53 protein-coding genes and 1 tRNA gene (1 of these 54 running past the window's edge) are annotated in these 55859 nt (G+C 71.4%); 19 read left to right on the top strand and 35 right to left on the bottom strand.

The features are described 5' to 3' along the window. Positions 1-463: 463 nt before the first annotated feature. The gene (locus ACIO5D_RS20460) at positions 464-1060 is read left to right on the top strand and encodes a VTT domain-containing protein (protein ID WP_363606722.1); all 597 of its coding nucleotides are present in this window, start codon (positions 464-466) and stop codon (positions 1058-1060) included. A 297-nt stretch (positions 1061-1357) separates the two neighbouring features. After that, entirely contained in the window at positions 1358-2638 is a 1281-nt protein-coding gene (locus ACIO5D_RS20455) for a hypothetical protein (protein WP_363606721.1), read from the top strand. A gap of 100 nt (positions 2639-2738) precedes the next feature. Here ACIO5D_RS20455 and ACIO5D_RS20450 read toward each other — a convergent pair whose 3' ends face one another. From ACIO5D_RS20450 to ACIO5D_RS20425, 6 genes are all read right to left on the bottom strand, one after another. Further along, on the bottom strand, positions 2739-3656 hold the full coding sequence (locus ACIO5D_RS20450) for an alpha/beta fold hydrolase (RefSeq protein WP_400796823.1): 918 nt from the start codon (positions 3654-3656) through the stop codon (positions 2739-2741). Then, positions 3653-4738, bottom strand: a complete 1086-nt coding sequence (locus ACIO5D_RS20445; RefSeq protein WP_400796820.1) for a branched-chain amino acid ABC transporter permease — start codon at positions 4736-4738, stop codon at positions 3653-3655. Before ACIO5D_RS20445 ends, ACIO5D_RS20450 begins: the two co-directional genes overlap by 4 nt. A gap of 167 nt (positions 4739-4905) precedes the next feature. Then, the gene (locus tag ACIO5D_RS20440; protein WP_363606717.1) at positions 4906-5772 is read right to left on the bottom strand and encodes a branched-chain amino acid ABC transporter permease; all 867 of its coding nucleotides are present in this window, start codon (positions 5770-5772) and stop codon (positions 4906-4908) included. Then, positions 5772-6548, bottom strand: a complete 777-nt coding sequence (locus tag ACIO5D_RS20435) for an ABC transporter ATP-binding protein (RefSeq protein WP_400796897.1) — start codon at positions 6546-6548, stop codon at positions 5772-5774. The genes ACIO5D_RS20440 and ACIO5D_RS20435 overlap by 1 nt, the downstream gene beginning before the upstream one ends. A 125-nt stretch (positions 6549-6673) precedes the next feature. Beyond that, complete coding sequence (locus tag ACIO5D_RS20430; protein WP_363606715.1) at positions 6674-7426, bottom strand: ABC transporter ATP-binding protein; 753 nt, start codon at positions 7424-7426, stop codon at positions 6674-6676. A gap of 29 nt (positions 7427-7455) precedes the next feature. Continuing rightward, a complete protein-coding gene (locus tag ACIO5D_RS20425) occupies positions 7456-8733 on the bottom strand; it encodes a substrate-binding domain-containing protein (protein WP_400796817.1) in 1278 nt (425 codons plus the stop codon). Between the two features lie 346 nt (positions 8734-9079). Here ACIO5D_RS20425 and ACIO5D_RS20420 point away from each other — a divergent pair, with 346 nt between their 5' ends. The 4 genes from ACIO5D_RS20420 (at position 9080) to ACIO5D_RS20405 (ending at position 15205) form a co-directional block, all read left to right on the top strand. Beyond that, complete coding sequence (locus ACIO5D_RS20420; RefSeq protein ID WP_400796814.1) at positions 9080-9841, top strand: CoA transferase subunit A; 762 nt, start codon at positions 9080-9082, stop codon at positions 9839-9841. A 77-nt stretch (positions 9842-9918) separates the two neighbouring features. Next, positions 9919-10566 (top strand): 3-oxoacid CoA-transferase subunit B, encoded by a 648-nt coding sequence (locus ACIO5D_RS20415; RefSeq protein WP_400796894.1) that lies wholly within the window; start codon positions 9919-9921, stop codon positions 10564-10566. A 616-nt stretch (positions 10567-11182) separates the two neighbouring features. Continuing rightward, positions 11183-13231 (top strand): glycosyltransferase family 2 protein, encoded by a 2049-nt coding sequence (locus ACIO5D_RS20410; protein WP_400796811.1) that lies wholly within the window; start codon positions 11183-11185, stop codon positions 13229-13231. 42 nt (positions 13232-13273) lie between these two features. Continuing rightward, positions 13274-15205 (top strand): galactose oxidase-like domain-containing protein, encoded by a 1932-nt coding sequence (locus ACIO5D_RS20405; RefSeq protein WP_363606711.1) that lies wholly within the window; start codon positions 13274-13276, stop codon positions 15203-15205. A 54-nt stretch (positions 15206-15259) separates the two neighbouring features. Here ACIO5D_RS20405 and ACIO5D_RS20400 read toward each other — a convergent pair whose 3' ends face one another. The 3 genes from ACIO5D_RS20400 to ACIO5D_RS20390 all read right to left on the bottom strand — a co-directional run bounded on the left by ACIO5D_RS20400 (position 15260) and on the right by ACIO5D_RS20390 (position 18379). Further along, the gene (locus ACIO5D_RS20400; RefSeq protein ID WP_400796808.1) at positions 15260-16198 is read right to left on the bottom strand and encodes a glycoside hydrolase family 6 protein; all 939 of its coding nucleotides are present in this window, start codon (positions 16196-16198) and stop codon (positions 15260-15262) included. A 298-nt stretch (positions 16199-16496) separates the two neighbouring features. Continuing rightward, positions 16497-17174, bottom strand: a complete 678-nt coding sequence (locus ACIO5D_RS20395) for a uracil-DNA glycosylase (RefSeq protein ID WP_363606795.1) — start codon at positions 17172-17174, stop codon at positions 16497-16499. 425 nt (positions 17175-17599) lie between these two features. Next, positions 17600-18379 (bottom strand): HAD-IIA family hydrolase, encoded by a 780-nt coding sequence (locus ACIO5D_RS20390; protein WP_363606708.1) that lies wholly within the window; start codon positions 18377-18379, stop codon positions 17600-17602. A gap of 384 nt (positions 18380-18763) precedes the next feature. Between ACIO5D_RS20390 and ACIO5D_RS20385 the strand changes: the two genes are divergently transcribed. Both ACIO5D_RS20385 and ACIO5D_RS20380 read left to right on the top strand, forming a co-directional pair. After that, the gene (locus tag ACIO5D_RS20385) at positions 18764-19039 is read left to right on the top strand and encodes a hypothetical protein (protein ID WP_363606706.1); all 276 of its coding nucleotides are present in this window, start codon (positions 18764-18766) and stop codon (positions 19037-19039) included. A 79-nt stretch (positions 19040-19118) separates the two neighbouring features. Further along, the gene (locus ACIO5D_RS20380; protein WP_400655641.1) at positions 19119-20228 is read left to right on the top strand and encodes a Gfo/Idh/MocA family oxidoreductase; all 1110 of its coding nucleotides are present in this window, start codon (positions 19119-19121) and stop codon (positions 20226-20228) included. Between the two features lie 69 nt (positions 20229-20297). Here ACIO5D_RS20380 and ACIO5D_RS20375 read toward each other — a convergent pair whose 3' ends face one another. The 3 genes from ACIO5D_RS20375 to ACIO5D_RS20365 all read right to left on the bottom strand — a co-directional run bounded on the left by ACIO5D_RS20375 (position 20298) and on the right by ACIO5D_RS20365 (position 21706). Beyond that, a complete protein-coding gene (locus ACIO5D_RS20375; RefSeq protein ID WP_400796805.1) occupies positions 20298-20828 on the bottom strand; it encodes an RICIN domain-containing protein in 531 nt (176 codons plus the stop codon). Positions 20829-21006: 178 nt separating this feature from the next. Further along, positions 21007-21429, bottom strand: coding sequence for a type II toxin-antitoxin system VapC family toxin (locus tag ACIO5D_RS20370; RefSeq protein WP_400796803.1), 423 nt, complete (start codon positions 21427-21429; stop codon positions 21007-21009). After that, a complete protein-coding gene (locus ACIO5D_RS20365) occupies positions 21422-21706 on the bottom strand; it encodes a type II toxin-antitoxin system prevent-host-death family antitoxin (protein ID WP_363606703.1) in 285 nt (94 codons plus the stop codon). The genes ACIO5D_RS20370 and ACIO5D_RS20365 overlap by 8 nt, the downstream gene beginning before the upstream one ends. Before the next feature lie 197 nt (positions 21707-21903). Here ACIO5D_RS20365 and ACIO5D_RS20360 point away from each other — a divergent pair, with 197 nt between their 5' ends. From ACIO5D_RS20360 to ACIO5D_RS20345, 4 genes are all read left to right on the top strand, one after another. Next, positions 21904-22197 carry a DUF6412 domain-containing protein gene (locus ACIO5D_RS20360; RefSeq protein WP_363606702.1) on the top strand — a complete coding sequence of 98 codons (294 nt, stop codon included), beginning with the start codon at positions 21904-21906 and terminating at the stop codon, positions 22195-22197. 89 nt (positions 22198-22286) lie between these two features. Further along, positions 22287-22973 carry a YidC/Oxa1 family membrane protein insertase gene (locus ACIO5D_RS20355; protein WP_363606701.1) on the top strand — a complete coding sequence of 229 codons (687 nt, stop codon included), beginning with the start codon at positions 22287-22289 and terminating at the stop codon, positions 22971-22973. Between the two features lie 420 nt (positions 22974-23393). Continuing rightward, the gene (locus tag ACIO5D_RS20350; RefSeq protein ID WP_400796800.1) at positions 23394-24161 is read left to right on the top strand and encodes a CDP-alcohol phosphatidyltransferase family protein; all 768 of its coding nucleotides are present in this window, start codon (positions 23394-23396) and stop codon (positions 24159-24161) included. A gap of 205 nt (positions 24162-24366) precedes the next feature. Continuing rightward, positions 24367-25641: a serine hydrolase domain-containing protein gene (locus ACIO5D_RS20345; protein WP_400655629.1), complete on the top strand. Its 1275-nt coding sequence runs from the start codon at positions 24367-24369 to the stop codon at positions 25639-25641. A gap of 114 nt (positions 25642-25755) precedes the next feature. Here ACIO5D_RS20345 and ACIO5D_RS20340 read toward each other — a convergent pair whose 3' ends face one another. The 15 genes from ACIO5D_RS20340 to ACIO5D_RS20270 form a co-directional block, all read right to left on the bottom strand. Next, positions 25756-26673 (bottom strand): hypothetical protein, encoded by a 918-nt coding sequence (locus ACIO5D_RS20340; protein ID WP_400796798.1) that lies wholly within the window; start codon positions 26671-26673, stop codon positions 25756-25758. After that, a complete protein-coding gene (locus tag ACIO5D_RS20335; RefSeq protein WP_363606696.1) occupies positions 26670-27191 on the bottom strand; it encodes a SigE family RNA polymerase sigma factor in 522 nt (173 codons plus the stop codon). Before ACIO5D_RS20335 ends, ACIO5D_RS20340 begins: the two co-directional genes overlap by 4 nt. A gap of 125 nt (positions 27192-27316) precedes the next feature. Then, positions 27317-27616 carry a hypothetical protein gene (locus ACIO5D_RS20330; protein WP_400796795.1) on the bottom strand — a complete coding sequence of 100 codons (300 nt, stop codon included), beginning with the start codon at positions 27614-27616 and terminating at the stop codon, positions 27317-27319. Between the two features lie 23 nt (positions 27617-27639). Further along, positions 27640-28245 (bottom strand): hypothetical protein, encoded by a 606-nt coding sequence (locus ACIO5D_RS20325; protein WP_400796793.1) that lies wholly within the window; start codon positions 28243-28245, stop codon positions 27640-27642. Positions 28246-28412: 167 nt separating this feature from the next. Beyond that, the gene (locus tag ACIO5D_RS20320; protein WP_363606682.1) at positions 28413-28820 is read right to left on the bottom strand and encodes an SSI family serine proteinase inhibitor; all 408 of its coding nucleotides are present in this window, start codon (positions 28818-28820) and stop codon (positions 28413-28415) included. A gap of 210 nt (positions 28821-29030) precedes the next feature. Then, positions 29031-29324, bottom strand: a complete 294-nt coding sequence (locus ACIO5D_RS20315) for a hypothetical protein (protein WP_363606681.1) — start codon at positions 29322-29324, stop codon at positions 29031-29033. 238 nt (positions 29325-29562) lie between these two features. After that, positions 29563-30339, bottom strand: a complete 777-nt coding sequence (locus ACIO5D_RS20310; protein ID WP_400796790.1) for an ABC transporter permease — start codon at positions 30337-30339, stop codon at positions 29563-29565. Beyond that, entirely contained in the window at positions 30336-31295 is a 960-nt protein-coding gene (locus ACIO5D_RS20305; RefSeq protein WP_400796787.1) for an ATP-binding cassette domain-containing protein, read from the bottom strand. Before ACIO5D_RS20305 ends, ACIO5D_RS20310 begins: the two co-directional genes overlap by 4 nt. A gap of 32 nt (positions 31296-31327) precedes the next feature. Continuing rightward, on the bottom strand, positions 31328-32164 hold the full coding sequence (locus ACIO5D_RS20300) for a DUF4097 family beta strand repeat-containing protein (RefSeq protein WP_400655614.1): 837 nt from the start codon (positions 32162-32164) through the stop codon (positions 31328-31330). Between the two features lie 105 nt (positions 32165-32269). After that, entirely contained in the window at positions 32270-32818 is a 549-nt protein-coding gene (locus ACIO5D_RS20295) for a hypothetical protein (protein ID WP_400796785.1), read from the bottom strand. 222 nt (positions 32819-33040) lie between these two features. Continuing rightward, positions 33041-34060 carry an adenosine deaminase gene (locus ACIO5D_RS20290; RefSeq protein WP_363606793.1) on the bottom strand — a complete coding sequence of 340 codons (1020 nt, stop codon included), beginning with the start codon at positions 34058-34060 and terminating at the stop codon, positions 33041-33043. 163 nt (positions 34061-34223) lie between these two features. Next, positions 34224-35519 carry a DUF445 domain-containing protein gene (locus ACIO5D_RS20285; protein WP_363606674.1) on the bottom strand — a complete coding sequence of 432 codons (1296 nt, stop codon included), beginning with the start codon at positions 35517-35519 and terminating at the stop codon, positions 34224-34226. 242 nt (positions 35520-35761) lie between these two features. Next, positions 35762-36721, bottom strand: coding sequence for an ATP-binding cassette domain-containing protein (locus ACIO5D_RS20280; protein ID WP_400655612.1), 960 nt, complete (start codon positions 36719-36721; stop codon positions 35762-35764). Positions 36722-36763: 42 nt separating this feature from the next. Beyond that, on the bottom strand, positions 36764-37690 hold the full coding sequence (locus ACIO5D_RS20275) for an ABC-2 family transporter protein (RefSeq protein ID WP_363606671.1): 927 nt from the start codon (positions 37688-37690) through the stop codon (positions 36764-36766). Next, the gene (locus ACIO5D_RS20270; RefSeq protein ID WP_400796782.1) at positions 37683-38543 is read right to left on the bottom strand and encodes an ABC transporter permease; all 861 of its coding nucleotides are present in this window, start codon (positions 38541-38543) and stop codon (positions 37683-37685) included. Before ACIO5D_RS20270 ends, ACIO5D_RS20275 begins: the two co-directional genes overlap by 8 nt. A 328-nt stretch (positions 38544-38871) precedes the next feature. Here ACIO5D_RS20270 and ACIO5D_RS20265 point away from each other — a divergent pair, with 328 nt between their 5' ends. Continuing rightward, positions 38872-41205: a transglycosylase domain-containing protein gene (locus ACIO5D_RS20265; RefSeq protein WP_400796779.1), complete on the top strand. Its 2334-nt coding sequence runs from the start codon at positions 38872-38874 to the stop codon at positions 41203-41205. 31 nt (positions 41206-41236) lie between these two features. On the opposite strand, the gene ACIO5D_RS20260 is transcribed toward ACIO5D_RS20265, so the two are convergent. From ACIO5D_RS20260 to ACIO5D_RS20250, 3 genes are all read right to left on the bottom strand, one after another. Then, complete coding sequence (locus ACIO5D_RS20260; RefSeq protein WP_400796776.1) at positions 41237-42418, bottom strand: winged helix DNA-binding domain-containing protein; 1182 nt, start codon at positions 42416-42418, stop codon at positions 41237-41239. A gap of 135 nt (positions 42419-42553) precedes the next feature. Next, positions 42554-42856: a co-chaperone GroES gene (locus tag ACIO5D_RS20255; protein WP_148645002.1), complete on the bottom strand. Its 303-nt coding sequence runs from the start codon at positions 42854-42856 to the stop codon at positions 42554-42556. A 209-nt stretch (positions 42857-43065) separates the two neighbouring features. Then, positions 43066-43407, bottom strand: a complete 342-nt coding sequence (locus tag ACIO5D_RS20250; RefSeq protein WP_363606666.1) for a DUF3618 domain-containing protein — start codon at positions 43405-43407, stop codon at positions 43066-43068. 144 nt (positions 43408-43551) lie between these two features. Here ACIO5D_RS20250 and bcp point away from each other — a divergent pair, with 144 nt between their 5' ends. Beyond that, on the top strand, positions 43552-44028 hold the full coding sequence (bcp, locus tag ACIO5D_RS20245) for a thioredoxin-dependent thiol peroxidase (protein ID WP_400796774.1): 477 nt from the start codon (positions 43552-43554) through the stop codon (positions 44026-44028). Positions 44029-44160: 132 nt separating this feature from the next. On the opposite strand, the gene ACIO5D_RS20240 is transcribed toward bcp, so the two are convergent. Continuing rightward, a complete protein-coding gene (locus tag ACIO5D_RS20240) occupies positions 44161-46650 on the bottom strand; it encodes a chitinase C-terminal domain-containing protein (protein ID WP_400796771.1) in 2490 nt (829 codons plus the stop codon). Between the two features lie 272 nt (positions 46651-46922). Between ACIO5D_RS20240 and ACIO5D_RS20235 the strand changes: the two genes are divergently transcribed. After that, positions 46923-47009, top strand: a tRNA-Leu gene (locus ACIO5D_RS20235). A 67-nt stretch (positions 47010-47076) separates the two neighbouring features. Here the strand turns inward: ACIO5D_RS20235 and rdgB are convergent. The 4 genes from rdgB to ACIO5D_RS20215 form a co-directional block, all read right to left on the bottom strand. Beyond that, positions 47077-47682: an RdgB/HAM1 family non-canonical purine NTP pyrophosphatase gene (gene rdgB / locus ACIO5D_RS20230; protein WP_400655603.1), complete on the bottom strand. Its 606-nt coding sequence runs from the start codon at positions 47680-47682 to the stop codon at positions 47077-47079. A 30-nt stretch (positions 47683-47712) separates the two neighbouring features. Further along, a complete protein-coding gene (locus ACIO5D_RS20225; protein ID WP_363606660.1) occupies positions 47713-48102 on the bottom strand; it encodes a hypothetical protein in 390 nt (129 codons plus the stop codon). A 172-nt stretch (positions 48103-48274) separates the two neighbouring features. Next, positions 48275-49000, bottom strand: a complete 726-nt coding sequence (gene rph / locus ACIO5D_RS20220) for a ribonuclease PH (protein ID WP_400655600.1) — start codon at positions 48998-49000, stop codon at positions 48275-48277. A 100-nt stretch (positions 49001-49100) separates the two neighbouring features. Next, positions 49101-49334 carry a glucose PTS transporter subunit EIIB gene (locus ACIO5D_RS20215; protein ID WP_030060521.1) on the bottom strand — a complete coding sequence of 78 codons (234 nt, stop codon included), beginning with the start codon at positions 49332-49334 and terminating at the stop codon, positions 49101-49103. A gap of 403 nt (positions 49335-49737) precedes the next feature. Here ACIO5D_RS20215 and ACIO5D_RS20210 point away from each other — a divergent pair, with 403 nt between their 5' ends. From ACIO5D_RS20210 to ACIO5D_RS20195, 4 genes are all read left to right on the top strand, one after another. Next, a complete protein-coding gene (locus ACIO5D_RS20210; protein ID WP_363606657.1) occupies positions 49738-51027 on the top strand; it encodes a PTS transporter subunit EIIC in 1290 nt (429 codons plus the stop codon). Between the two features lie 858 nt (positions 51028-51885). Further along, complete coding sequence (locus ACIO5D_RS20205; protein WP_363606655.1) at positions 51886-53157, top strand: PTS transporter subunit EIIC; 1272 nt, start codon at positions 51886-51888, stop codon at positions 53155-53157. Positions 53158-53564: 407 nt separating this feature from the next. Further along, a complete protein-coding gene (locus ACIO5D_RS20200; protein ID WP_363606653.1) occupies positions 53565-54608 on the top strand; it encodes an LLM class flavin-dependent oxidoreductase in 1044 nt (347 codons plus the stop codon). After that, a protein-coding gene (locus ACIO5D_RS20195; protein ID WP_400759167.1) for an LLM class flavin-dependent oxidoreductase crosses the window boundary here: on the top strand, positions 54605-55859 show its 5' portion. Its footprint extends 32 nt past the window's final position; only the first 1255 of its 1287 coding nucleotides appear in the window; its start codon is at positions 54605-54607; its stop codon lies off the right edge, out of view. The genes ACIO5D_RS20200 and ACIO5D_RS20195 overlap by 4 nt, the downstream gene beginning before the upstream one ends.

The following is a 55859-nucleotide window of genomic DNA, read 5'->3' as shown; positions in this document are numbered from 1 at the left end:
CGAGTCGGCTGTTCCCGGGGCCGGGCGGCCCGTCCGGGTGCCGGTCCCGTTGGTGCCGGTCCCGTTGGTGCTGGTGCCATTGGTGCCGGCGCCGCCCCGGTCGGGTGAGGATGCGGCTACCGACCGTTCGGCTGACTCAGAGCCAGCGGGCGGACACGCGTGGCGACTTCACGCCAGAGCGGGAAGTCGCCAACCGCAGGGCTCGCGATCGGCGGCCGACGTCCGGCAGGCTAGTGATCAGGAGCGGATCACCCAACCGGATCCGCACTCCACCAGCAAGGTCGTCGGGCTGGACCAGCGCCGATCGATCCCCGTGAGCCCCTGGAGCGGCACCCCGCTCCAGGGGCTCGCGCCTTGTGACGCAGGGCATGCCCGGGGTGCTTCATGGCATGAAAAGTCGAGGCGCTAGCGTTGACCCCTGCAGCCATCTGCTCCCTCGGGCAGCCTGGAGGGAGTATGGACCTTGGACATCGCGGCGGTGATCGGATCCTCGTGGATCTGCGCCCTGGCGCTCTGCGCCGTATTGGGCGACGCCTTTCTGCCCTTCATCCCCAGCGGGACGCTGGTCATCCTGGCCGTGCTCAAGACGGCACAGATAGACGGCGCGCCGGTGGTGCTGGGGCTGTGCGTGGCACTGGCCTCGTTCCTCGGCGATCTCCTGCTGCTCAGCCTCGCCCGGCGCGGCGCCCCTCTGGTGAGTCGACGGCTTGAGCACCGCCCACAGCTGGCGGCGAACGTCGCCAAGGTCCAACGGGCCCTGGACGGCCGGACCACCGGGGCGGCGGCAGCGATGGTGGTGATCGCGCGGTTCGTACCGGCCGGGCGGACCGTCCTCGACCTGGCCATCGGCCACTCCCCCGCCCACCCGCGCCGCTTCCTCCGCTGGTCCGCGCTGGCCGCACTGGTCTGGGCCGCCTACATCGTGACGCTGGGCTGGCTCAACAGCCACTGGTTCGACACCGCCTGGCTGAGCCTCGCGGTCTCCTGCACCGCCGCCACCATCGTCAGCACCGCCATCGCGCGCGTCGTGCGCCGCAGCCGGCGGCTGGCCGCCGCCTGAGGGCTGACGGGGCTGGGGGCCGCCGCCTGAGGGCTGACGGCTGGGGGCTGAGGGCTCGGTGATCCGCCGCGGCGGCACGGGCCAGTGAGCGCAAAGCGTCACAGGACGGAAACAGAAGGCCGGTCTTCGCAGCCTATGTGGGCACGCTGCGCGTGTTGGCTGTCGACGGACCTCGGCACCTTGGTGACCCCTGAGTCCGCGTGGCATGCTAACGGCGGAATATTCATCAATTGCCCGATTTGACCGGTGTGGCCCTCCGCCACCCTCGGCACCCGGCCAGGGCATCCAGGGGAGACCATGACCAGCATCTCTCGAAGGACCGTGCTCAGTGCCACCGCTGCGACTGCGGCTCTCGGGGCGGTCGCGGCGTGTTCCAGCAGCGGATCGAGTCCTGGCTCCACCACCTCCTCCCCTGTTTCCGGCAGCAGTAGCGGCAACGGGCGGACGGGAACCGGAGATCCCGCCAAGGGCGTGCCGCCCAAGGGGACGCCCATCGGTGATGGTTCCAACGCCGACACCGGCCCCCAGCCGAACCAGCCCAAGGCCGAGAAGCTCAAGCCCGGTGAGCGACCGCCGCAGTTCGTGGTGTTCTCCTGGGACGGCGCCGGTGGCACGGAGGACGGCCAGTTCCCCCGCTTCCTCAAGCTGGCCGAGGAGCACAAGGCCTCGATGACGTTCTTCCTCTCCGGGATCTACGCCCTCCCGAAGGGCAAGGCCGACCTCTACCACCCGCCGAAGCACTCGGTCGGCGCGTCCGACATCCCGTACCTCTCGGACGGCGCGGTCAAGAGCACGCTCAAGCTCATCAGCCAGGCCTGGCTGGCCGGCCACGAGATCGGCACCCACTTCAACGGGCATTTCTGCTCGACCCGTTCGGACGGCAACGGGGTCAACAAGTGGACGTCCGAGGACTGGCAGAGCGAGATAGACCAGGCGATCTCGTTTGTGACCCAGTGGCGGACCAACACCGGTTTCACCGACGTCGACCCGCTTCCCTTCGACTACAAGAAGGAGCTCATCGGCGGGCGAACCCCTTGCCTCGAAGGGCAGAAGGCCCTGCTGCCGACCGCGGCGAAGATGGGGTGGAAGTACGACGCCAGCTCTTCCGGCGGCCTGCAGATCTGGCCGCAGAAGGTGCAGGACGGCAAGGTCTGGGACTTCCCGCTGCAGAGCATCCCGTTCCCCGGGCACACCTTCCAGGTGCTGTCGATGGACTACAACATCCTGGCGAACCAGTCGGCCGGCAGCACCAAGGGCGACCCGGGCAAGTACAACGACTGGCGCAGCCAGGCCAGGGACGCCTACCTGGCCGGCTTCGACCGCACCTACAACAGCAACCGCGCGCCGTTCTTCATCGGCAACCACTTCGAGCAGTGGAACGGCGGGATCTACATGGACGCCGTCGAGGAGACTCTCAAGACGATCGCGGGCAAGCCGGAGGTCCGGCTGGTGTCGTTCCGGCAGCTGGTCGACTGGCTGGAGGCCCAGGACCAGTCGACCCTCCGCAAGCTGCGCACGCTGAACGTTGGGCAGGCGCCCACCGGCGGGTGGGAGACCTTCCTGGGTACGGCCGGCTGAAACCCGGACGACCGCAGGGACAGCGGCCGGCGAGGGTGCTGCTGGGGGTGCCGGACCGGTCGGCGGTCCGGCACCCCACCGGCCGACCCGGCCAGGTCTGTTACCCGATGGAAGGCCCGGCCGGGCCGGGCCCGAGGAGGCGCTGCACCACGGCCTCGGCCCCGGCTCGGCCCCAGAGAATCGAGTAGTGATTGGTGTCCGGTACGAGCTCGGCCGCCACCACACGGGCCGGATCCAGTCCGGCCATCGCTATCCGCTTGCCGTCGTAGAGGGCCTGCGACTCGTCGAGCAGGCCGCGTTCCGCCCAGAGCAGTTCACCCGTGCACGGCAGCCGGTGCACGGCGGCGGCCGCCTCCTGGTCGAGCAGGACCTGGGCCCCGTCGACCTGAACGGCCTCCAGCACACAGGAGGAACGCAGCTCGGGTGCGGTTCCGATGAGATCGCGCTGGGTGTAGGCGTCGATCTCGTCCGACCAGTCGGCGCCGAAGGCCGGGTGCTGCTGCCAGAACGCGCGATAGGCCTGACGGTCCGGGAAGGTCATCGAAAGCCGCGCCAGCGCCGGGCCGAGCACCGCGGCCAGAACGTCCTCCTCCCGGACGCCCTCCGGCAGGGGGAAGGTCACCGCGCCGTCGACCAGCACCACCCGGCTGACGAGGTCCGGATGCCGCACCGCCGCCAGGGCTGTGACCCAGGCACCCATGGAGTGCCCCACCACGACGGTGGGACCCAGGTCGAGCGCCGTGATCAGCGCGGCCACGTCATCCGCGTGCCGGGCCAGACCGTACGGTCCGCTCACGGTGTGGCTGGCTCCGCGTCCGCGCAGGTCGGGCGCGAGCAAGGTGGCCCGGCCGGCGAGCCGGCGGGCGACCTCGAACCAGGCGAGGCCGTTGGCGGTGATGCCGTGCACCGCCACGATGGTCGGGGCCCCCGGGTCGGTGGCGGGCCAGCGAAGGACGGCCAGGCCCCCTCCTGGGACCGGTACCGTCAACTCCTCGGGGTGCAGCGGTGACTGGCTCACGCGGGGCTACCTCCTGTGGGACGGGCGCTGCGGGCACCGGCAGAGGGCCGGGCCGAGCGGGTGGAACGGGCGGCTCGAATGCGGGCAGGAAGTCTAGCCAGGCCGCCGGGCAGCAGGTAGACCACGGCGACGAAGAGGCCGCCCAGGAGGAAGAGCGGCTGGGAGAGCGGGACCCGCAGGACCGCCGGCAGGTCGGCGATCGTCTCGGAGTTGGCGAGGTCCCCGAGTCGGTGACCGGCCCAGGTGTAGATGACGCCGCCCAGCAAGGGACCCCAGCGCGTGCCGGATCCGCCGAGGACGACCATGACGAGGAGCGAGAGCGTGGCGTCGGAAGTGGCGGCCTGCGGGGTGGCGCCGCCGGTCAGCAGGAGGTAGACCACCCCACCCACGGCGGCCAGGGCGCCGGCGAGGACGAACGCGATCAACTTGTACCCGTAAGGGCGGAGTCCGAGCACCTCAACCCGGCGCTCGTTCTCCTTGATGCCCTCCCAGACCCGGCCGAGAGGCGAGCTGACGGCCCAGTGGACGGCGGCCAGGGTCAGCACCAGGTAGGCGACGGCGATCCAGTAGAGGTTGGCGGTGTTCTCGATGCCGAGGAACGCGGACGGCAGTTGGTCGGCCGGCGCGGACCGCCCTTCCTCGCCACCGGTGACGCCACCGGGGTTGCGCTGGACGAGGATCGAACCGGCCTGCGCGAAGGCCAGTGTGACCATGGAGAACCCGATGCCGGTGACGCGGAGGCTGACCGAGCCGAGCAGCAGGGCCAGCGCGACGGCACAGGCGACACCGAAGAGGGCGGCCGCGGCGAAGGGCAGTTGGAGCTCCAGCATGCCCAGGTTGGTGGCATAGAGGCCGGTCGCGAAGTAGAGCGCGTGGCCGAAGGAGAGCAGCCCGGTACGGCCGAGCAGGAGGTCGTAGCCGGTGGCGAGGGCCCCGTAGAGCAGGCACAGGGCGATGAGTTGGAGACTTCCGGGGCTGCCGAGCGGGCCGTCGAGCAGTCCCGGAACGGGAAGCGCACTATAGGGGGCGACAAGGAGCACGATCAGCAGAGCGATCGGCCACCAGCGTAGCGCTCGGTGCACCGGTGTCGAGCGCTCAGTGACTGATTCACCTGTTCGAGGGATAGCGCGGCCCTCGCTCACTCGTCCAGAATGTGTCTCGGCAGGGCTGGTGACAGTCCCCCCTGCCGGAGTGGCGGCGGTGCGGTCGGCCGCGGCGCCACCGGTGCTCGTGATCGGGGTGTTGGCGCTCACGCGAGCCTCCCGGTGAGTCCGCGGGGTCGTACGAGAAGCAGTACGGCCAGCAGGACGACGACCGACAGGTCGCCCAGTCCCGCAGCGGTGTAGTAGTTGGCGAACTGCTGGACGAGACCGACACATACCGAGGCGACGGCGGCTCCGGTGACGGAGCCCATGCCGCCCATCACGACGACGACGAAGGCGAAGATGAGCAGGCTGGTTCCCTGGCCGGGGTTGACCGAACCGAAGTAGAGGCCGCCGAGCGCGCCGCCGAGGGCGGCGGCCGCCCCACCGATGGCGAAGACGAGGGTGAACGCCTTCCGGACGTCGATGCCGAGCGCGGTGACCATCGCCCGGTCCTCGACGCCGGCCCGGACGATCAGCCCGTAGCGGGTCCGGGCGAGGAACAACCGAAGAGCGAGCAGCAGCAACGCGGCCGCGGCCACGAGGACGAAGCGGTTGACCGGGACGGTCGCACCGAGCACGTGCCAGGTGCCGGAGAGCAGGGCCGGTTGCGGGAAGGGGCGGGCGTCAGCGCCCCAGATGCCCATCAGGAGAGCGGGGACGGCCAGCCCGACACCGACGGTGGCAAGGATCTGGTCGCGTGGGCGGCTGTAGAGCGGCCGGATCAGAAAGAGTTCCAGCAGGACGGCGGCGGCCGTACCGACCAGCGTGCCGAACGGCACGGCGAGCCAGAAGGCGAAGCCGGCCTCTGTCCCGGCCCACCAGGTGGCATAGGCGCCGATGGAGAGCAGAGCGCCGTGCGCGAAGTTGAGCACGTCCATCAACCCGAAGATCAGTGAGAGACCGGAGGCCACCAGGAAGTACAGCGCACCCAGACCAAGTCCAGTGCAGGTAAGGAGGACGACGGTGTCCATCAGGGGTTCACCTCCGTGGTGACAACAGGAGCGGCCGGGGCCTGCCCGGCCGCCGCAGGGCCGGGCCGCGAGGCGGCCGAGAGGGGTCTGGCGCCCGGGCGGTGGCTGCCGACGCCCAGCAGGCGGCGGGCGGCCTCTTCGTCGGCCAACAGTTCGGCAGTGTCGCCCTGGTGGGCAGTTCGCCCGTCGGCCAGGACAGCGCAGGTGCCAGCCAGACGGCGGACGAGCGCGAGGTTCTGCTCGACCAGGAGAACGGGCACGGCCTCGGCCGCTCGCGCCAGGACATCGGCAACCTCGGCAACGATCTTCGGCGCCAGGCCCTTGGTGGGCTCGTCGGCGATGATCAGCCGGTTGCGGTTGAGCAGCGTTCGGCCGATGGCCACCATCTGCTGCTGACCGCCGGAGAGCGTCCCGGCCAACTGGCCGGACCGCTGCTTGAGTTCGGGGAACAGCTCATGGACGAGCTGGTAGGCCGGTTCGCCGTTCCGGTCGCGCTCGGCGAGGCGAAGGTTCTCGGCGACCGTCAGACCGGCGAAGATCCCCCGGTCCTCAGGGGCGTACCCGATGCCCTGACGGGCCACGATATGTGTTGGCAGAGAGGAGAGTTCAGTCCCGGAGAAGAGAACACTGCCGGTGCGCGGCACAAGGCCCATGACGGCCTTGACCGTGGTGGTCTTGCCGGCGCCGTTGCGACCCAGAAGGGCTGTGACCCCGGTCGGCGCCACGTCGACGTCGACCCCGTGAAGGATGTGCAGCCCATCGATGACGACCCGCAGGCCACGGACGGAGAGGAGAGCCCGGGAAGCAGAGTCCGCAGATACAGGGCAGGAGGAGACAGGGTCGGCGGAGACAGCGGAGGAACCCGAGGAGGAGGAGGCGGCGGCACGGAGCGGAGAGTCGGTCACAGCGCCTCCCCCAGGTAGGCCTGTTGCACGGTGGCGTCGGCCATCACTGCCTCGGGAGTGTCCAGTGCGAGCAGCGTGCCGTGGTGCATCACGGCAAGGCGGTCGGCCAGGTCGAGCAGGACGTCCATGTGATGCTCCACCATCAGTACGGTGCGGCCGAGATCGCGGTGCACGGAGCGGATCAGTTCGGTGAGCGCCGGTACCTCCTCGGCGCTGACGCCGGCCATCGGTTCGTCCAGCAGGATGAGCCGGGGGTCGGACACCAGCAGGACGGCGAGTTCGAGCTTCCGCTTCTCGCCGTGCGAAAGCGCACTCGCCAAGGTGTCTGCCCGATGGGTGAGTTCGGTGCGCTCCAGGGTGTCGGCCACCTGGGTCGGGTAGCGGTCGGCCCGACGCCAGAGCCGGTAGGAGGCACGCGGTCCGGCTGCGGCCTGGGCGGCCAGGCGGACGTGGTCGGCCACCGTCATCCCCGGCCAGAGAGAGGAGGTCTGAAAGGTACGGCCGAGCCCGCGGCGCGCCCTGGCGTGGACGGCTTCGGCGGTGATGTCTGCGCCGTCGAGTTCGAGACTGCCGTGGCTCGCCGGGTAGATGCCGGAGATCAGGTTGAAGAGGGAGGTCTTTCCAGCACCATTGGGTCCGATGAAGGCGACGAACTCGCCTTCCCCGACCGAGAACGAGACGTCCTCGACGATCGGCACCCCTCGGACGGACCAGCCGAGGCCGTTCAGTCGCAGGACCGGTGGGGCCATGGTGGACGAAGCAGGACCGGGCATGTCGATCAGCCCGCCATCGGAGTGACCGGGGGCGCCGCCTCGTCCGCGGTCAGCGTCTTCTCCACGGAGGGCTTGGCAGCCGCCCCGCTGCCCGTCAACCGGACCTGGAACATCGGCTGGAGGAGGGCGTGGTCCTCTGCACGCACCGTGGTCGGGCCCTTCACCCCGTCGAAGCTCCAGCCCTCCAGCGCCTTCACCAGAGCAGAAGTGTCGTCGGTGGATCCGTGGTTGGCCTCGACCGCGTGCACGATCATCTGGGCGGCGGTAAAGCCGTCGGGGGTGAAGATGTCCGACTTGCCACCGCCGGCGGTCACGGCATCGTCCATGGCCTTCTCCACCGGGGTACCGGCGGCTCCACCGAAGTAGTGGTTCAGAAAGGAGATCTTCTCGCTGGCCGGGCCGAAGAGCGGGTAGGAGGCGGCGAGGTCGAGACCGGTGACGACCTTGGTGTCGGCGAACACGTCCTGCTGGTTCAGCGCCGTCCAGAGGGCCGAGGAGGTGTCACCGGCCCAGGCGACGAACAGCAGGTCGGGCTTGGCGGTCTTGGCCTGGGTGGCGAACGGGGTCAGGTCGGTCGCGCTCGGCGGGGCGAGCACCGAGTCGACCGTGGCGCCCTGGGTACCGAGCACGGCCTTGACGGCGGCCACGTTGGCCTGCCCGAACGCGTTGTCCTGAGCGAGCACGGCGACCTTCTTGCCCTTGGCGTCGCCGATGAACGAGGCCGCGGTCTTGATGTCCTGGTAGGACTGGCGGCCGGAACGGAAGGTGTACTTGTTCAACCCGGTGACCTTGTCGGCGGCGGCCGGACCGCTGATGAAGAGCACCTTGTTCTGGGCGGCGATCGGGCCGACCTGAAGGGCCACGCCCGAGGCGGTGGAGCCGGCAAGGATCTTGTGGCCCTTGCCGATCAGGTCCTTTGCGGCCGACACCGCCTTGGCCGGGTCCCCGGCGTCGTCCTGCTCCTCGAACTCGATCTTGTGTCCGTCGACCGCGCCGGTGCCCTTGGTCGCGTAGTCCAGCCCCGCTTTGAAGCCCTCCAGGTACTGCTTGCCGTACGCGGCCAGCGGCCCGGTCTTGGAGTACACCAGGCCCACCTTGACCGGGCTCTTCGCGCCGCCTCCACTGTCCGCCGCGGTGGTACCGGCGGTGCCGGCCTTGGCGCAGCCGGCCGCGAGGAGGACACACGCCGCGGCGGCGACGAGCTTGCGCCCGGGGCCGGCGGTCACGGCCGCGCCCGCGAGGGTGCCGGAGGCGGTCCTGGTGAGGGCTGTCGAGCTGCGCATGGTGACCGACTCCTGAGGGTGCTGCGGGGGTGGATGCCGGAACCGTAGGTGTGCCATGAGAGCCGCGACATGTGCCCGGACGACGCATCAGGAGCCCAGGATGTGGTTCGGACCGCCATACCGCTGAACCGGAGCCCTGCCATCGGCCACCGAGTGTGGATGTCCACCATGCATCCGCGCACATGGGTGGCGGCCACCGCCATGGCAGGGGCGGCCCGCGCCCGGTGACGGTGGTGGGGCTCGAACGGGACGCACGCGGGCATTCCGTCGCCCTCCGCCTGCACAGGCTCGCCCGCCTCCCCCGCCCCGCACCCCTCTCCGCCCCTCCCCCTCATGAGGTGACCACTTGGACAAGGTCCTGGACTCCCCCGCCGACGCGGTCGGGGACATCCCCGACGGAGCCGTGCTGGCCGTCGGCGGGTTCGGCCTCTGCGGCATCCCCAGCACCCTGATCGGCGCCCTGGCGGCCGCCGGCACCACCGGCCTGCGGATGGTCTCCAACAACTGTGGGGTGGACGACTGGGGGCTCGGCCTGCTGCTGCGGGCCGGGCGGATCGCACGGATGACGTCCTCCTATGTCGGCGAGAACAAGGAGTTCGCCCGGCAGTACCTCTCCGGCGAGCTGGAGGTGGAGCTGACGCCGCAGGGCACCCTGGCCGAGCGGTTGCGGGCCGGGGGTGCCGGTATCCCGGCCTTCTTCACCCCGGCGGGGGTCGGCACCCAGGTCGAGGAGGGCGGGCTGCCCTGGCGGTACGCGCCGGACGGTTCGGTGGCGCTGGCCTCGCCGCCCAAGGAGGTCCGGGAGTTCGGCGGCCGACGGTACCTGCTGGAGGAGGCCATCACGGCCGACTTCGCCCTGGTCCGCGCCGAGGTGGCGGACCGCCACGGCAACTGCGTCTTCCACGCCGCCGCCCGCAACTTCAACCCGCTCTGCGCGGCGGCCGGCCGGATCACCCTGGTCGAGGCGGACCGGATCGTCGAGCCGGGCGAACTGGGCCCGGACGCCGTCCACCTGCCCGGGGTGTACGTCGACCGGGTGGTCGCCGCCGATCCCGAGGACCGCCGCATCGAGCGCCGGACCGTCCGCACCGCACTTCAGGAGGCCTGACCGCGATGTCGACCGAACTGTCCGCCGCGGTACCCGCCGCCGCCTCCGCACCCACACCTCCCCACCTGCCCACCCACATGTCCGCCGCGGTCGACCTGCGGAACGCGCTCGCCGCACGGGCCGCGCGGGAGCTGCGGGACGGGCAGTACGTCAATCTGGGAATCGGTCTGCCGACCCTGATCCCCAGTCACCTTCCGCCGGACGTCCATGTGGTGCTGCACTCGGAGAACGGAATCCTCGGCGTCGGCCCGTACCCGGTGGAGGGGACCGAGCATCCTGATCTGATCAACGCCGGAAAGGAAACGGTGACGGTCACCACCGGCGCCTCGTACTTCGACTCGGCCTTCTCCTTCGGCATGATCCGAGCCGGCCGGATCGATGTCTCGGTGCTCGGCGCGATGCAGGTCTCGGCCACCGGCGATCTGGCCAACTGGATGATCCCGGGCAAGATGGTCAAGGGCATGGGGGGTGCCATGGACCTGGTGCACGGCGCCCGGCGGCTGATCGTCGTCATGGAGCACACCGCGAAGGACGGATCGCCGAAGATCGTCGAGGAGCTCTCACTTCCCGCCACCGGGCGTGGAGTTGTCGACCGCATCGTCACCGAGCTGGCAGTCATCGATGTCACGCCCGCCGGGCTGCGCCTCGTGGAGACGGCCCCGGGGGTGGGGTTCGACGAAGTTCAGGCGGCCACCGGCCCCACCCTCCTGTCGGCCGTCGGCTGAGAAACCGGCCGAACGGCAACCAGTCCCGCCACACCCAGCCCCACGACAACCAGCCCCACAGCAACCGGACACACCACCCCGGGAGCACTCGAAGACCCGACGGCCGGACCACCCCGTGCAGTGGTCCGGCCGTCGCATGTCTTTTCGAACTATCCAAAGCGACAAAGCCGTGAAGCGACCTGTGCACAAATCCATCTCAATAGCACCCCCCAATGATCGAATGGCCAAGAACCGTCATATCTTCACTCTTGCGCAATGATCATTTCTCAGATCGGTTGCGATCAGGCCGGGGCTCCGGGAGAGTTGGGCGCGTCGGGGATCCCGCACACCCGGAGGGGAGTCCGGGGCGGATCGGTTATCCCGCATTCGAAGCAGCCAAGCAGCCACATGCCAAAATCGGTCGTACACGTTTTAGCGATTGACGGCCCGGACACCGCCTGGACGCACCACGACTGTCCGGCGGTGTTCTGCTTCGAAAGCAAGGCTCCGGGGGGAGCGGTCAGTCGCGAGCGCGGCCCAAGTACGGTCGCAGCAACGGGACTACGGATCGCCCACCCCCGGTCGGAACACGCACGAACGGGCCGGTCCGCACGACCGGCCACGGGGGGAGCCACACATGATCAAGCTGTTCTCACGGCAGTCGGGCCCCGAGTCCTCGGCCGCTTCCACCATTGGCGCGGCCGCCGTCGACGACGAGCTGATCTCCATACCCGTCCCCGAAGCCCCGTACGACTACGCGCACTTCAGCCGCCTCGCCGGCCCGCCCGTCGCTCCGGAAGACCACCCCGACACCCACCCTGGCACGCACCCCGACACCCACGCCCACGCCCACGCCTACGACTGCGCCTCCGTCTACGCCCACCCCCGCACCGCCACCGAGGCCGCCCCACAACCCCCCTACCGCGTCCAGTACCGCAGCTTGTTGAGGCGCGAGCCGCACCGGATCCGGGCGGCGCTGCTCCTGCTGGCCGCCCCGGTGGTCGAGGCCGTGCTGCTCGTCTGGCTGCTGCTGCCCGGGCACTGGCCGGTCCGGCCGGGCGAGACCCACTCCTGGTTACTGATCGGCGACAAGGTGATGATCGGAATCATCGCGGTCGTCGAAATGTTCCGGCTGGTCAACGTCGTCTCCAACACCCACGCCACCCTGGCCGCCCGCGACCCGGTGCCGGTCACGCCCGAGGCCGGCAGCCGGGTCGCGTTCATCACCACCTGTGTGCCGGGCAAGGAACCGCCGGAGATGGTGCGCACCACGCTCACCGCCGCGCTCGCCGTCCGGCACAACGGCCCGTACGACGTCTGGCTGCTCGACGAGGGAAACGATCCTGCCATGCGCGCACTCTGCGCGGAGCTGGGCGTACGGCACTTCAGCCGGCACGGGGTGGCGGGCTGGAACCAGCGCAAGGGCAGGTTTCGCGCCAAGACCAAGCACGGCAACTACAACAGCTGGCTCCAGGCCTACGGCGGCGGCTACGACTTCTGGGTCGCGGTCGACACCGACCACGTCCCGCTGCCCGAGTTCTGCGAGCGGATGCTCGGTTACTTCCGCGACCCGGACGTGGCCTTCGTCGTCGGCCCGCAGGTGTACGGCAACTACCGCAGCTCGGGTTCGGCGGTCACCAAGTTCTCGGAGAGCCAGCAGTTCCTCTTCCACGCGCTGATCCAGCGCGCGGGGAACCGTTACGGCGCACCGATGTTCGTCGGCACCAACAACGCCGTCCGGATCAGCGCCCTGCAGTCGATCGGCGGTCTGTACGACTCGATCACCGAGGACATGGCGACCGGCCTGGAGTTCCACCGCCGCCGCAACCCGGCCACCGGCGAGCGCTGGAAGTCCGTCTACACCCCGGACGTGCTGGCGGTCGGCGAGGGGCCGTCCTCCTGGACGGACTTCTTCTCCCAGCAGCTCCGCTGGAGCCGGGGCACCTACGAGACACTCCTCACCCAGTACTGGCGCGCCGTCTGGGGGCTGTCGCCCGGTCGGCTGCTCAACTATACGCTGATGGTCTGCTTCTACCCGATGGCGGCGCTGACCTGGCTGCTCGGCGGCGTGTCCAGCGTGCTCTACCTGGGCTTCGGGGCCTCGGGCGTCCATGTGTCGTCCGAGATCTGGATGATGCTGTACAGCGACGCGGCCGCCCTCCAGGTGCTGCTCTACACCTGGAACCGCAAGCACAACGTGAGCCCGCACGAGCCGGCCGGGTCGTCCGGGGTGGCGGGCATGGTGATGTCGGCGGTGAGCGGGCCGATCTATGCAGCATCGTTTCTCCAAGCGGTGTTTCGCCTCCGCAGCCGTTTCGTGGTGACTCCGAAGGGCGGCTCGACCAGCCGCGACCGGGTGGCCACCTTTCGCATCCACCTGTTCTGGGTCCTGGTGTTCGGCGGCGCGGTCACCGCCTCCTTCTTCACCGGCCACGACCACATCGCGATGCGCACCTGGGCCTGCATCGCGCTGTTCCTCAGCCTGCTGCCGATGCTCGTCCTGGCCGCCGACGCGATCCGCCGACGCCGGGCCCGGCCGACGTCCACCCTCTCGGTCACCAGCGCCGGCACAAGCACCAGCACCACCCCCGCGACCGGCCCCACCTGCCGCACCAGCACCACCGACACCGCCAGCACCGGCCGCACCAGCGACACCGCGCCCACCGCACGGACCACCACCCACTGAGCCCGCACCACGAGGGGACGCACCACGAGAGGACGAACCACCGTGAAGATCCGCAACACCGGCCGCACCAAGCGCTTCGCCCTCGGCAGCACGGTAGCCCTGACCGTGGCCGGGATGAACGCGCCGGCCGTGCTCGGCTTCGCCAACGAGCAGTACCACCAGTACGTGATCAGCCAGCCCGGCTACAAGGCGGAGTACGGCCACTGGCAGACCGTCATCCTGCCCGCCGAGTTCCGGATCAACGCCATCCATGCCTCCCTGCTGCGCACCGGCAAGATCCTGATCATCGCCGGTTCCGGCAACAACCAGCGCAACTTCGATGCGGGCACCTTCAAGAGCCTGCTCTGGGACCCGGTCAAGAACACCTACAAGTCGGTCCCGACCCCGGCCGACATGTTCTGCGGCGGCCACACCGCGCTGCCCGACGGCCGACTTCTGGTGGCCGGCGGCACGCTGCGCTACGAGGCACTGGACGGCACGGTGAAGAAGGCGGCCGGCACCATGCGGGTGCGCAACGAGAACCCGGACGCCGCCCGGACGTTCCCCAAGGGCACCGTGTTCACGGGCCCGAACGGGCGCGAGTACGTGTCCACCGCCGAGGTGACCGTCCCCGCGGCGGTGAAGACCGGCGCCGGTGACCGGACCGTCGTCAAGGCCGGCGAACAGCACGTGTTCGTGGAGGCGGTGGCGCAGGGCGCGGCGTACGTCGACAACTCCCCCGCCCAGTACACCATCAAGGGCCTGAGCGGTGCCGAGGCGCGGAACCTCTACGGCATGAGCGACCGCATGACGCTGGAGAAGCAGGACTTCCAGGGCATCCGCTCCGCCTTCGAGTTCAACCCGGACACCGAGATGTACGAGCAGGTCACCGACATGGCGTACGCGCGGTGGTACCCGACGCTCACCGGGCTGGGCGACGGCCGGGTGGTGACCGTCTCGGGGCTGGACGACACCGGGCAGATCCTCAGCGGCAACGACAACGAGATCTACGACCCGGCCGCCAAGACCTGGTCCAAGGCGCCGGACCGCTACTTTCCGACGTACCCGTCGATCTTCCTCACCGCCTCCGGCAAGCTCTTCTACTCCGGTTCCAACGCGGGCTACGGCCCGGCGGACAAGGGCCGCGTGCCCGGGCTGTGGGACCTGAAGGACAACAGCTTCCAGCCGGTCCCAGGGCTGCGGGATCCCAGCCTCACCGAGACCTCCTCCTCGGTGCTGCTGCCGCCCGCGCAGGCGCAGAAGGTGATGGTGCTCGGCGGCGGGGGCGTCGGCGAGTCACCGCTCTCCACCGCCCGCACGGACATCGCCGACCTCACCGCCGCGAAGCCGGCCTTCACCCCGGGCCCGGACCTGCCGGCGGGCGGCACCCGCTACCTGAACAGCGTGATCCTGCCGGACGACACCGTGTTCACCACCGGCGGTTCCAGCGACTACCGGGGCAAGCACCACAGCGACCTGCTCAAGGCGCAGGTCTACCACCCGGACACCAACCGGTTCACCACCGCCGCCGAGCCCACGGTCGGACGGAACTACCACTCGGAGGCGCTGCTGCTGCCCGACGGCCGGGTGGTCGTCCTCGGTTCCGACCCGCTCTTCGCGGACAAGGCCGACACCGTGCCGGGGACCTTCGAGCAGCGCATCGAGATCTACACCCCGCCGTACCTGTTCCACGGCGAGCGCCCGCAGCTGACCGCCGCCCCGGCCACCGCGAAGCTCGGCGACACCGTCACGGTGAACACCGCGGCACCGAACGGCGTCGCCACCGCCAAGTTGATCCGGCCGAGTTCGGTCACCCACGCGACCGATGTCGAGCAGCGCTCGGTGGCACTGGACATCACCGGGCGATCGGCCGCCGGCGTCTCGCTCACCCTGCCCGCCAACCCCAACCTGCTGCCGCCCGGCTGGTACATGCTGTTCGTGACGGACGGCGCCGGGACGCCGTCGGTCGCGCGCTGGATCCAGGTGACGGCCTGAACCACCGGTCGGCCCCGACGAACCACGACCCCAACAGCCCCCGACTGCCCGGCCTCAGGCCGACGCCCGCGCCAGCCCCAGCGCGTACGGCAGCCAGAACTCGCCCGCCCGGGGCTCGCCGCGCCCGCACTCGCCGTCCGACTCCCCGGGGTTCTTGATCCAGAGATAGGCGTCGACGCCGGGCCTGCCGGTGTTGTTCGTGGGCGGCTCGCCGAGCGCGCGGCCGGGCGGGTTGCACCAGGCCTCGCCGCTCAGCGGGCCGTTGCCGTTGCGGCTGGTGTCGATGACGAAGGGCTTGCCGCCGAGCGCTGCGGAGAGTCCGCCGCCGTACGCCACGTTCCGGCCGGTGTCGTAGAAGTTGGAGACGTTGACGGCGAAACCGTCCGCCACGCCGATACCGGACTTGCGCAGCGCCTCGGCCATCGCCGAAGGGTCCTGCGCCCAGCCGGGGTTGCCCGCGTCCAGATAGACCCGGACCTGCGGGCGCTTCTTCAGCTCCTGGACGGCGAAGGCCAGCAGTCCGTACCGCTCGGCGGAGACCTCGCTCCTGGCCCCGCCGCCGCAGGTGTCCAGGGTGTGCGCGATGGCGTCCGGCTCCAGCACGACCCACGCCTTGCGGTCGCCCAGCGCCTCCGCCAGTCCGGTGATCCAGGCCCGGTAGGCCGCGGCGTCGGCCGCGCCGCCGGCCGAGTAGAGGCCGCAGTCGCGGTGCGGGATGTTGTACGCGACGAAGACCGGGGTGCGGTCCGCCGCGGCGGCCCGTCGGCTCACGTTCTCGGCGATGCCGCCGGCCGCCTCGTCGCCGAGCCACTGGGACGAGGGCTGGGCGGCGATCTTCAGCAGGGCGTCGGCCTCCGCCGTCCGGCCCTGGCCGCGCAGGGCGACGAGCTGTTGGGCGGCGGAGGTCTGGTCGGAGACGTAGAAGGTCTGGCCGGGGAGCTGGGCGAGCCCGGAACCGGCCCCGCCCGTATCGGCGCCCGTGGCCGCCGGCACGGGCGCCCCCTGCGTACCGCCGTTCGTTCCCCCGCTCGCGCCACCGGCCCTGCCCGCCACGCCCGAACTCCCGTCGGTGCAACCCGCGGTGCCCGCCATCAGCCCCAGCAGCGCCGCCCCCGCGGCCAACCGGAACCCCGCTCCTCGCCCTACCCGGCGCACGTACCGCCCCTCCCCAGACCTGGTCCGGCGACCTGGTCGGCCCCCAGCTTCGCACACCGGGCACCGGCCGACAGCCGTGGCCGGTGAACTGCCGGTGACGGCGGCGGGCGGACGAGGAGTCAGCTGACCAGCGGCGTCAGCCCTGCTTCAGGTTCGGGATCCGCCAGTCGAGCGGGTCGACGCCGAAGCCCGACAGCGCCTCGTTGATCTGCGAGAACGGGCGGCTGCCGAAGAACAGCTTGGCGGAGAGCGGCGACGGGTGCGCGCCCTGGACCACGACGTGCTTCTCGGTGTCGATCAGCGGCAGCTTCTTCTTGGCGTAGTTGCCCCAGAGCACGAAGACCACCGGCTCCTCGCGCGCGCTCACCGCCTTGATCACCGCGTCGGTGAACTTCTCCCAGCCCTTGGCCTTGTGCGAGTTGGCCTCGTGCGCGCGCACCGTGAGCACCGCGTTGAGCAGCAGCACGCCCTGCTCGGCCCAGTGCATCAGGTAGCCGTTGTCCGGGGCCGGGATGCCGAGGTCGGCGTCCAGCTCCTTGAAGATGTTGCGCAGCGACGGCGGCGTCTTGGTGCCGGGCAGCACGGAGAAGCTCATGCCGTGGGCCTGGCCGTCGTCGTGGTACGGGTCCTGGCCGAGGACGAGCACCCGGACCTTCTCGTACGGCGTGGCCTCCAGCGCGGAGAACTCCTGCCCGCTCGGCGGGAAGACCTGGTGCTGCGCGCGCTCGGCCGCCACGAAGGCCGCCAGCTCGGCGAAGTACGGCTTCTCCGCCTCGGCGCCCAGCACCTCGCGCCAGGACTCGGGCAGCTCCAGCCCGGCCCCCGATCCCGCCTCGACCGCGTCCGCCTCGACCACGCCTGCCTCGACCGTGTCCGTCACGACATCAACCTCCCACCGGACGGCCGCTCACCGCGGCACCGCCCCGACCTCGGACGCGCCGCGGCCCTTGCGCCGCACGCCCTCTTCCACCCCGAACGCTACACAGCCCGGCTGACACTCCACTCCGCCGGAGCCACATCCGTCCGGGCCACCGCACCCGCAGCAGCCGCGACCCCCACGTGACCCCGCCGCACTCGTCCGCCCTCCTCGGTGAACCCCACCGGGCACGCGCGACGGCCCCACCCCGGCCGTCGGCCAGGGCAGGGCCCGGTGCAGCGGTACAGCGGTGCAGCGGTACAGCGGTACAGCGGTACAGCGGTACAGCGGTACAGCGGTACAGCGGTACAGCGATGCAACCGCTAGACCAGCTCGACCAGGTCCGCGATCGAGTTGACCACCCGGGTCGGCCGGTACGGGAAGCGCTCCACGTCGGCGGCCGCGGTGAGGCCGGTGAGCACCAGGATGGTCTCCATACCGGCCTCCATGCCCGCCACGATGTCGGTGTCCATCCGGTCGCCGATCATCACGGCGGTCTCCGAGTGGGCGCCAGCGGTGTTCAGCGCCTCGCGCATCATCAGCGGGTTGGGCTTGCCGACGAAGTACGGCTCGACGCCCGTCGCCTTGGTGATCAGCGCCGCGACCGAACCGGTGGCCGGCAGCACGCCCTCGGTGGACGGACCGGTCTCGTCCGGGTTGGTGCAGATGAAACGAGCCCCCTGGTTGATCAGGCGGATCGCCTTGGTGAGCGCCTCGAAGCTGTAGGTGCGGGTCTCGCCGAGGACGACGTAGTCCGGGTTGTTGTCGGTCAGCACGTAGCCGGCCTGGTACAGCGCGGTGGTGAGCCCCGCCTCGCCGATCACGTATGCGGTGCCGCCCGGGCGCTGGCCCTTGAGGAACTTCGCGGTGGCCAGGGCCGAGGTCCAGATGCACTCCTCCGGCACCTCCAGACCCATGCCGGCCAGGCGGGCGCTGAGGTCGCGCGGGGTGTAGATGGAGTTGTTGGTCAGCACCAGGAACGGCTTGCCGGACTCCCGCAGCCGACGCAGGAACTCCTCCGCGCCGGGGATCGGCGTGCCCTCGTGGATGAGGACCCCGTCCATGTCGGTCAGCCAGGACTCGATGGGCTTGCGGTCTGCCACGTGCGTGTCTCCCGAAGTCTTGCAACGTCTTGCGTTGGTCGTACGAAAACCGCGGCGCACCGCCGTCACCGCTGCGCCTCCCACCGGCCGGACCCTCCTCGGGACACCGGACCGCCGGGGGTATTGCTGGCTGCCCCAACGGGGCACAGCCTAATCCGCACACCTGCTCGACGGCAGCCGGTCCCGCCCACCGGAATACGCGTCCACCGCCGGCCGTCCACCCTGACCGGCCCGCCCCGGGCGCTCTCACCCCGGCGGCCCCGCACCTCAAGGAAGCCTTAAGCCACCCCTAATCCCACTGATCGCCCCTCAGCGCCTCGGCCCCGCCCGGCTAGCGTGAGCGGCACCACCCTCACCCCGCTCCCGCCAAGGAGTCCTCCGGCCATGCCCGTGCGCCGTCTCCTCCCCGCCGTCGTCCGCCCGATCGCCGCCACCGGCCTCGCCGTCGCCCTCGCCGTCGGCGGCACGGTCGCCGCGCGATCCGCCCCCGTGGCCGCCTCGGCCGGCACCCCGGCCGCCGCCTCCGCGAACCTCGCCCGGACCGGTGCCGACCGTTCCCTCGGCATCCTCGCCTCGGTCGGCTCCGCCGTCCTGCTCACCGGCGCCACCATCGCCGTCATCCACCGCCAGCGCCGCGGCCGGGACGCCCGGGCCCGCTGAGCACCGGCCCCGCCGAAGGCGTCGCCGGGAACGCCCCGAAACCGGGGCCGACCGGGCGCCCCGTGATTGAGTGGAGCGCATGAGCCCCACGTCGCGCCCCCCGCTGCGTCCGTCCAGCCTGTCCGGTCCCTCCGGCCCGTTCCGCGTCGGCCTGATCGGTTACGGCCTGGCCGGCTCCGCCTTCCACGCCCCGCTGATCGCCAGCACTCCCGGGCTTCGGCTGGACGCGGTGGTCACCGCCAACCCCGACCGCCGTGCCCGACTGCACCGGGAGCACCCCGACGCCCGGACCGTCGACACCCCCGAGCAGCTGCTCGCCGATCCGGACGCGCTCGACCTGGTCGTCATCGCCTCCCCGAACCGCACCCACGCCTCGCTGGCCCGGGCCGCGCTGCACGCCGGGCTGGCCACCGTGGTCGACAAGCCGCTGGCCGCCACCGCCACCGACGCGCTGGAGCTGTGCCGACTGGCCGAGTCGCAGGGCACCCTGCTCTCCGTCTTCCAGAACCGGCGCTGGGACGGCGACTTCCTCACCGCCCAGCGGCTGGTCCGCGAGGGCGCGCTCGGCCGGGTGCACCGCTTCGAGTCGCGCTTCGAGCGGTTCCGGCCCAAGCCCAAGCCCGGCTGGCGGGAGCTGGCCGACCCGGCCGAGGTCGGCGGCACCCTGTACGACCTGGGCAGCCACCTGGTCGACCAGGCGCTCACCCTGTTCGGGCCGGTCGAGACGGTGTACGCCGAGATCGACGTCCGCCGGGACGGCGCGGTGGTCGACGACGACGCCTTCCTCGCCCTCACCCACGCCTCCGGCACCCGCTCCCACCTGTGGACCAGCGCCATCACGCCGCTCGTCGGCCCCCGTCTGCGGGTGCTCGGCGACGCCGCCGGGTACGTCAAGTCCGGTATGGACCCGCAGGAGGCCGAGCTCCGCGCCGGCCGCCGGCCGGACGGCACCCATCCCTGGGGCACCGACCAGCCTGCCCACTACGGCACCCTCGGCACCGACGAGTCGGCCGCCTCGATCCCCACCGACCCGGGCGACTACCCGGCCTTCTACGCGGGCATCGCCGCCGCCCTGGCCTCCCCCGGTACCCCGCCCCCGGTCGACCCGCACGACGCCGTCGCCACCCTCGCCGTGCTGGAGGCGGCCCGCGCCGCGGCCGCCACGGGGACGACCGTCCGGCTGGACTGAGGACGGTCACAGGCTCGGCGCGCAGCTGCGTTCAGTGGACGGCTGTCGGCCGGATCCAGCAGGAATTCGTCAGCCTGCGGGCTGCGGAGTCCACTGCTGGTTTGCACCGCTGTTCGACCACCAGAGCTGCGCGGGCGCACCCTGAGCGTTGCTGAATCCGCCGATTTCCATCCTCATGTTCTCGATTTCGAACATGAGGGACGTGGGCCCCCCGGAATAAACCATCGACCACCGCTGCGCGTTGTTGCACGTGAACTGCTTCAACAGCTCCCCACCGACCGGCTTGCCGCCTCCGTCGAAGTAGACACACTTGCCGCTGTGCACATTGATCAGCGACACCTGGCCGACATAGCCACCCGGTGCGTCCACCAGGCGCCACCGCTGGTTGTCACCCGAGCTGCAGTCCCACTGCCGGACCGGGGCACCGTCGTCCGTGCGCCAGTCCGCCACCTCAAGACACTTGCCACTGCTCTTGTTGATGTAACGGAACGGACCCTCGCCGCCATAGACGGCCGAGGCCGACTGGCCACCCATCAGCAGCCCGGCGCCGACAGCCACCACACCCGCGCGAAGCGCGTTCCTCTTCAGACTGGACCGCATTTCCCAACCCCCTGTAATCGCGCGAGGACACAGCGGGATATTCCCCCCGCATGGCGTCCTCCCCTGATGCCATGAATGGTCCGATCATGGCAGCCACACCCCACCACCACAAGTTTATTCGCGCGCGATGGAACCGGGCGGCGAGTGCCAACACCTGAAATCCCGGGACGAATCGCCGTCAGATCCCGATGATCTCGACCGCCGAGCCGAGCCCCCGGAAGTCCGCCACGTTGCGGGTGTACAGCGGCAGCCCATGGGCCGAGGCCACCGCGGCGATCATCAGATCGATCCGGCGCGGGCGCGGCTGCCGCCCGGCGGCGATGGTCAGGGTGACGAGGGTCCCGTAGCGGGCGGCGGCGGCCGCGTCGAACGGCAGCGGGTCGAAGTCGGCCATCGCCGCCCCCAGCACCTCCAGCCGTGCCGCCCGGCTGACCGCGTCCCGCGCCATCGAGACGCCCTGCTGCAGTTCGGCGAAGGTGATCGCGGTCAGTTCGGGGACGGCCGGCAGCTCCGCCGGGTTGAGCAGCGCCAGGTCGATGTAGACGCAGGTGTCCAGCACCCCGGCCGGCCGCCGCCGGGGCGCCCTGCGCCGCTCAGCCACGCGGCCGCTCGAAGGGGTCGTCGCCCTCGTCCCCGACCAGTTCCTCGGGCCCGAAGTACTCCTCGGCCTCCTTGCGCATCTGCTGGTAGTCGACCCGCGGCAGCTTCACGTGCCGCGCCACCAGTTCCTCCGCCGTGAGCCGTCGCCGCCCCTGCACCGGCCGCAGCTCGGCGACCTCGACCCCGTTCCTGGTGATGTGGAAGGTCTCCCCCGCCTCGACGGCGTCCATCACCGCGGCGGAGTTGTTCCGGAACTCCCGCTGGGTAATCACCTTCATCTGTCCACGGTAGCCCCGTGTAGCGCCCCTGGCTACGGCGCGCGCGACGGCCTCGCACGCCCTCGCACGCCCTCCCGCTCCGGGCCCTGTGCCCGGGAACCCGGCAGGCCGTACGATCGTCGTCAACGTCTGACACCCGCCGGTCGGAGCACACCGGTCGAGGCACACCGGCGCCGGAGAAACGAGGAGGAGCACCCATGTCCGTGGTCGCGGTGCTCCTCGGGCTGCTCCGGGTGCTGACCGGCGAGCTGCTCACCGAAGGCGGCACGCTGACCTCGGTGGCCGCCGCCGCGGCCGTGGTGCTGCTGGCCGGGGCGGCCGCGGGCACGCTGGCCGCCGCCCGGCTGCTGGGCGCGCGGGCGCCGGCCGCCGTACGGGACGGGACGCTGCGCCGACGCGCGTTCCGGACCGCCTTCCTTCCGCAGCGCGATCCGGACGCCCGGGGCAGGCGACGCCCCAGGGCACCGGGGGCGGCCCCGGCGGCCGCGTAACCCCTCGTCTTCCCACCGCCGTTGCGCGGCCGTCCTCCGCCGATCACTCATGCACTCATGCTTTGAGACCCCGGAGGGCTCACCCCGTCATGTCTGTTTTCGCGCTTTTCGACCCGGCCGTCGGCCTGGCCCACGATGTCGTCTCCGCACTCGCCGGTCTGCTGCCGACGGCGCTGGCGATCGTCCTGTTCACCGTCTGCGTCCGCCTGGCCCTGCATCCGCTCGCCCGGGCGGCGGCGCGCGGCGAGAAGGCCAGGGCACGGCTCGCCCCGCAGGTCGCCGAGCTGAACCGCAAGCACAAGGGCAAGCCGGAGAAGCTCCAGGCCGCGCTGGCCGAGCTGTACAGGAAGGAGAAGGCCTCGCCGTTCGCCGGGTGCCTGCCGATGCTGGTGCAGCTCCCGTTCTTCTCGGTGATGTACCGCCTCTTCACCACCCCGAACGACCTGCTCGGCCACACCCTCTTCGGCGTCCCGCTCGGCCTGCACGTGCACGGCGCGACGGGCCCGGCGCAACTGGCGGTCTTCGGCGTGCTGTACGCGGGTCTGGCGGCGGTGGCGTACGTCGGCTTCCGGCGGGCCCGGCGGGCCGCGGCGGCGCAGCCCACCCCGCAACCGGGGGCGGCCTTCCTGCCGTACCTGTCCTTCGGCACGGTGCTGTTCGCCTCGCTGGTGCCGCTGGCCGCCGCGATCTACCTGCTGACCACGACCACCTGGTCCGCCGCCGAACGCGCCTGGCTGCACCGCGGCGCCCCGGTCCCGGGGGTGGCCCTGGTCTGACGGCCCACGCCGCCGGACGGCCGCACCCCACGGGCGCGAAGCGGGCCGGACCACCCCGCCCGGTCCTGGCCCGCTTCGCGCCCGGTCGCCGTCGCGGTCCAGGGGCGTGTCTGACAATTCCCGCCGGGCGTGCGACGCTCCCCCAGCCTTCGGCCGGGAGGTACCCCCAGGGCACGCACTCCCCCAGCCTCCGGCCGGGAGGTGCCCCCACCGCAGTGGCTCCCTCCTCCGCCTTGCGGTGCACGCACCCCACCGCCGCACACTGATCCGCCGCGAATTGTCAGACACGCCCCAGCCTGTGAAGATCGTTTCGAGGTCGTCGGTCGTCGGCGGCCGGATCGGGGCCGGGCCGAGGTCGGGCCGAGGTCGGGACGGGCCGGATCGGGCCCAGGGCAGGCCGGACAGGTGGAGGAAATCATCATGGTGGCTGCTCCGGCGCTGGCGGAGTTGCGGGAGGTCTGCCAGCCGCAGGCCAAGCTGGGGAGCCGCAACGGGGAGCACTGGGCGGGGCGGCTGTACATGCGCCGGGTCTCGCTGCGGACGACCAGGCAGCTGGTGCGCACCTCCGTCTCGCCGAACTCGCTGACCTGGACCATGGTCGTCTGCGGTGTCGGCGCCGGGGCCGCGCTGCTGATCCCCGGGCTACCGGGAGCGGTGCTGGCGGCGGTGCTGTTCCAGCTCTTCCTGCTGTTCGACTGTGTCGACGGCGAGGTGGCCCGCTGGAAGAAGCAGTTCAGTACGGCGGGTGTCTACGTCGACCGGCTGGGCGCCTATCTGGCCGACGCCGCCCTGATGATCGGGGCGGGTGTCCGGGCGGCACAGGGCAGGTCGGAGCTGTGGGTCTCGGTCGGTCTGGCGGCAGCGCTGGGCGTGGTGCTGCTGAAGGCCTCGACGGACCTGGTCGATGTGGCACGCGCCCGCAGCGGTCTGGCACCGGCCGACGACGAGTCGACCCAGCCGCGCTCGCAGGGCATCGCGACGGCGCGACGGCTGGCCTCCGTCCTCAAGATCCACCGGGTGACCAACGGCATCGAGGCGTCGCTGGTGCTGCTGGCGGTCGCGGTGGCGGACGCGGCGGTCGGCAGCACGGACCCGACCCGGGTCGCGGTGGCGGCGATCGCCGCGATCACCTGGGGCATGGTGGTCGCCCACCTCGCGTCGATCCTCTCCTCCTCCCGGCTCCGCTGAGAACTCCAGACTGATCATCAAATCCTTTGCAGGTCAAGTGATTTGAGTCATACCACCGGTGGCGTCCACCCCCGCCGGACGGCCGGCCGACACCCGTCGCGGGGTGTACGGCCGGCCCCGCCCCGAGGGTGACGCGATCGGCGAAGCGTGGATGCGAACGTGGTCCCAGGGGCCCGGCAGCCGGGCTCCGGGGGAGGGAATCACCATGACCACCACCACCTCGCGCCGCCGCCTGGGGCTGCGGCTCGCCGCCGTCGCCATCGCCGGCGCCACCGTCGTCCCGCTGGTACCGACGGCCGCCATGGCCGCCGGTACCAGTGCCCCGGGCCCGTCCGCCCCGGGCCCGTCCACCCCGGCGGCGGACGAGCGCCGCCCGTCCGTCGACCTGCGCCCCGAACTGGAGGCCCTGGTCGAGCAGGGCGGCTCGACGTCCGCCCTGGTCGAGGTCCGCGACCACGGCCGCCCGCTCTGGCGGGGCGCGGCGGGCAGCGCCGACCTGACCACCGGCGAACCGGCCCGCGCCGACGGCCGGTTCCGGATCGGCAGCGTCACCAAGACGTTCGTCTCGACCGTCGTACTCCAGCTGGTCGCCGACGGCCGGGTGGGCCTCGACGATCCGGTCGAACGCCACCTGCCCGGTGTGGTGCCGAACGGCGCGGGCATCACCGTGCGCCAACTGCTCAACCACACCAGCGGCCTGTTCGACTACCTGGAGGACCCTCGGTTCCTCTACCACGACGACGCGAGCCTGCGGACCTACCTGGCGCAGGGCCGCTGGACCGACTACCGCCCGCGGCAGCTGGTGGCGGCGGGCTTCGAGCACCCGCCGTACTTCGCGCCGGGCCAGGGCTGGCACTACTCCAACACCAACTACGTCCTGCTCGGAATGCTGATCGGGAAGACCACCGGCCGGACCTGGCAGAAGGAGGTCGAGCAGCGCATCATCCGCCCGTTGCACCTCGACGACACCGTCATGCCGACCTCCGGCACCGGCATCCCCGGGCCGCACGCGCACGGCTACGCCAAACTCCCGGAGGGTCCGGTGGACATGACCCGGATCAACCCGACCTTCGGCGACGCGGCGGGCAACGGCATCTCCTCCACGAACGACCTCACCCGCTTCCACGCCGCCCTGCTCGGCGGCCGCCTGCTGCCGCCGGCCCAGCTCGCCGAGATGACCACCACCGTGCCGGCCCCCGCCATCGGCGCCGACTACGGCCTCGGCCTGATCCGCTTCGACCTCCCGTGCGGGCCGGCCTGGGGGCACCTTGGCGGGCTCCCGGGGTACGGGACGGTGCTGCTCGGATCGCTGGACGGCGGCAAGCAGTTCGCCCTCTCGCACACCCCGTACGGTGAGGGCGACCCGGAGGGGCCGGGCCGGGCGTTCCAGAATCTCGTGATCAAGGCCGCCTGCGGCAAGGACGCCCCGCCCACGGGCACGTTCCCGCCAGCCCTGACGGCACCTGACACCCTGCGCTGACGCGGGACGGACCGGCCGCGCCGCGCTCCCCGGAGTACGGCGCGGCCGGCCTCCGGAAGGGACGGCGGGCCCTGTGGTGCGAGGACGTCGGACTCGTACCGCCGCCGGGCCCGGCTACCCGTTCAGCCAGCTCTTGTTGGTGCCCAGGAGCCGGCCGTCCGCGGCGAAGACCTTGAAGGACGTCGCGTGCAGACCGGTCGGCTGGGCCACCGCGATCCAGCGGAGTGGGGAGTCCCCGACGGGGGCGAGCCGGGGCTCGGAGGTGGTCCCGTTCGACCAGTTCACGACCACCTTGGCGGCATCGGGCCGGACCGCGCCCATCATGACCGGGAGGACCTTGGGCTTTCCGCTCTTGTCGCTGCCGCCGCCGAGCAGCCAGCCCGTCAGACTGCCGTCAGGGCCGGTGGTCAGCGGCTCCGCGGTCCCGGGGACAGGAGTGTCGGAGAGGCGGTCGTCGGGCAGGCGGGCGCCGTCGACGACGAGGTAGAGGTCGACGATGTCAGTGGTCGGCTGCCAGTACCGGGCAACGTAATCGGGGGTCGGTTCGCTCAGGTCGGAGCCCGCGGCGTGCTGTTCCTGCCAGATCAGCTGGGCCTGCTGGAAGGACTGCTCCCTGGTCGACAGCGGCCACAGCGCCGCCCACGCCTGCCACTGCTTGCCGTCGGTGGTGCCTTCCGCCACCAGGGTGCGGACCGGCTGGAACGGGTCCCGGGCGGCGCCGGGGCTTGCCGAAGGACTCGCGGGGGCACTCCCGGGCAGGGCGCCGCCGAGGACGGGTGCGGCAGCGGGCGCCACCGAACCGTCACCGCCCGGCCGGAGGCCCGGCAGGGCCACCAGCACGGCCGCCGCCACCGCGGTCACCGTCAGGGCCGCGGCTCCGGTCAGCAGGTTCCGGCGCCTGCGCAGTCGCCGCCCGCCCGTGATGATCTCGGCGAGGGGGGCGGGCACGATCCGCACCGCCGCCGTCAGCTCCGTCAGCCCGGCACCGATCCGCGCGTCCCCGGCCGAGCCCGCGTGGCTGTTCTCGCTCATACCGTCTCCTTGATCTGTGTCATACCGGTCAGTGCCGAGGAGGCCCGCAGCTTCGCGATGCCCTTCGACGCGTGACTCTTCACCGTGCCCACGGAGCAGTCCATGGCCGCCGCCGCCTGGCTCTCGCTCAGGTCCTCCCAGTACCGCAGCACGACGGCCTGCCGCTGGCGCGGCGGAAGTTCGGCCAGTGCCTTCAGCAGCACGCCGCGTTCGTCGAGCCCGCCGAAGCCGTCCTGCGCGGCCCGCTCCGGCAGCTCGGTGACCAGCTGCTCGGGCACCCGGCGCCGCAGCCGGCGTGCGTGCTCGTTGACCAGGATCCGGCGCACATACGCCTCCGGAGTGTTGGCCTTTCGGACCTTTCCCCATGCCGCGTAGGCGCGTTCGAGGGTCGACTGGACGAGGTCCTCGCCCGCCTGCTGCTGGCCGGTCAGTAGAAAGGCCGTACGCAGCAGGCGCGGCCAGACGGCGACCACGAACACCTGGAAGTCTTCGTCCTGCGCCTTCTTCGGTTCTCTCATGAGCACCTCCTGGCTGTTAGATCCCAGAAAGGGCCCGAACCGTTGACCCGGGCGTCAAGAACGGTGCGCCGCCCGTGCGGCGCCGGCAGGTCCGGGGACCCGCCGTCACCGGGAGAGACGGCGGCTCACACGCCGCGCTCAGGCCCGTACCAGGGGACGGGGCGGTCGTTCGGGCTCATCGGAAGGTGCTGGGGCTTGACCGGTCCGGGAGTGACGTACGTTCCGCCCGGGTGGATGACCTCCTCGCCGAGCAGGTGCCGGTGGAGCCACTCGGCGAAGCCCATGGCGTGCTCGTGGTAGCCGCCTTCGTCGCGGTCGTGGACGACCACGCTCCAGCCGGTCGCGCCGTGAACCTCGCCGCGGTCAGCACCGTGCCGGACACCGGAGCGACCGAGCACCGGCTGGAGTCCGTCGGCACGCGACACCCCCTCCGAAGCGACGCGTCACATCACTCGTAACTGGCGACGCCTTCCGCAAGCGGGTCGAACAGCAGCCTCCAGTTGCCCGGAAGATGCTGCACCGCGGCCGTGAGGTGGAAGCGGATGACTGTCCACTCGTCAGGCCGGGCAGCCACCCCATGGTCCCGGACGGCCTCCAGGCAGTGGTCGACGAAGTCCGAATCCTCCTCCTCGAACCCCAGCCGCCGGTAGGCCTGTTGTGCCGGCGGCGACTCGGCGAACCAGTCGTCCCACTCGGTGGCGGCGCCCAGGAGATAGAGCAGGTGACCCCCAGGGGCCGGCAGGTCAACGCGCAACCCCTCCGTGGTCCACTCCCGCTGCGCCTCCTCCGAGACCAACGCGGAGCTCTCGACCGCCGAGCCGACGAGGTCCGCCCAGTAAGCCCTGTCGTGCCGACCCGTGGTCTGCCGCAGGTGCTCACTCGCGAATGCCGCCATCGCGTCCGGGTCGTCGATCAGCGGCGAGACGACCATGTCGCTGCCGTAGTCGAATCCGAAGTAGTAGCGATGCCCGTCGAGGGTGATCGATTCGATACCGGCGACATGGCCGACCCGTCCGGGCAGGGGGTCGACGTGCTTGGCGAGTTCCGCTTCCATAGGCGCGACCGTAGTACCGGTCACTGACAGACCTGTCGGCACGCCCCCCATTCATGGCCACCTCGGTCTCCCCCTCCCGGCCGCCTCCGTAGCCCCGACGCTCCAGAAAGCCCGGCCCTCCGTCCTTCGACGGAGGGCCGGGCTGCTGATGCGGGGCGTCCTCGGCCTCAGAAGACCGGGGTCGTGGCGCGCTCCAGGAAGCACTGGTTGGTGAAGGTCTTCTGCCAGGCGACCCGTTGGCCGTTCCACTCGCCCTCGGCGTCGGCGGTGACCGGGTCGTAGTAGTCGGGACAGAAGCGGTCCGGATCGCCGACAAGGCGGTCGAAGTCTCCGTCGGCTGCGGTCAGGGCTGCGCAGGCGGCGTCCGGATCGGGGTGGGTGCCGCCGTTCGGGTCGCAGGTGAGGACGAAGTCCTCCACGAGGGAGCCGTCCTCGTCACGGGTGACGGAGAGCTGAAGGAGGCCGAGCGAGTCGGCCGAGGCCGGCCGTGTCGCAGGGGCGGCCCCCAGGGTGGTGGTGATGACGACGGCGACAGCGGCGGAGGCGACGAGCCGCCGAATTGCGGTGGTGGTCATGCCGACACCCGACCACGGCCGGATCGGCATGACCAAGCCACCCATCCGTCGAACGAGTGATCCCCACACGAAAGTTAACGCCAGGGAGTGACCGCCACCCGGCCCGCCCCGGCCCCGGTCGGCCTCGCCGATGCTCCCATGGCACCTGCGGCCACACACAGTGAGGCCGGCCCGCGATGCCGGGCCGGCCTCGGCTGGAACCGCGTACGGTCAGGCGACGTACACGCTTGAGCCGAACTCCTGGGTCGTCCGGCCGCCCGGGGGAACGACCGTCAGGACGTCACCCGTACAGTTCGGGCCGCTGTAGACCACGGCGTACTCGTTCGTGCGGTTGTGGAGGATGAGCGGCCAGATATCGGCATTGACACACCCGCTCGGGTTCTCGACCACCTGCCCGCCGCCGAAGACGAAGGTGCCGTGGGCCGCCGAGGCCGAGGTGGGCACGGCGAGCGCCATCATCCCCGCCGCGGCCAGGGCTCCGAACACAGTTACCGCACGTCGCATGGGTGACTCCCGTCAGATCGGTGCGACCGGGCGACCGCCCAGCCGCACGGGAAGTGCCCCATGCATTCCGTTCGTACTCGAATCACTTCCGGCGTTCGCTCCACCGCAGCAGACGAGAGGACCGGTAGGTGGACGCGAGGCAGCCGATGCGCCCCTCAACCCTCGCTGAGAAAAGGCCATTGCCGGGGCTGCACCCCGGCGCCGAGCGCCTGATCCGCGACGAGCACCCGCGAGGCGCCTACCGCCGCGCGGTGCGGTGGAAGACCGTGCGGGCCCAGAGGTAGCCGGTGAGGGTCAGGGCGAGGCACCAGGCGAGGGCGCTGAGGGCGCTGGTGCCGATGGGGGTGCCCATCAGGAGGCCCCGGAGGGTCTCGATGATCGGGGTGAAGGGCTGGTACTCGGCGAACCAGCGCAGGGCGGTCGGCATGGAGTCGGGCGGGACGATGGCGCTGCCGATGAAGGGCAGGAACTGGAGCGGCATCGGGATGTTGCTGGCGCTCTCGGGGGTCTTGGCGACCAGACCGATGCCGGCCGCCAGCCAGGTCAGGGCGAGGGTCACGAAGACCAGCAGCCCAATGGCCGCGAGCCACTCCACCGGGGTGGCGTCGGGACGGAACCCCATCGCGAAGGCCGCGCCGATGACGAGCACGAGGCCGATCACCGTCTGGATCAGGCTGCCGACGACATGCCCGGTGAGGAACGCCGAACGGGATATCGCCATCGTCCGGAAGCGGTTGACGATCCCCTCGGTCATGTCCACACAGACGCCGACCGCGGTGACGAGAGCGCCCGAGGTCGCCGCCATCAGGACGATGCCGGGCGTCACGTAGTCGATGTACTTGCCGCCGCCGATCCCCTCGCCGAGGGCCCCGCCGTACGCGTAGTTGAACAGCAGCAGCATCATCACGGGCATCATCACGACCGCGAACGTCATGGACGGATACCGCACCGCGTGCTTCAGGTTGCGTCGCAGCATCGTCAGCGAGTCGCTGACGGCATAGCTCATGGTGCTCATCGGGCGGCGCCTTCCCCGGTCAGGGTGAGGAACACGTCGTCCAGGTCGGGGACGTGCACGGTGAGCGACTCCGCGCGGACGGACGCGTTGTCGAGCGCGTCGAACACGGCCTTCACGGTGAGGACGGAGTTGTCGCCGGGGATGTCCAGGGTGAGCGCCTCGTCGTCCGCCGTGGCGTAGTCGAACAGGCGGGCCGCCGCGGCGAGTTCCCCCGCGTCCGCGAACCGGAGCCGGATGTGGCCGCCCGGGATCAGCCGCTTCAGCTCGTCCGCCGTCCCCTCGGCGACGATCCGGCCGCCGTCCAGCACCGCGATCCGGTCGGCCAGTTGGTCGGCCTCCTCCAGGTACTGCGTGGTCAGGAAGATCGTGACGCCGTGGTCGGCCACCAGCCCCCGGATGATCTCCCACATCGTCCGCCGGCTGCGCGGGTCCAGCCCCGTCGTCGGCTCGTCGAGGAAGATGATCCGCGGATCGCCGACCAGCGTCATCGCCAGGTCCAGTTTGCGCCGCATCCCGCCCGAGAACGTGACGACCGGCTTGGCCGCCGCCTCCGTCAGGTCGAACCTCCGCAGCAGCTCCACCGCCCGCCTCCGCCCCTCCCGACGGCCGAGGTGGTTGAGGTCCGCCATCAGCAGCAGGTTCTCCTCGGCGGTGAGCAGGTTGTCCACGGCCGAGAACTGGCCGGTGACGCCGATCGCGCTCCGGACGGCGTCGCTCTCCCGGACCAGGTCGTGGCCCGCCACCCGGGCCGTCCCCCCATCGGCCGGGATGAGGGTCGAGAGGATCTGCACGGTGGTGGTCTTGCCCGCGCCGTTCGGCCCGAGCAGGGCGAACACCGTGCCCTCGGGGATGTGCAGATCGATGCCGGTGAGCACCGCTCTGTCGCCGTAGGACTTGCTCAGACCGACCGCGGAGATCGCCGCGGTCGACGTGGGCGGGCTGGGCGCTGAGGTCATGACGGTCTCGCTGCCTTCTCTGTGACGGATGCTCAGGAACGCCGGATCACGATGTCGCCGACCTGCGTCCGCGCCCGTACCTCGACGGTCTCCCGTGCCTCACCCGGCCCCTCCACCGGACCGAGGGAGTTGCGCACGCCGCCGATCTGGGAGTGCACGTCGATCCAGGCTGCCGTCGCCTCGCGGATGCCGACCTCCAAGTCCCCCACGCTGGTCTGCAGGACCACCCGGCCGCGCGTCACCTCGGCGATCCGGATGCCGCCGTGGGCCGTCTTGGCGTCCACGTCCGCATGCGCGACCCCGACGTCGATCCGTCCGTTGGAGGCGTTGGCCCGCAGGTCGCCGCGCACCTCGCCGATCTCCGTCTCCCCGTTGCCGTTCTTCACCGTCACCGCGCCGCCGACCTCGCCGATCCGGACCCGGCCCGACCCGGCGATCTCGGCGTCCCCGCTCGCCTGCTCCAGCCGGATGTCGCCGTGGTCGACCTTCAGCTCGACGGTGGCGGCCTGCTCGACCTGGATGTTGCCGAGGGACGTCTTCAGCCGGCAGTCACCGAGCAGGCCTTCGCAGATGAAGTCCGCCATCGGCGAGTTGCCGTGCACCTCGGAGCCGGCCGGCAGCTCGACGGTGACATCGATCGAGCCCGTCCGGCCGAACAGCGAGCGCTTCTTCGGCCCCTTCACCGACAGCCTGCCGCTCGCGTAGGTGACCTTGGTCTGCTGTGCGGCCCGGATGTCCGCCTCCACGGTGCCGTCCGCGGGCCGCACCTCGACGACCGTGTCGATGCGCTTGCTCGCGATGATCCGGACCGACCCGATGTCGAATTCGAGGATGGCGGAGATCGCGTCGGGGGTGTCGAAAGTAGGCATGGCTGTCCCGTCCTCTTGGCTCTGGTGTGTGTTCCCGCTGGTGGGAGCGGGGGCGACGTGGAAGAGAAGTGACTCGCTTGCTGGCGGAGCGCGGCGGATCCCGGGCTAGTGGACCCAGCCCGTGTAGCCCTGCCCGACTCCCGGGCGGGTACGGCCGGGGGTGCGGGCGGCGGGATCCCCCGGCTCCAGGGCGGCGGCGACGGCCCGGACGAGCCAGGCGTTGACCGAGAGCCCCTCCTGCCCGGCGGCCTCCTCCGCCCTGCTCTTGAGGTGACCGGGGAGGCGGAAGTTGATCCGGGCGGTGTTGCTGTCGTCCAAGTCCGGCGCCAACGGGGCCGCCGCCGCCACGGGTGGCACGGATGGCACCATGGATGACACCGCCCCCCTGGGACTCTCGTACGGCTCCGGCGACGGCGGCACCGTCACCACGAACTCGGGATCGAGCCCACGCAGCCGCACGTCGACCGAGCCGGGGGCGAGGTCACGGGTGATCTCGGTCACGGCCGCGGAGAGCGCGTTGAGCAGAGTGAGCCGGACGGCCGACTCCAGGGGCAGGGTGAGCCGCTCGGCGAGGGCGCGGGCGTCGTCGCCACCCGCGCCCGCCGCCACCGCGAGCTCGTGCCGGAGGTTGTCGACGTACGGGGAGAGGTCCATGGCGCCATCGTGGCACACTCTTGGCGCCACAGCCAGACCTTTTTGGCACCACCATCGCCGGAGTGGCGCCACCATGACACCAGGGGGTGCGGCCGACAGCGAACCGCCCCGCGGGCAACAGCCGGCGGGGCGGTGGAGGATCACGCGGTAGAGGGTGGAAGGCCGCACGGCAGAGGAACGGAAGACCACCCGGAGAAACCCGGCGAGGCCGGAACGGGCAGGTCAGCCCCGCTGCCACCCGGCCAGGTGGGCGTCGATCTCGCCGACGATCCTGGCCTTCCCGGCCGCGTCCAGGAAGGACGCCTCGACGGCGTTGCGCGCCAGTGCCGAGACCCCGGCCTCGTCCAGGTCCAGCAGTCGGGCCGCCACCGCGTACTCGGTGTTGAGGTCGGTCCCGAACATCGGCGGGTCGTCGCTGTTGACAGTGACCAGCAGCCCCGCGTCGACCATCTGCCTGATCGGGTGCTCCTCGATCCGCTCCACCGCCCGGGTGGCGATGTTGGAGGTCGGGCAGACCTCCAGCGGAATCCGGTGCTCGCCGAGGTGGTCCAGCAGCGCCCGGTCCCGCACGGCCTGCGTGCCGTGGCCGATGCGCTCGGCGCCGAGCACCCGCAGCGCGTCCCAGACCGTCTCCGGGCCGGTGGTCTCGCCCGCGTGCGGGACGCTGCGCAGGCCGGCCGCCCGCGCCCGGTCGAAGTACGGCTTGAACTGCGGGCGCGGCACGCCGATCTCCGGGCCGCCGAGGCCGAAGCTGACCAGGCCCTCGGGGGCGAGGTCCACGGCGAGGCGGGCGGTCTCCTCGGCGGCGGCCAGACCGGCCTCACCGGGGATGTCGAAGCACCAGCGGAGCACGACGCCGAGGTCCTTCTCGGCCCGCACCCGGGCGTCCTCGATGGCCTCCATGAAGGCGACGTCCGGGATGCCCCGGCTGACCGAGGAGTAGGGGGTGACGGTCAGCTCGGCGTACCGGATGTTCTGCCGGGCCATGTCCTCGGCGACGCCGTAGGTCAGCGCGCGGACGTCCTCGGCGTCGCGGATCAGGTCGACGACGCTCAGGTAGACCTCGATGAAGTGCGCGAAGTCGGTGAAGCTGAAGTACTCGGCGAGGGCCGCGGGGTCGGTCGGCACCTTCGCGTGGCCGCGGTAGCGGGCGGCCAGTTCGGCGACCACCCGCGGCGAGGCCGATCCGACGTGGTGGACGTGCAGTTCCGCTTTCGGCATCCCGGCGATGAACGCCTCGATGCCCCGGTTTCCGGCGGCGTTCGCGCCGTCGCTTCCGCTGGGGGTTCCGATCCGACTTCCGTCCGGCTGGACCACGGTGGTGCCCTTCTTCCTCTACGCGCGTATCAGCAGTGTCCGCAGTATCCGCACCGTCCGCGCGGACAGTGCGGGGCGCAAGCCTAAGTCACCCCCCGAGGGCGACGGCCACGGTGTGGATGAGCAGACCGGCCAGGGCGCCGACCACGGTGCCGTTGATCCGGATGAACTGCAGGTCGCGGCCGACGTTGGCCTCGATCTTGCGGGAGGCGTCGTCGGCGTCCCAGCCCGCGACCGTCTCGGAGATCAGCGAGGTGATCTCGGCGCGGTAGGTCTCCACCAGGTACTGGGCGGCGTCCTGGAGCCAGCCGTCCACCTTGGCCTGGAGCTTCCGGTCGGTGACCAGACGGGCGCCGAAGTCGCGCACGCCCTCGCGGATGCGTCGGCGCAGTTCGCTGTCCTCGTCCTCGGCGGCGTTCAGCACCAGGGTGCGAACGGCGGCCCAGGTGGAGGCGATCAGGTCCTGCACCTCGGAGCGGGCCAGCAGATCGGCCTTGGCCCGCTCGACCCGGGCGATGGTCTCCGGGTCGGTCTGCAACTCGGTGGCGAAGTCGGCGAGGAAGTTGTCGATGGCGCCGCGCGCGGGGTGGTCCTGGTCGTCCCGGATGTCGGTGACGAACCGCATCAGCTCCTTGTAGACCCGCTCGCCGACCTGGTGGTCGATGAACCGGGGCGTCCAGCCCGGGGTCTTCTGGGTGACCCGCTGGATGACCTCCTCGTGGTTCTCGGTCAGCCAGCCGTGCGCCCGTACCGCGATCAGGTCGACGACCCCGTGGTGGCCGCCGTCGGCGACGACCTTGCCGAGCATCCGGCCCATCGGCTCGGCGACCGAGGTGGCGGCGGCCCGTCTGGTCACCGCCTCGCCGACGACCGCCTGCACGTCGTCGTCCCGCAGCACCGCGAGCACCCCGCGCAGCGCCGCCGACGCCTCCTTGGTGACCCGCTCGGCGCTGCCGGGGGCGGCCAGCCACTCCCCCAGCCGGCGCGCGATGCCGAGCGCGGCGAGCCGGCCGCGCACCACGTGCCCGGAGAGGAAGTTGTCGCCGACGAAGTCGCCGAGCGACCGGCCGAAGGCGTCCTTCTTGGTCGGGATGATCGCGGTGTGCGGGATCGGCAGGCCGAAGGGGCGCCGGAACAGCGCCGTCACGGCGAACCAGTCGGCGAGCGCGCCGACCATCCCCGCCTCGGCGGCCGCCGCCACATAGCCCGCCCAGGCGCCGGCGCCGGCCGCCTGCGCCCAGGTGGCGAGGGCGAAGACCAGGGTCGCGAAGGCCAGCAGGCCGGTCGCGAAGGTCTTCATCCGGCGGACGCCACGTCTCTTCTCCTCATCGGCCGCGGTGAACCGGACCCCGGGGCCGGTCCCGCTGAAGGCTTCGTCACTCACCCCGCCAGTCTGCCCGTTGCCCGGCGCGAGCGGACGGCGTGCCCCACCTGAGCACGCCGGGCGAACGCTTCGAGCGCCGCCAACCGCCCTTACGCGCCCTCAACCGCCGCCACCCGCCGACACGCGCTGCCAACCCGCCGACGCACACCGACGCCCGCCGACGCATACCGACGCACACCGACGAGCGGCCACGCGCCCGGCCCCGCCCGGCCGGGCGCGCTCCGCCCGCGGCGCGGGCCCGGTCAGCCGATCGCGACCTCGGCGTACATCCGGGCGATCACGTCCTCGATGGCGGGCTCGCGGACCGAGAGGTCGACCAGCGGGTAGCGGTCCGCGACCGCGGCCACGATCGGGGCGGCACTCTGCTGGGCCGGGAAGGCCAGCCACTGGCGCGGGCCCTCCACCTTCACCACCCGCGCACCGGCCACCTCGATCGCCGGACGGGCCTCGGCGAGGTCGACGACCAGGGTCCGCTCGCTCTCACCGGCCGCGTGCAGACCGTCCAGCCCGCCGTCGTAGACGACCCGGCCGTGGTCGATCACCATCACCCGGTCACAGAGCTGCTCGATGTCGGTCAGGTCGTGGGTGGTGAGCAGCACGGTGGTCCCCTGCTCCCGGTTGACCTCGCGCAGGAACTCGCGCACCTTGCCCTTGCTGACCACGTCCAGCCCGATGGTGGGCTCGTCCAGGTAGAGCACCTGCGGGTCGTGCAGCAGCGCCGCCGCGAGGTCGCCGCGCATCCGCTGGCCGAGCGAGAGCTGCCGTACCGGGGTGTCCAGCAGCGCGCCGAGGTCGAGCAGTTCGACGCAGCGTTCCAGGTTGGCGCGATATCGCTGGTCGGGGATGCGGTAGATGCGGCGGGCGAGTTCGTAGGAGTCGCGCAGCGGCAGGTCCCACCAGAGCGTGGTGCGCTGGCCGAAGACGACGCCGATCCGCCGGGCGAGGGTGACCCGCTCCCGGGCCGGGTCCACTCCGGCGACCCGCAGCCGCCCGCCGGTGGGTACCAGGATGCCGGTGAGCATCTTGACGGTGGTGGACTTGCCGGCGCCGTTGGGGCCGATGTAGCCGACGCACTCGCCGGCCTCGATGCCGAAGCTCAGCCCGTCCACCGCGCGCACCTCGCGCTTCTCCCGCTTCAGCCGGCCGGCCTTGGCGCGGACGGTGAAGGTGCGGCGGACGTCTTCGAGTTCGATCAGTGCCATGGGAGTTCTCCGTTCAGAGGGGACGAGGGAAGCGAGCAGCCGTCAGCTGCCGGTACCGCGGTACGCCCGCAGCCCCGCGCGCCAGGCCAGGCCGGCTGCGGCCAGGCTGAGCGCCGCCGCGAGCGGCGAGGCGTACTGGAAGGCGGCGGGCAGGCCGAGCGGGTCGGGCCGGTCGAGGATGCGCAGGGCGGGCAGCCAGTTGACGAAGGCCAGCGGGACGCCGAAGACCACGCCCGCCACCATTTCCTTGGCGAAGACGGTCGGCGGGTAGTGCAGCAGCGTCGCGCCGCCGTAGGTGAAGGAGTTCTGCAGTTCCTTGGCCTCTCCCCACCAGAACTGGAAGGTCGCGCCGCCGACGAAGATCGCCCCGAAGATGGCCGTGCCGCAGACCAGCAGGACGGGCACGAGCAGCACCCGGTCCCAGGTCCAGGAGACGTCCAGCGCGGGCAGGGCCCAGGCCAGCACCGCCAGCGCCTGGAGCGGACGGCCGAGCCGCCGCAGCGAGAAGCGCTCCGCGCAGAGCTGGGCGAGCGCGGGTGCGGGCCGGATCAGCACGGTGTCCAGCGTCCCGGCCTTGATCCGCTGGCCGAGGCCCTCGATCGAGCCGACCAGCAGGTTGGCGGTGCCGAGCGCGAAGCCGGAGGTGCCGTAGAGGAAGCCGAGCTCCGGCAGGGTCCAGCCGCCGAGCCGGTCGGTGTGCTGGAACATCAGCACGACCACGACGAAGTCCAGCGAGGTGACGGCGATGCTGGCGACCAGCATCAGCAGGAACGAGGCCCGGTACGACATCATCGCGCGCATCCACATCCCGGCGGTGAGCCGCCAGCAGCTCAGCGCCCAGCGCGTCCGGCCCAGCAGGGTCCCGGTCGTCGGGTCGGTCCACGAGGTCCCGGCGGCCCACGAGGCCCGGTCGGCCGCTGCCGCCGGGTCTGACGCCGCCCGGTCGGCCGCTGTCGTCAGGTCAGCCACCCTGGACCACCACCTTGCGGGTCGCGAGCAGTTGGACGGCCCGGCCGACGGCGAGCAGCACCGCGGCCCAGGCGAGTTGGAAGCCGAGCGGGCCGAGCAGCCCCGCCCCGGTCGAGCGCTCCAGGAAGACGTCGGTCGGCACCTGTACCAGCGCGGCCCACGGCAGCACGGGCGCGAGGTCACCGAGCCGGCCGGGGAAGAGCGAGAGCGGCAGCAGCATCCCGGAGAAGAACATCGACACCACCAGCATCACCGAGCGGACCCCCTCCGAGTCGTGCAGCCAGAAGCCGGTGAGCGAGACCAGGAAGCGCAGCCCGAAGCTGACCACCACCGCGAGAAACACGGAGAACAGGAAGAACACCCAGGTCAGCGGCTGCTCGGGCAGTCGGATGCGGAAGACCAGCGCACCCGCGACCATGGGCACCGCACCGCGGGTGACCAGGTGGAAGCCGGCCCGGCCGAGGTCGGTGGCCAGCCACCAGCCCTGGAAGTCCACCGGGCGGTAGAGGTCGATGGCGATGTCGCCGCTGCGGAAGCGGTCCTGGACGTCGTCCTGGAACCCGCCGCCCCAGACCGCGACGGTGACCAGCAGCGCCTGGCTGACCCAGATGTAGGTGACGGCCTGGCTCTGGTCGTAGCCGCCGAGCCCGGGGCGGGCCTGCCAGAGGGCCACGAAGGTGTAGGCGAGGATGAAGCCGAAGACGGTGTTGGTGAAGGCGCCGGCCAGGGTGGCGGCCCGGTAGGTGGAGTAGCGCCGGAAGGCTCCCCAGGCGACGGCCAGGTAGAGGCCGACCGGACCGGCCGGATCGGGAGGGGGCCCGAGCCGCGTCTCATGGGGTTCGACATTCGGCATATTGTCTCCTTGTCGACAAATACGGGCAAGCATCGGCCCGTAGGCGTCAGCGCACGCCGGACCGGCTCCGACCGGCACCACCCGGGGGTGCCGGGCAGGGCGGGCGGAGCTGCACGAAGTGGGTGCGCTATGTGGTTTGCACCTTTCACCGTACCGCCGACGATCACCCCGCGCACCGGGTTTTCCGCCCTTCCCCCACCCCGGCCCGGAGCAGGCCCCGGCCCCGCCCGCCACCGACTCCGGACGAACGGAACCAAACCCGGCCGCCACGGCCGTTGGGCCAAAAGAGAAGGGCCTGATTCCGGATCAAATAGCACATAATCGCGGCATGACCATGAGGGCAGATCGCCGCACCCGCCGCCGGGCCAAACGTGCCGCTCGCCGCCAGGCCCGACGCGCCCTCCCGTTCTGGCGCCGGCTCCTGCCCACCTGGCGGGTCACCCTCGGCGCCCTCACCACCGTCCTGCTGCTCGCCGTCGGCGCCTTCGCGGTGCTCTACGTCCTCGTCCCGGTGCCCGACCCCAACGCCCACGCCGTCGCGCAGAACAACATCTACCTCTACTCCGACGGCACCACCGAGATCGCCCGCACCGGCGCCGTCAACCGGACCGACGTGACGATCGACCGGATCCCGCCCGACATCCAGCACGCCGTCGTCTCGGCCGAGGACCGCACCTTCTACCAGAACCGCGGCATCGACCTGAAGGGCATGCTCCGGGCCGGCTGGAACACCCTCCTCGGCAAGGGCATGCAGGGCGGCTCCACCATCACCCAGCAGTACGTCAAGAACTACTACCTGACACAGGACCAGACCATCTCCCGCAAGGGCCGCGAACTGTTCATCGCCCTCAAGGTCGACCAGCAGCGCGACAAGAACGAGATCCTCGCCGGGTACCTCAACAGCAGCTACTTCGGCCGCAACGCCTACGGCATCCAGAGCGCCGCCCACGCCTACTACGGCACCGACGTCTCCCACCTCACCCTCGCCCAGGGCGCCTACCTCGCCGCCCTGCTCCAGGCCCCCAGCGCCTACGACGTGAAGACCGCCACCCCGGCCAACCGCGACAAGGCCGTCGCCCGCTGGAACTACACCCTCGACGGCATGGTCCAACTCGGCTTCCTCAGCCCGGCCGACCGCGCCGCCACCGCCTTCCCCGACCCGATCGACCCGCAGCCCGCCACCGGCCTCAGCGGCCAGGCCGGCTACCTCGTCGGCGTCGCCGACGACTACCTGACCTCCGCCGGGATCGTCGACACCGCCACCCTCAAGGCCGGCGGCTGGCGCATCACCACCACCTTCGACAAGAACAAGCAGGACGCCTTCGTCCACGCCGTCCAACAGGAACTCACCGACGAACTGGACCCCAGGGCCCGGCCCGGTACCGACACCGACGTCCGCGTCGCCGGCGCCTCCGTCGAACCCGGCAACGGCCGCGTCGTCGCCGTCTACGGCGGCCCGGACTACGCCAAGCAGCCCTACAACGACGCCCTGCGCCAGGACAACCAGATCGGCTCCACCTTCAAGCCCATCGACCTCGCCGCCGGGCTCGACTCCGGCCGCAGCAGCGGCGACGGCCGCCCGATCACCACCGAGACCCGCTACGACGGCACCAGCGAACGCCCGGTCACCGGTGGCCCCACTCCCTACGCCCCGCCCAACGAGGACGACATCGACTACGGCAACATCACCCTGCGCTACGCCATGACGAAGTCCGTCAACTCGGTGTACGCGCAGGAGGGGGTGGACGCCGGACTCGCACACGTCCGGGAGACCGCCGTCCGGCTCGGCATCCCCGACAACGTCCCCGGCATGGACCCGGCCAACACCTCGATGACCCTCGGCACCGCCACCCCCAGCGCCCTCGACCTGGCCGGCGCCTACGCCGCCTTCGCCAACCACGGTGCGGCGTACGCCCCGTGGTCCGTGGTCAAACTCGAACGCCTCAACGCCGACTCCGGCTCCATCGACGTCCCCAAGATGCCCGAGCACGTCCCCACCACCGCGCTCGACCGGGGCACCGCCGACGCCGTCACCGACGTGCTGCGCGACGTCGTCGGCCCGCGCGGCACCGGTGCCGCCGCCCTCGACCTCGGCCGCCCCGCCGCCGGCAAGACCGGCACCACCGACTCCAACCTCTCCGCCTGGTTCGCCGGCTTCACCCCCGAACTCGCCACCACCGTCGGCCTGTTCCGGGAGAACCCGAAGACCCACGCCAAGGAGCCGCTGGCCGGCACCGCGGGCCTCACCCGGATCAACGGCGGCGCCTTCCCCACCCGGATCTGGACCGCCTACATGTCCGACGCCCTGGACGGCACCGCCGTCCAGCACTTCGACCTCCAGCCGGGCCACGGCACCGGCCAGAGCACCGGCCAGAGCAGCGGCCCGACGGCCACCGCCACCGTCTCGCCTTCCTCCTCCCCGAGCGCCACCGCCACGACCGCGCCGCCCGGCACCCCGGAGCCGCCCACCGCCCCGACCACCCAGCCCACCGCGGTCCCCGAGCCGACGACGAACCAGACCCCGCAGGCGCCCAGCCCGACCGCGCCCACCCCGACACAGCCGACCCCCACCAGCCGGCCCACCTCGCCCCGGCCGACCGCCCCGCCCACCGCGACCGCCACCGCACCCGCCGCCGGCTCCACCCCACCGGCCGGGCCGTGACGCGCCGGACGGTGACGCACCTCAGCGACCGCTACACCCCCGACACCAACTCCCGCTCCAGCGGCGTCCGGAACCGCGGCGTCACCCGCACCTCGCCGAGCCAGCCCGCCAGCCGCGCCGCCTCCGCCCCGATCGCCGCCTCCGCCTCCGCCCCGAGGTCCGAGAACAGCCGCCACACCACCTCACCGTCGGGGCGCTGCGCCCAGCCGCCCACCACCCGGCCGCACCACCAGACCGTCGGGCCGGCGTTGCCCGCCCGGTCGAACAGCGCCGGGACGTCCTCCGCCCGCAGGTACCAGTCCCGCACCCGCCAGCCCATCGTGGTCAGGTCCAGGCCCGGCAGCAGCGCCGCCCACGGCTCGGGCTCCACCACCCGTTCCGCGTCCCCCGGCAGCACCAGCCCGGCCACCCCGCCCGCCAGCCGGACGTCCTCCGCCGCGACGTCCGCCAGCGCCTTGCGGGTGTCCCCAAGCGTCCAGCCCGTCCACCACTTCACGTCCTCGACCGTGGCCGGCCCGTACGCCGCCAGCCAGCGCCGCACCACCTCGGCCTTCGCCTCCCGCACCGGCACGTCCCGCCACGGCGGCACCGGCGCCCACGGATAGCTGCTGCTCAGCCAGGACCCGCGCGGACGGCACCGCCGCACGTGCCCGTCCGAGGCCAGCAGCCGCAGCAGCCGGCTGCCCACGCTCTGCTTCGCCTCGTACGGCTTGCCCGCCGACATCAGCATCGTCTCGCGCAACGCCGGGACGTCCGCGCCGAGTTCGCCGGTCGTCGCCTCGCCGCGCCGCTCCAGCGCCGCCAGCACCGCGCGCTCCGTCTCGGCCAGCCGCCGCTCGTCCCAGCCCTCGGCGAACTCCCGCAGGTGCTTGAGCAGCGTGGCCCGCTCCCGGGCGGCGATCGCCCGCGCGCTCGACGCGCTCACATACGGCGCGAACTCCTCCGTCACCGCGAATATCGTCCGCCGCATCGACAGCAGCTTCACCAGCGTGACGTCCTCGTAGAGTGCCCGCTCCACCTCCGCCGCCGAGGGCTCCGCCAGCCGCGCGCAGGCCGACAGGTACACCGTCGCCGCGTCGGAGGCGTGCAGCCCGACGACCGCGCCGGCCACCTCCTCGACGGCCGCGGCCCGCTCCGCGGGCGCCAGCAGGTGCCGCCGCCCCACCCGGGCGCGACGCTGCTCATCACTGATCAGAGGCATGCGACTGGTCATGCCGGGACTTTACTGCCGCCCACTGACAACGCCGGGTCGTCACCGGTCGGAAGCCCCGCCGGAGGGTCCGGGCGACTCGGAGCGCCCGGACCAGCGCCCTGGGCCCAGAGGCTCAGAGGCTCAAAGCTCAGAGGCTCAGAGGTAGAGCCCGGTCGAGCCCTCGGTGTCGCCGAACCGCATCGCGGCCACCGCGTGCAGGTCGCGCTCGCGCAGCAGCACATAGGTGGCGCCGCGCACCTCGACCTCCAGCTTGTCCTCGGGGTCGTAGAGGACCCGGTCGCCGGGCTCCACCGAGCGCACGCTCTGGCCGACCGCGACGGCCTCCGCCCAGGTGCAGCGCTTGGACAGCTCGGCGGTGGCGGGGATGAGGATGCCGCCGGTCGAGCGGCGCTCGCCCTCGCTGCCCTCGGTCTTCACCAGGACGCGGTCGTGCAGCATCTTGATCGGCAGCTTCTCGCCGAGCCGGTCGTGGCGCGGGGAGTCGTGCTCGGGCGAAGCGGACTGCCGGGTCGGTTCGTCGTTCGTACTCACGACCCCGAAGGTACCGCCCCGGGGCGACCGGTGTGACGCCGGCCCGGCATCCGGGAGGCCGGGCGCGCACGCGCCCGGCCCCTCGTGAGCCCCTCGCGGGCCCGCGCTTCCGCGGGTCAGCCCTTGCGGCGCTTCCGGGCCGAGGCGACCAGCAGCACCAGGCCGACGCCGACCAGCGCGGCCGGGACGATCCGCTCCTTGCGCGGCTGCCCCTTCTCGTCCACGAACTGGGCCCTGAGCTTCTCGACGGCGCCGTTGGCCGCCACGTACGCCCGGCCGGCCTTCTCCTCCACGGCGGCCACGGCCTTCGCCTTGGCCTGGGCGGTGATGGTGCTCGGGTGGACACGCATGGCGAGCTCGTCCAGGGTTGCCGCCAGCTGGGTGCGGGTCCGGGAGATGTCCGCCTCGATCTGGGCGGTCGTCCGCGTCGACTTGTCCTTCGTGCTCGCCTCGCCCACTCGGGCCACCCCAATTCACTGATGTTGTCCTGTACGACTGAACCAGTTTGTCAGCTGCCGAGCAGGGCCGCGCGGCCCCACCCACCATCGGAGGTAAGTTTGCCGTGGTACGACCGCCCGTCCACGCACCAGGAGAGTCCAACCGTGAGTGAGCGTCTCCAGCCCGGTGACACCGCGCCGACCTTCAGCCTGCCCGACGCCGACGGCACGCAGGTGTCCCTTGCCGACCACCTCGGCCGCAAGGTGATCGTCTACTTCTACCCGGCCGCGCTCACCCCCGGCTGCACCAAGCAGGCCTGCGACTTCACCGACAACCTGGAGGTCTTCGCCGGCGCCGGGTACGACGTCATCGGCATCTCGCCGGACAAGCCGGAGAAGCTCGGCAAGTTCCGCGAGGCGGAGAACCTCAAGGTCACCCTGCTCTCCGACCCGGAGAAGGCGGTGCTGGAGGCGTACGGCGCGTTCGGCGAGAAGAAGCTGTACGGCAAGACGGTGACCGGCGTGATCCGCTCCACCGTGATCGTCGACGAGCAGGGCAAGGTCGAGCACGCCCTGTACAACGTGAAGGCCACCGGGCACGTCGCCAAGCTGCTGCGCGACCTCAAGGTCGACGCGGCCTGACGCCCGAAGCCCCCTGACGCCCGGTCCGGCGTCTCCCCGGGCAGACGGCAGCGGTGGCGGCGCACCCCCCGACCGGGTGCACCGCCACCGCCGTCTCTCACCTCAGAGAGCCATGCTCATCGGATCGACCGATCAGCAGGTCCCGAGGTCGCTCCAGACCCCCCAGGCACCGCTGGCGCTGGGGTCGTCGCCCTTGGTCCACCACTTGTTCTGGTAGTAGTGGCCCTTCCACGACACCTTGGTGGTGCTCGCGTAGGAGGTGTCCGCGTCCCAGCTCGGCGCGCCCGTGCAGGCACCCGGGGTCGGCGTGGCGGTCGCGGTCGCCGTGGCGGTGGCGGTCGCGGTGGCGGTCGGCGAGGCGGTCGGCGACACGGTCGCGGTGGCCGTCGGGGTCGGGGTCGGCGACGGGGTGCCACCGTCCACGGCGCCCCGGGTCAGGTCGCCCTTCAGGCCGTACAGCGTGCCGCCGACGTTGACCGTCCAGTTGGACGGGGTCGTCACCGGCAGGTAGTAGACGAAGTCCATGTCGATCGACGCGCCCGGCGCCAGCGACTGCCAGCCCGGCAGCTTGACCGACACCCGGTTGTAGGTGCCCTTGAGGCCGCCCACGTTGCCCGGGCCCGGGTTGTCCTGCTTGATGACCTGGAGCCCGAAGCCGGACTGGTCCTTGGCGTTGCCCGGAGCCGAGTTGCTGTAGTCGAACTGGAACTCGGTGCCGCCCGGCAGGGTCAGCGCCGAGTTGTTGACGATGTGGATCTTCGGGTTGATCGGGTAGTTGGAGTCACCCAGCGCGAAGTTGGTGAACGACACGTCGATCGGCAGGGTCTGCTGCGGCAGCGCGATCGTCGAGCGGGTCGCACCGTACGGCGAGGCCGCCTTGAACTTGTCGTACATCAGCGAGGTCAGCGTCGAGCCCGGCACGTACTGGCCCTTGCCGCCGTTGGCGGTCGCGTCCCACTTGTAGTCGCCCGCGAGCTCCCAGATCATCGCGCCGCCGGCGCCCTGGTTGACGATGTAGTCGGCCTTGGCGCCCACCGACTGCTCGTCCTCGGTGGAGAGGAACACCTTCTTGGTGTCGTTCCACAGCCACGGCGCCACCAGGGTGGAGCTGTAGTTGCGGGTGTAGGTGCCCTGGAGCGCGGTGTCCTTCACGCCGTACTTGGAGAGGTAGTCGGGCACGATGCCCTTCTCCAGGTTCTTGGCGTGCCACATCGGGTTCGAGCCCGCCGGGGACTCCTTGCCCGCGTCGTCCTTGTCGTTCCAGATGTTGTCGATGCCGACGGCGCCGTCACCGCACGCGGTCAGACCCGAGCCCACCGGGCAGGTGGTCGCGGACGCGGTGCCCCAGAGGCCGTTGGTGCCGCCGGTGACGTTCTTGAAGCCGCGGCTGTAGTACGGCAGGCCGACGTTGATCCGGCCGCCCGGCATCGCGCCGCGGAAGTAGTGGTACGACCAGTCGGCGTTCAGATAGCCGATGCCGCCGTACTGGCCGGTGCCGTACACGTTGGCCGCCGCCAGCTCGCCGTCCTTGCCGTCGTCGAACAGCGAGGCGTTCGGGCCGACGTACTTGTTCCAGGAGCCGTGCAGGTCGTACGACATGATGTCGACGTAGTCCAGGTACTGCGCGATCTGGAAGGTCTCCATGCCGCGCAGCAGGTAGCCGGACGACGGGGCCGCGACCGAGAGCAGGTAGTGCTTGCCGTCGGTGGCGCCGGCCCGGTCGAGCTTCTCCCGCAGCGTCTTCATCAGCGCCGCGTAGCCCTTGGCCAGCGAACCGCGCTTGCTGTTGGCGAGCTGCCAGTCCAGCGGGTTGCCGGCGTCCTTCATCGAGGTCGGGTACTCGTAGTCGATGTCGACGCCGTTGAAGCCGTACTTCTTGATGAAGTCGACCGCCGAGCTGGCGAAGGTGTCGATGCCCGCCTGGTTGACGCTGCCGTCCGGGTTGACGGTCATCGAGTAGAAGCCGCCGCTGTTGACGCGCTTACCGTCGTCACCGAAGTACCCGCCGGTCTCGGTCCAACCGCCCACCGAGATCATGGTCTTGACGTTCGGGTACTGCTTCTTGTACTTCGTCAGCAGGTTGAAGTGGCCCTTGTAGGGCAGCGACGGGTCCAGCTCGGCGCCGGGCACGCCCGGGAAGGAGATCCCGGTGGCCTCGTTCTTGTCGTTGTCGGTGCCGACGGACAGCTTGTTGTCGCCGCCGACGTGCCCGAACGCGTAGTTCAGGTGGGTGACCTTGTCCCAGGGGACATCGCTCACCAGGTAGGGCTGCGTACCGTCCTTGCCGGTACGCCAGCCGGTGAAGTACCCGATGATGCGGCGCTGGTGGTCCGCGCCCATCTTCTCGCGGCCGGCGGTGTCGTAGACGTTGCAGTACGGAACGTCCACGCCGGGCGTCTGGTACATGCCGTCGGGACGACAGGCGGCGTTGTCGACGGTGGCGGACGCCTGCGAGGGCGCCGCGCCGAGCGTCGCCAGCAGCAGACCGGCCAGACCGGCTGCCGCCAGCGAGGCCACGCCTGCCCGGGCGGCCGGGTTCTTGCGGCGGCGAACAGCGGTGGGACGCTGCTCCGCCGTGGTTCTGATCAACACTCGGTCCTCCGGGAGAGAGTGTCGGCGCATGCCTGTGGGGGAGCACGCACGTGGGGGATTACAGATTGGCGCTGAAGCTATGTGGTCTGAACCACATAGGTCAATAGGTCTGTACCAATTGGTAATCAAATCCCAAACATCGCCGGTCAACCACGCACTCACCGGGGGTCAGGTCAAGGGCCCGCCGAGGGCCCGGCGCGGACCCGGCCGGGGGGCCGCCGGAGACCCGCCGCCGACCACGCCGGGGAAAGGGTGGTGCGACCGCACGCATGGTCCCAGTAGCATGAGAGGCAATGGTGTAAGCGGCCTTGGCGGAATTGGCAGACGCCTGGGTTTTAGGTGCCCATGGGAGAAATCCCGTGAGGGTTCGAGTCCCTCAGGCCGCACCAGCCTTCACATCGAAGGCCCACCCGGAGGCGATCTCCGGGTGGGCCTTCGTCGTTCTCCGAGGCCTCGTCAGCCGAGGAGGTCCTTCACCACCGGGGCGAGGGCACGGAAGGCCTGACCGCGGTGGCTGATGGCGTTCTTCTCGTCCGCCGTCAGCTCCGCGCAGGTGCGGGCCTCACCGAGCGGCTGCAGGATCGGGTCGTAGCCGAAGCCGCCGTCACCCGCGGGGGCGGTCCGGAGGGTGCCGAGGAGACGGCCCTCGACGACCCGCTCGGTGCCGTCGGGGAGCGCGAGGGCGGCCGCGCAGAAGAAGTGGGCGCCGCGGTGCGGGGCGTCGATGTCGGAGAGCTGGGCGAGCAGCAGGTCGAGGTTGGCGCGGTCGTCGCCGTGCTTGCCGGCCCAGCGGGCCGAGAAGATGCCGGGGGCACCGTTGAGGACGTCCACGCAGAGGCCCGAGTCGTCGGCGACCGCGGGCAGCCCGGTGGCCCGCGCCAGGGCGTGCGCCTTCAGCAGGGCGTTCTCCGCGAAGGTGACACCGGTCTCGCGAACGTCCGGGATCTCGGGGTAGGCGTCGGCGCCGACCAGTTCGACGTCCAGGCCGGCGGCGCCGAGAATGGCGCGAAGTTCGGCTACTTTGTGCTGGTTACGGGTGGCGAGGATCAGTCGGGTGGACATGCCCCCACCCTAGCCAACCGTCACCGCCGGTCAGCTGCCGCAGACCTGCGTGAGGTTCCCGGCCGCGTCGCCCAGCGGCTTGAGGTCCGGGACCTCCTTGTCGTTGACGGCCTTCTGGACCTTGTCGACCTGGGTCTGGAGGTCGCTGATGGCCTTGGCGACATCGGTGTCCTTGGAGTTCCTGCCCAGTTGGTCGAGGTCGTTCTTCAGCTTCTGCAGGGCCTGCCCGGCGGCGGCCGCGTCATTGCTTGCGTTGTCGTAGGCGCTGGTCACGTCGGCGAGGTCGCCGGTGATCCGGACCGCGGTGTTGCCGCAGTCGAGGGCCTTCTGGGCGGCGGAGCAACTGACCGCGCTGAGCGGGAGGATGGCGATCAGGCCGGCCACGGCGAGGGTGGCGGGGCGGGCGATGCTCGGGGGCATCCGGTCCTCCTGGGTGCGCGGGTTCCGAAGGGAGGGGACGCGCGCCGAGGGGTGCGCGGTTCCCGCAACGGGGGTGCTGCGGGAACCGTACGGGCTCCGGGCCCGGCCTGTACAGCAGCGACGCCGTACAACCGGCCAGGCACCGGGGCCCGTTGGGCGGCCGGGGAGCGGCTCAGCCCTCCAGCACCTTGCGCTGGATCTCGTCGAGTTCGGCGCAGCCGAGGGTGCCCAGGTCGAGGAGCTGGTCGAGCAGGGCGCGGTCGAAGGGGGCTCCTTCGGCGGTGCCCTGGACCTCGACGAAGCGGCCGTCGGAGGTGCAGACGATGTTCATGTCGGTCTCGGCGCGGACGTCCTCCTCGTACTGGAGGTCGAGCATCGGGACACCGTCGATGATGCCGACGCTGACGGCACTGACGCCGCCGGTGATGGGCTGGCCCTTGGCGCGGAGGATCTTCTTCTCGCGGGCCCAGGAGACGGCGTCGACGAGGGCGACGTAGGCGCCGGTGATGGCGGCGGTGCGGGTGCCGCCGTCGGCCTGGAGGACGTCGCAGTCGAGGACGATGGTGTTCTCGGCGAGGGCGCGGTGGTCGATGACCGCGCGCAGGGAGCGGCCGATGAGGCGGCTGATCTCGTGGGTGCGCCCGCCGATGCGGCCCTTGACGGCCTCGCGGTCGCCGCGGGTGTTGGTGGCGCGCGGGAGCATGGAGTACTCGGCGGTGACCCAGCCCTCACCGCTGCCCTTGCGCCAGCGGGGGACGCCTTCGGTGACGCTGGCGGTGCACAGCACCTTGGTGTCGCCGTAGGAGATGAGGACGGAGCCTTCGGCGTGCTTGCTCCAGCCCCGTTCGATGGTGATGGGGCGGAGCTGGTCGGGGGTGCGGCCGTCGATGCGTGACATAGGCATCGAGCGTAGTCGCTTCGCACGGGTGCCCCGGGGATGCCTCGGCCCGCCGACCTGGGGTCGGCGGGCCGGGGAGGGCGAGCCCGGTGGGCTCAGCTCACATCATGTCCTCGATGTCGGCCGCGATCGGGTCCGCGTCGGTGCCGATGACGACCTGGATGGCGGTGCCCATCTTGACGACGCCGTGGGCGCCGGCGGCCTTCAGGGCTGCCTCGTCGACGAGGGAGGCGTCCTTGACCTCGGTGCGCAGGCGGGTGATGCAGCCCTCGACCTCTTCGATGTTGTCGATGCCGCCCAGACCGGCGACGATCTTCTCAGCCTTGCTGGCCATCTGATTTCTCCCTCTGTCTCGGCCCGTCGGCTGCTCTGCCGGGTGCCGTCCTGCGCTGTGCGGGGGTACCCCGGCCGAAGACCGGGGAGGATCGCTGTCGGTGCTGATGCGGATTCAGCCGTCGTCGCGCCGCGCGGCAGCGCGACAAGCATCACCCGAGCAGGACCGATCTGCCACGTTAGTCCACTTTTGGCCCATTCCGACGCGCACGGTCTGGATCTTCGTCCGAGGATGACGACCAGTGGGGCTTGCGCCCCGGCGCGCGCGGCCTGCAACCCAAAAGTGGTCTACACCAATATATGGGTACTCCGATGAACGCAGGAAGCGCCCCGGGCGTTCCTGAGCCCCGTCCGAGGGTCCCCCACGGGGCCAGCGATCGGCAACTGCTCTCGGAGGGCCAGGGATGAGTTCGGCAGGCGCCACAGCCCCGCAGACCACGTGGTGGCACACCTTCTACGGCGGACTCCAGAAGATGGGCCGCTCGCTCCAGCTGCCGGTGGCGGTCCTGCCGGCGGCGGGCATCCTCAACCGGCTCGGCCAGGACGACGTCTTCGGCAAGGACGGCCTCGGCTGGGACGACGTGGCCAAGGTCTTCGCGGCGGCGGGCGGCGCGCTGCTGGACTCCTCGCTGGGGCTGCCGCTGCTCTTCTGCATCGGCGTCGCGATCGGCATGGCGAAGAAGGCGGACGGCTCGACGGCGCTGGCCGCCGTGGTCGGCTTCCTCGTCTACTACAAGGTGCTGCACGCCTTCCCGGAGCACTGCAAGCCGCCGACGGTACTGGTCAGCGACCAGTGCGTGGACTACACCTCGGCGCGGGCGGCGGCGGCGACGTACCAGAACCCGGGGGTGCTGGGCGGCATCCTGATCGGCCTGATGACGGCCTGGCTCTGGGTCCGCTTCCACCGCACCAGGCTGGTGGACTGGCTGGGCTTCTTCAACGGCCGCCGCCTGGTGCCGATGATCACCGCCCTGGTCGGCCTGGCCACCGCGTGCGTCGCCCTCTGGGTCTGGCCGCCGATCGGCCGCGGCCTGACCGACCTCAGCCAGGACCTCTCCGACCTGGGCGCGGGCGGCGCCGGCATCTTCGGCCTGGCCAACCGCGCGCTGCTGCTGATCGGCATGCACCAGTTGCTGAACACCTTCGTCTGGTTCCAGTTCGGTGACTTCACCAAGCCCGACGGCAGCATCGTCCACGGCGACATCCCGCGCTTCCTGGCGGGCGACCCCACCGCGGGCCAGTTCACCTCCGGCTTCTTCCCGATCATGATGTTCGCGCTGCCCGCCGCCGCGATGGCCATCGCCCACTGCGCCAAGCCGCACCGCCGCAAGGAGATCTACGGCCTGATGACCTCGGTGGCGCTCACCTCCTTCGTCACCGGCGTCACCGAACCGATCGAGTACTCCTTCGCCTACATCGCCCCGGCGCTGTACGGCGTGCACGCCGTACTGACGGGTGCGTCGATGGCGGTGACCTGGGGCCTCGGGGTGCACGACGGCTTCAGCTTCTCGGCCGGCCTGATCGACTACGTGATCAACTGGAGCCTGGCCACCAAGCCCTGGCTGATCATCCCGATCGGGCTCTGCTTCGCCGCCGTGTACTACGCGCTGTTCCGGTTCATCATCCTGAAATTCGACCTGAAAACCCCCGGACGCGAGGACGACAGCGAGATCGAGGACGTGACCAAGGCATAAACCGAGCGTCACCACGCGCCATCCGAAAAAGGCCTCCGGAGCATCGGCCCGGGGGCCTTCGGCATATCCGAAAAGAGCCGGTTCCGATGGCCACGAAAAGGACGGAGATATCCCTCCCAGGGTGATCCGGGGCCCGCCGGACGCCCGGGGCCCGGAGCCGGACCGGCCGTGGGCGGCCTGCCCCGGGGCCGCCGGAGCGCCCACGGCGGCGGGAGCGGGCCCGGGTGGGGGGAGAGATCACCACCGCCGGCGATACCGCGTTCGGCAATCGGCCACCGCCGCCGCCCCCGGGCGCTACCGCCGGTTTCACCGAGAAGGCGGGACACCTGCGCCGAGACCGATCTCAATGTGTCAGGAAATACCGGGCACCCGGACGGGGGCGGGCGGCGTCCCGCGATCACGCCGACGATCGCCGCCGCTGACCGGCGACGGTCCCGGCCGGCCCGCCGCCGACCGCGGCCGCCACCTCACCCCGCGCCCGGCCCCGCCGTCCGGCCCGCCCCACCGAGTCGGACCCCGACCCGGACCGAGGTCCGCCGGCACCGCCCGGCCCGGCCGACCATTCGTCCACTGTCCGGCCCCGTCCGGGCCTCCGCGCACCACCCGCCGAGCGCCCGGGCCTTTTTGTTGCGCAAATAGCCAAAATCCCAATCACGGCGGGTAATCATGATCGTTGATCCGCAAGTAGGTTTCGATTTCATAGCGCTTCTCACCAGCACCGCTTTCAGGGGTTCCCCCCCTTCTCCACCCGTGCTACAAAACTGGTCTACACCACGTGTGGTGTAGACCAGTTCGCGGTTCGGCCCCCTGTGCACCTACCCCCGACCGACCCGCCCCTGTCGTTAGGAACCCACCCCCATGAGTCAGTCTGCGCAGGCACCGGCGCCCGCCGCGGCTCCGGCCACGCCAAGTCCCACCAAGAAGTTCGGCCAGAACCTGCTTCAGGGTCTGCAGAAGATCGGCCGCAGCCTCCAGCTCCCGGTGGCCGTGCTGCCGGCAGCGGGCATCCTGCTGCGCCTCGGCCAGCCCGATGTCTTCGGCGCGGACGGCCTCGGCTGGGGCAAGGTCGCCAAGGTCTTCGCCACCGCCGGTGACGCCGTGTTCGGCAACCTCCCACTGCTGTTCTGCGTCGGCGTGGCGATCGGCTTCGCCAAGAAGGCGGACGGTTCCACGGCGCTGGCCGCCCTGGTCGGTTACCTCGTCTACCACAACGTGCTCACCGCCTTCCCGATGGACGGGACGGTCACCGCGGCGCTGCCCGACGGAAAGCCGCAGAACCCCGGCGTCTTCGGCGGCATCGTGGTCGGTCTGCTCAGCGCCATGATCTGGCAGAAGTACCACCGCACCAAGCTCGTGGACTGGCTGGGCTTCTTCAACGGCCGCCGCCTGGTCCCGATCCTGATGGCCTTCGTCGGCACCCTGCTGGGTGTCGTGATGGGTCTCGCCTGGGGCCCGATCGGCACCGGCCTGACCAACGCCAGCGACTGGCTCACCGGCCTCGGCGCCGGCGGCGCCGGGATCTACGGCGTCGCCAACCGCATGCTGATCCCGGTCGGCATGCACCAGTTCCTGAACACCTTCTTCCAGCAGCAGGTCGGCAGCTTCACCGACGCCTCCGGCCAGGTCTGGACCGGCGACATCCCGCGCTTCTTCCACGGTGACCCGAGCGCCGGCCAGTTCATGTCCGGCTTCTTCCCGATCATGATGTTCGGCCTGCCGGCCGCCGCGATGGCCATCGCCCACTGCGCCCGCCCCGAGCGCCGCAAGGCCGTCGTCGGCATGATGATCTCGGTCGCCCTGACCAGCTTCGTCACCGGTGTGACCGAGCCGATCGAGTTCTCCTTCATGTTCATCGCGCCGGTGCTGTACGTCATCCACGCCCTGCTCACCGGTCTGTCGATGGCCGTGACCTGGGCCGTCGGTGTCCACGACGGCTTCGGCTTCTCGGCCGGCCTGATCGACTACCTGCTCAACTGGAACCTCGCGACCGACCCGTGGCTGATCATCCCGATCGGCCTGGTCTTCGCCGCGCTGTACTACTTCCTCTTCCGCTTCGCGATCATCAAGTTCGACATCAAGACCCCCGGTCGCGAGGACGACGACGAGATCGAGGACGTGACCAAGGCCTGACGCCGAGGATCACCCCGCACCACTCACGACCCCGCCCCGCCGCTCGCTCCCCCGAGCGGCGGGGCGGGGTCGTCCCGTCTCCGGCCGTCCCGGATCCTGGCCCGCCCGGCGAGACGGTGGTTGACGAACCGGCAAGATCGCTGGTCAACTGAAGCGGTGAACGCCCCGCGCATTCTGGTCACCCGCAGCCACATCGACTTCGGTCGGGTGTGGTCCGCGGCGTGTTGCGCCTGACCTGACCGTTCCCCCGCCGCCGCCCGGCTGACGACCCCGCCCGGCCCGGCCCCGTTGCTTCCCGCCTCTCGTGTCCGCCCGCTCTGTCCGGGCCACCGCCACGTACCCCCGCGTGCCCGCGCAGGTCCGACCCGTGCCCGCACGCACCCGCACGAGGAAAGTCAAGGCCTCACATGCCCCGCCAGTTGCACCTTTCCGCTGCCCTCGACAGCCCCGGCCACGTCGATGCCGGGCACTTCGCGGCCCTCGCCCGCCTCGCCGAACGGGCCACCCTGGACTTCGCCACCCTCGACGACTCGTACACCCCCGAGCCGCGCCGCCTCGACGCCCTCGCCACCTTCTCCCGGCTGGCACCGGTCACCGGCGGCCTCGGCCTCGTCCCCACCGTCACCACCACCCACACCGAGCCGTTCCACACCTCGGTCTCCGTCAACACGCTGGACTGGGTGAGCGAGGGCCGGGCCGGCTGGCTGGTCGGGGTCTCCGACACGGAGGCGGAGGCCAGGGCCTTCGGCCGGCGCGCCGTCGCCCCGGCCGACGTGCTCTGGGCCGAGGCCGCCGACGCCGCCGAGGTCGCCTCCCGGCTCTGGGACAGCTGGGAGGACGACGCGGAGATCCGCGATGTCGCCACCGGCCGCTTCATCGACCGCGACAAGCTGCACTACATCGACTTCGAGGGCCCGCACTTCTCCGTTCGCGGGCCGTCCATCACCCCGCGCCCGCCGCAGGGCCGCCCGGTCATCGTGGTCCCGGTCGCCGCGGCGGACCTCGCGCCGGACGCCCCGGCCGGCGCCCGCGCCCGGGTCCGCACCGCGGCCCGGTACGCGGACGTGGTCCTGCTGGACGCCCCCGGCCCGGCCGCCCGGCTGACCGCCGCCACCGAACTGCGGCTGCACGCGGGCGAGAGCCTGCGGATCCTCGCCCGGATCGACGCCGCGCTCCCCGACGCGCCCGCGGCCCGCGCGCTGGTCGCGGAGATAGCCGGGAGCGGAGGCGGCGTGGACGGCTTCCATCTGGTGCCCGCCGAACCGGCCCGTGACCTGGCCGCCCTCGCCGACGACGTGGTCCCGGCCCTGCGCGAGCGCGGGCTGTTCCGCACCCGCTACACCGGCCGCACCCTGCGCGACCACCTCGGCCTGGTCCGCCCCGCCAGCCGCTACGCCCTCTCCAGCACCGCCGCCCCCGCTGCCGCCGCCCCCGCCGAGGTGACCCGATGACGGACCGACCGCTCAAGCAGATCCACCTCGCCGCGCACTTCCCGGGCGTCAACAACACCACGGTGTGGACCGATCCGGCCTCCCGGAGCCAGATCGAGTTCTCCTCCTTCCGCCATCTCGCCGAAACCGCCGAGCGCGGCCGGTTCGACTTCTTCTTCCTCGCCGAGGGCCTGCGGCTGCGCGAGCTGAAGGGCCGCATCCACGACCTGGACGTGGTCGGGCGCCCCGAGTCGATCACCGTGCTCAACGCGCTGGCCGCCGTCACCACCCACCTCGGGCTGGCCGCCACCGTCAACGCCACCTTCAACGAGCCGTACGAGCTGGCCCGGCGGTTCGCCTCGCTCGACCACCTCTCCGGCGGCCGGGCGGCCTGGAACGTGGTCACCTCCTCGGACGCCTTCACCGGTGAGAACTTCCGCCGCGGCGGCTATCTCGCCCGCGCCGACCGCTACTCCCGTGCCGCCGAATTCGTCCAGCTGGCCCGGGAGTTCTGGGACGGCGAGGAGGAACCGGTGCGGCACCGCGGCCCGCAGTTCGAGGTCGAGGGCAGGCTGTCGCTCCCCCGCCCGCCGCAGGGCCATCCGGTGGTGATCCAGGCCGGGGACTCCGACGAGGGGCGGGAGTTCGCCGCCTCGGCCGCCGACGTCATCTTCAGCCGGCACTCCACCCTCGCCGACGGCCAGGCCTTCCACGCCGACGTCAAGCGGCGGCTGGCCGGGTACGGGCGCAAGCCCGACGAGCTGAAGATCATGCCCGGGGTCACCTACGTCCTGGGCGACACCGACGCCGAGGCCGCCGAGCGCGCCGCCGAGATCCGCCGCGCCCAGGTCGGACCGCAGACGGCGATCGCCTTCCTGGAGCAGGTCTGGGGCATCGACCTGTCCGACCACGACCCGGACGGTCCGCTGCCCGCCGTGGACCCCGACCCGGACAGCACCCTCGTCCAGGGCCGGGTCAGGGCCGGGAACCCACTGGAACTCGCCGCCCGATGGCGTGCGGTGGCCGCCGAGAAGAAACTGACCAGCCGCGAACTGGTGATCGAGCTGACCGGGCGGCAGTCCTTCATCGGCTCGGCCGAGACGGTCGCCGAGCAGCTCAACGGCTATGTGCAGAACGACGCGGCGGACGGCTTCATCCTCGTCCCCCACCTCACCCCCGGCGGCCTGGACGACTTCGTCGACCAGGTGGTGCCGCTGCTCCAGGAGCGCGGGGTGTTCCGCACCGAGTACACCGGGACGACGCTGCGCGACC

Source organism: Kitasatospora sp. NPDC087315 (assembly GCF_044744345.1).
In the GTDB taxonomy this organism is placed as follows: Bacteria; Actinomycetota; Actinomycetes; order Streptomycetales; family Streptomycetaceae; genus Kitasatospora.
The sequence above is the reverse complement of the archived record's forward strand: the minus strand, read 5'-3'. Positions and strand labels throughout refer to the sequence as shown.

What these genes read in the sequence shown, in the direction of transcription:
- ACIO5D_RS20205 (WP_363606655.1), top strand. Translation starts at nt 51,886, where the DNA reads ATGAGTCAGTCTGCGCAGGCACCGGCGCCCGCCGCGGCTCCGGCCACG.
- ACIO5D_RS20350 (WP_400796800.1), top strand. Translation starts at nt 23,394, where the DNA reads ATGGTGGCTGCTCCGGCGCTGGCGGAGTTGCGGGAGGTCTGCCAGCCG.
- ACIO5D_RS20455 (WP_363606721.1), top strand. Translation starts at nt 1,358, where the DNA reads ATGACCAGCATCTCTCGAAGGACCGTGCTCAGTGCCACCGCTGCGACT.
- ACIO5D_RS20335 (WP_363606696.1), bottom strand. Translation starts at nt 27,191, where the DNA reads ATGAGAGAACCGAAGAAGGCGCAGGACGAAGACTTCCAGGTGTTCGTG.
- ACIO5D_RS20280 (WP_400655612.1), bottom strand. Translation starts at nt 36,721, where the DNA reads ATGGCACTGATCGAACTCGAAGACGTCCGCCGCACCTTCACCGTCCGC.
- ACIO5D_RS20430 (WP_363606715.1), bottom strand. Translation starts at nt 7,426, where the DNA reads ATGGCCCCACCGGTCCTGCGACTGAACGGCCTCGGCTGGTCCGTCCGA.
- ACIO5D_RS20255 (WP_148645002.1), bottom strand. Translation starts at nt 42,856, where the DNA reads ATGCTGCACGACCGCGTCCTGGTGAAGACCGAGGGCAGCGAGGGCGAG.
- ACIO5D_RS20380 (WP_400655641.1), top strand. Translation starts at nt 19,119, where the DNA reads ATGAGCCCCACGTCGCGCCCCCCGCTGCGTCCGTCCAGCCTGTCCGGT.
- ACIO5D_RS20375 (WP_400796805.1), bottom strand. Translation starts at nt 20,828, where the DNA reads ATGCGGTCCAGTCTGAAGAGGAACGCGCTTCGCGCGGGTGTGGTGGCT.
- ACIO5D_RS20225 (WP_363606660.1), bottom strand. Translation starts at nt 48,102, where the DNA reads ATGCCCCCGAGCATCGCCCGCCCCGCCACCCTCGCCGTGGCCGGCCTG.
- ACIO5D_RS20355 (WP_363606701.1), top strand. Translation starts at nt 22,287, where the DNA reads ATGTCTGTTTTCGCGCTTTTCGACCCGGCCGTCGGCCTGGCCCACGAT.
- ACIO5D_RS20360 (WP_363606702.1), top strand. Translation starts at nt 21,904, where the DNA reads ATGTCCGTGGTCGCGGTGCTCCTCGGGCTGCTCCGGGTGCTGACCGGC.
- ACIO5D_RS20325 (WP_400796793.1), bottom strand. Translation starts at nt 28,245, where the DNA reads ATGGAAGCGGAACTCGCCAAGCACGTCGACCCCCTGCCCGGACGGGTC.
- ACIO5D_RS20340 (WP_400796798.1), bottom strand. Translation starts at nt 26,673, where the DNA reads ATGAGCGAGAACAGCCACGCGGGCTCGGCCGGGGACGCGCGGATCGGT.
- ACIO5D_RS20365 (WP_363606703.1), bottom strand. Translation starts at nt 21,706, where the DNA reads ATGAAGGTGATTACCCAGCGGGAGTTCCGGAACAACTCCGCCGCGGTG.
- ACIO5D_RS20415 (WP_400796894.1), top strand. Translation starts at nt 9,919, where the DNA reads ATGTCCGCCGCGGTCGACCTGCGGAACGCGCTCGCCGCACGGGCCGCG.
- ACIO5D_RS20385 (WP_363606706.1), top strand. Translation starts at nt 18,764, where the DNA reads ATGCCCGTGCGCCGTCTCCTCCCCGCCGTCGTCCGCCCGATCGCCGCC.
- ACIO5D_RS20270 (WP_400796782.1), bottom strand. Translation starts at nt 38,543, where the DNA reads ATGCCGAATGTCGAACCCCATGAGACGCGGCTCGGGCCCCCTCCCGAT.
- ACIO5D_RS20240 (WP_400796771.1), bottom strand. Translation starts at nt 46,650, where the DNA reads ATGCGCCGACACTCTCTCCCGGAGGACCGAGTGTTGATCAGAACCACG.
- ACIO5D_RS20345 (WP_400655629.1), top strand. Translation starts at nt 24,367, where the DNA reads ATGACCACCACCACCTCGCGCCGCCGCCTGGGGCTGCGGCTCGCCGCC.
- ACIO5D_RS20440 (WP_363606717.1), bottom strand. Translation starts at nt 5,772, where the DNA reads ATGGACACCGTCGTCCTCCTTACCTGCACTGGACTTGGTCTGGGTGCG.
- rdgB (WP_400655603.1), bottom strand. Translation starts at nt 47,682, where the DNA reads ATGTCCACCCGACTGATCCTCGCCACCCGTAACCAGCACAAAGTAGCC.
- rph (WP_400655600.1), bottom strand. Translation starts at nt 49,000, where the DNA reads ATGTCACGCATCGACGGCCGCACCCCCGACCAGCTCCGCCCCATCACC.
- ACIO5D_RS20315 (WP_363606681.1), bottom strand. Translation starts at nt 29,324, where the DNA reads ATGCGACGTGCGGTAACTGTGTTCGGAGCCCTGGCCGCGGCGGGGATG.
- ACIO5D_RS20210 (WP_363606657.1), top strand. Translation starts at nt 49,738, where the DNA reads ATGAGTTCGGCAGGCGCCACAGCCCCGCAGACCACGTGGTGGCACACC.
- ACIO5D_RS20265 (WP_400796779.1), top strand. Translation starts at nt 38,872, where the DNA reads ATGACCATGAGGGCAGATCGCCGCACCCGCCGCCGGGCCAAACGTGCC.
- ACIO5D_RS20320 (WP_363606682.1), bottom strand. Translation starts at nt 28,820, where the DNA reads ATGACCACCACCGCAATTCGGCGGCTCGTCGCCTCCGCCGCTGTCGCC.
- ACIO5D_RS20305 (WP_400796787.1), bottom strand. Translation starts at nt 31,295, where the DNA reads ATGACCTCAGCGCCCAGCCCGCCCACGTCGACCGCGGCGATCTCCGCG.
- ACIO5D_RS20300 (WP_400655614.1), bottom strand. Translation starts at nt 32,164, where the DNA reads ATGCCTACTTTCGACACCCCCGACGCGATCTCCGCCATCCTCGAATTC.
- ACIO5D_RS20215 (WP_030060521.1), bottom strand. Translation starts at nt 49,334, where the DNA reads ATGGCCAGCAAGGCTGAGAAGATCGTCGCCGGTCTGGGCGGCATCGAC.
- ACIO5D_RS20260 (WP_400796776.1), bottom strand. Translation starts at nt 42,418, where the DNA reads ATGACCAGTCGCATGCCTCTGATCAGTGATGAGCAGCGTCGCGCCCGG.
- ACIO5D_RS20200 (WP_363606653.1), top strand. Translation starts at nt 53,565, where the DNA reads ATGCCCCGCCAGTTGCACCTTTCCGCTGCCCTCGACAGCCCCGGCCAC.
- ACIO5D_RS20425 (WP_400796817.1), bottom strand. Translation starts at nt 8,733, where the DNA reads ATGCGCAGCTCGACAGCCCTCACCAGGACCGCCTCCGGCACCCTCGCG.
- ACIO5D_RS20295 (WP_400796785.1), bottom strand. Translation starts at nt 32,818, where the DNA reads ATGGACCTCTCCCCGTACGTCGACAACCTCCGGCACGAGCTCGCGGTG.
- ACIO5D_RS20410 (WP_400796811.1), top strand. Translation starts at nt 11,183, where the DNA reads ATGATCAAGCTGTTCTCACGGCAGTCGGGCCCCGAGTCCTCGGCCGCT.
- ACIO5D_RS20310 (WP_400796790.1), bottom strand. Translation starts at nt 30,339, where the DNA reads ATGAGCACCATGAGCTATGCCGTCAGCGACTCGCTGACGATGCTGCGA.